At 38.7% G+C, this 56,981-nt stretch carries 61 protein-coding genes (1 of these 61 running past the window's edge); 35 read left to right on the top strand and 26 right to left on the bottom strand.

The window, feature by feature from the left end; translation table 11 throughout:
• The 8 genes from lpxB to GNP81_RS12035 form a co-directional block, all read left to right on the top strand.
• Window positions 1-649, top strand: the 3' portion of a protein-coding gene (lpxB, locus tag GNP81_RS12070) for a lipid-A-disaccharide synthase (protein ID WP_155673339.1). Its footprint begins 503 nt before the window's first position; the window shows 649 of its 1,152 coding nt (coding positions 504-1,152); its start codon lies off the left edge, out of view; it ends in the stop codon at window positions 647-649.
• Window positions 650-653: 4 nt separating this feature from the next.
• The gene (gene rnhB, locus GNP81_RS12065; RefSeq protein ID WP_155673338.1) at window positions 654-1,277 is read left to right on the top strand and encodes a ribonuclease HII; all 624 of its coding nucleotides are present in this window, start codon (window positions 654-656) and stop codon (window positions 1,275-1,277) included.
• Window positions 1,277-4,756 carry a DNA polymerase III subunit alpha gene (dnaE, locus tag GNP81_RS12060; protein ID WP_155669784.1) on the top strand — a complete coding sequence of 1,160 codons (3,480 nt, stop codon included), beginning with the start codon at window positions 1,277-1,279 and terminating at the stop codon, window positions 4,754-4,756. Before rnhB ends, dnaE begins: the two co-directional genes overlap by 1 nt.
• 51 nt (window positions 4,757-4,807) lie before the next feature.
• On the top strand, window positions 4,808-5,767 hold the full coding sequence (gene accA / locus GNP81_RS12055; RefSeq protein WP_011262422.1) for an acetyl-CoA carboxylase carboxyl transferase subunit alpha: 960 nt from the start codon (window positions 4,808-4,810) through the stop codon (window positions 5,765-5,767).
• A gap of 70 nt (window positions 5,768-5,837) precedes the next feature.
• A complete protein-coding gene (gene tilS / locus GNP81_RS12050) occupies window positions 5,838-7,208 on the top strand; it encodes a tRNA lysidine(34) synthetase TilS (protein ID WP_336495504.1) in 1,371 nt (456 codons plus the stop codon).
• A 51-nt stretch (window positions 7,209-7,259) separates the two neighbouring features.
• Entirely contained in the window at window positions 7,260-7,571 is a 312-nt protein-coding gene (locus GNP81_RS12045) for a c-type cytochrome (RefSeq protein ID WP_005420520.1), read from the top strand.
• Window positions 7,572-7,712: 141 nt separating this feature from the next.
• A complete protein-coding gene (gene glnB / locus GNP81_RS12040; protein ID WP_005420517.1) occupies window positions 7,713-8,051 on the top strand; it encodes a nitrogen regulatory protein P-II in 339 nt (112 codons plus the stop codon).
• 117 nt (window positions 8,052-8,168) lie between these two features.
• Entirely contained in the window at window positions 8,169-9,035 is an 867-nt protein-coding gene (locus GNP81_RS12035) for an endonuclease/exonuclease/phosphatase family protein (RefSeq protein ID WP_155673337.1), read from the top strand.
• Here the strand turns inward: GNP81_RS12035 and GNP81_RS12030 are convergent.
• From GNP81_RS12030 to gloB, 3 genes are all read right to left on the bottom strand, one after another.
• Entirely contained in the window at window positions 9,016-9,708 is a 693-nt protein-coding gene (locus GNP81_RS12030; RefSeq protein WP_155669780.1) for a YIP1 family protein, read from the bottom strand. The genes GNP81_RS12035 and GNP81_RS12030 overlap by 20 nt on opposite strands.
• Window positions 9,705-11,258 carry a lytic transglycosylase gene (locus tag GNP81_RS12025; protein ID WP_155669778.1) on the bottom strand — a complete coding sequence of 518 codons (1,554 nt, stop codon included), beginning with the start codon at window positions 11,256-11,258 and terminating at the stop codon, window positions 9,705-9,707. The genes GNP81_RS12030 and GNP81_RS12025 overlap by 4 nt, the downstream gene beginning before the upstream one ends.
• Window positions 11,259-11,349: 91 nt before the next feature.
• Window positions 11,350-12,108, bottom strand: a complete 759-nt coding sequence (gene gloB, locus GNP81_RS12020) for a hydroxyacylglutathione hydrolase (RefSeq protein WP_155669776.1) — start codon at window positions 12,106-12,108, stop codon at window positions 11,350-11,352.
• A 50-nt stretch (window positions 12,109-12,158) separates the two neighbouring features.
• Here gloB and GNP81_RS12015 point away from each other — a divergent pair, with 50 nt between their 5' ends.
• On the top strand, window positions 12,159-12,899 hold the full coding sequence (locus GNP81_RS12015) for a methyltransferase domain-containing protein (RefSeq protein WP_336495506.1): 741 nt from the start codon (window positions 12,159-12,161) through the stop codon (window positions 12,897-12,899).
• Here the strand turns inward: GNP81_RS12015 and rnhA are convergent.
• Window positions 12,896-13,369: a ribonuclease HI gene (gene rnhA / locus GNP81_RS12010; protein WP_081248912.1), complete on the bottom strand. Its 474-nt coding sequence runs from the start codon at window positions 13,367-13,369 to the stop codon at window positions 12,896-12,898. The genes GNP81_RS12015 and rnhA overlap by 4 nt on opposite strands.
• A gap of 37 nt (window positions 13,370-13,406) precedes the next feature.
• On the opposite strand from rnhA, the gene dnaQ reads away from it, so the two are divergent.
• From dnaQ to GNP81_RS11995, 3 genes are all read left to right on the top strand, one after another.
• Complete coding sequence (gene dnaQ / locus GNP81_RS12005) at window positions 13,407-14,138, top strand: DNA polymerase III subunit epsilon (protein ID WP_155669770.1); 732 nt, start codon at window positions 13,407-13,409, stop codon at window positions 14,136-14,138.
• A 10-nt stretch (window positions 14,139-14,148) separates the two neighbouring features.
• Window positions 14,149-15,411: a TIGR03503 family protein gene (locus GNP81_RS12000; RefSeq protein WP_011262412.1), complete on the top strand. Its 1,263-nt coding sequence runs from the start codon at window positions 14,149-14,151 to the stop codon at window positions 15,409-15,411.
• A gap of 172 nt (window positions 15,412-15,583) precedes the next feature.
• Entirely contained in the window at window positions 15,584-15,757 is a 174-nt protein-coding gene (locus GNP81_RS11995; RefSeq protein WP_155673336.1) for a hypothetical protein, read from the top strand.
• Between the two features lie 68 nt (window positions 15,758-15,825).
• Here GNP81_RS11995 and fadE read toward each other — a convergent pair whose 3' ends face one another.
• Window positions 15,826-18,273, bottom strand: coding sequence for an acyl-CoA dehydrogenase FadE (gene fadE, locus GNP81_RS11990; RefSeq protein ID WP_155673335.1), 2,448 nt, complete (start codon window positions 18,271-18,273; stop codon window positions 15,826-15,828).
• A 342-nt stretch (window positions 18,274-18,615) separates the two neighbouring features.
• On the opposite strand from fadE, the gene lpcA reads away from it, so the two are divergent.
• The gene (gene lpcA / locus GNP81_RS11985) at window positions 18,616-19,197 is read left to right on the top strand and encodes a D-sedoheptulose 7-phosphate isomerase (RefSeq protein WP_069582363.1); all 582 of its coding nucleotides are present in this window, start codon (window positions 18,616-18,618) and stop codon (window positions 19,195-19,197) included.
• A 70-nt stretch (window positions 19,198-19,267) separates the two neighbouring features.
• Window positions 19,268-20,101: a class II glutamine amidotransferase gene (locus GNP81_RS11980; RefSeq protein WP_155673334.1), complete on the top strand. Its 834-nt coding sequence runs from the start codon at window positions 19,268-19,270 to the stop codon at window positions 20,099-20,101.
• A gap of 57 nt (window positions 20,102-20,158) precedes the next feature.
• Here the strand turns inward: GNP81_RS11980 and purN are convergent, their stop codons facing one another.
• Both purN and purM read right to left on the bottom strand, forming a co-directional pair.
• The gene (purN, locus tag GNP81_RS11975) at window positions 20,159-20,797 is read right to left on the bottom strand and encodes a phosphoribosylglycinamide formyltransferase (protein ID WP_196587326.1); all 639 of its coding nucleotides are present in this window, start codon (window positions 20,795-20,797) and stop codon (window positions 20,159-20,161) included.
• Between the two features lie 126 nt (window positions 20,798-20,923).
• Window positions 20,924-21,964 carry a phosphoribosylformylglycinamidine cyclo-ligase gene (gene purM, locus GNP81_RS11970; RefSeq protein ID WP_336495505.1) on the bottom strand — a complete coding sequence of 347 codons (1,041 nt, stop codon included), beginning with the start codon at window positions 21,962-21,964 and terminating at the stop codon, window positions 20,924-20,926.
• A gap of 225 nt (window positions 21,965-22,189) precedes the next feature.
• Here purM and upp point away from each other — a divergent pair, with 225 nt between their 5' ends.
• Window positions 22,190-22,816: a uracil phosphoribosyltransferase gene (gene upp, locus GNP81_RS11965; RefSeq protein ID WP_005420493.1), complete on the top strand. Its 627-nt coding sequence runs from the start codon at window positions 22,190-22,192 to the stop codon at window positions 22,814-22,816.
• A gap of 83 nt (window positions 22,817-22,899) precedes the next feature.
• Here the strand turns inward: upp and GNP81_RS11960 are convergent, their stop codons facing one another.
• Window positions 22,900-24,150, bottom strand: coding sequence for a uracil-xanthine permease family protein (locus GNP81_RS11960; RefSeq protein ID WP_080562679.1), 1,251 nt, complete (start codon window positions 24,148-24,150; stop codon window positions 22,900-22,902).
• Window positions 24,151-24,356: 206 nt separating this feature from the next.
• On the opposite strand from GNP81_RS11960, the gene GNP81_RS11955 reads away from it, so the two are divergent.
• The gene (locus tag GNP81_RS11955) at window positions 24,357-25,535 is read left to right on the top strand and encodes a DUF2066 domain-containing protein (RefSeq protein ID WP_155673333.1); all 1,179 of its coding nucleotides are present in this window, start codon (window positions 24,357-24,359) and stop codon (window positions 25,533-25,535) included.
• Window positions 25,536-25,777: 242 nt separating this feature from the next.
• Here the strand turns inward: GNP81_RS11955 and GNP81_RS11950 are convergent, their stop codons facing one another.
• From GNP81_RS11950 to bepA, 3 genes are all read right to left on the bottom strand, one after another.
• On the bottom strand, window positions 25,778-26,206 hold the full coding sequence (locus tag GNP81_RS11950) for a DUF2069 domain-containing protein (protein WP_017020336.1): 429 nt from the start codon (window positions 26,204-26,206) through the stop codon (window positions 25,778-25,780).
• 63 nt (window positions 26,207-26,269) lie between these two features.
• A complete protein-coding gene (arsC, locus tag GNP81_RS11945; protein WP_155673332.1) occupies window positions 26,270-26,620 on the bottom strand; it encodes an arsenate reductase (glutaredoxin) in 351 nt (116 codons plus the stop codon).
• A gap of 15 nt (window positions 26,621-26,635) precedes the next feature.
• On the bottom strand, window positions 26,636-28,090 hold the full coding sequence (gene bepA / locus GNP81_RS11940) for a beta-barrel assembly-enhancing protease (protein ID WP_155659242.1): 1,455 nt from the start codon (window positions 28,088-28,090) through the stop codon (window positions 26,636-26,638).
• A gap of 158 nt (window positions 28,091-28,248) precedes the next feature.
• Here bepA and GNP81_RS11935 point away from each other — a divergent pair, with 158 nt between their 5' ends.
• Window positions 28,249-28,470: a sulfurtransferase TusA family protein gene (locus GNP81_RS11935; RefSeq protein WP_155659241.1), complete on the top strand. Its 222-nt coding sequence runs from the start codon at window positions 28,249-28,251 to the stop codon at window positions 28,468-28,470.
• A gap of 8 nt (window positions 28,471-28,478) precedes the next feature.
• A complete protein-coding gene (locus tag GNP81_RS11930) occupies window positions 28,479-29,543 on the top strand; it encodes an AI-2E family transporter (RefSeq protein WP_005420484.1) in 1,065 nt (354 codons plus the stop codon).
• Between the two features lie 56 nt (window positions 29,544-29,599).
• On the opposite strand, the gene bcp is transcribed toward GNP81_RS11930, so the two are convergent.
• Both bcp and GNP81_RS11920 read right to left on the bottom strand, forming a co-directional pair.
• Window positions 29,600-30,067 (bottom strand): thioredoxin-dependent thiol peroxidase, encoded by a 468-nt coding sequence (gene bcp / locus GNP81_RS11925; protein ID WP_161484862.1) that lies wholly within the window; start codon window positions 30,065-30,067, stop codon window positions 29,600-29,602.
• Between the two features lie 101 nt (window positions 30,068-30,168).
• On the bottom strand, window positions 30,169-30,696 hold the full coding sequence (locus GNP81_RS11920) for a glycine cleavage system transcriptional repressor (protein ID WP_065595200.1): 528 nt from the start codon (window positions 30,694-30,696) through the stop codon (window positions 30,169-30,171).
• A gap of 271 nt (window positions 30,697-30,967) precedes the next feature.
• On the opposite strand from GNP81_RS11920, the gene dapA reads away from it, so the two are divergent.
• Both dapA and bamC read left to right on the top strand, forming a co-directional pair.
• Window positions 30,968-31,849, top strand: coding sequence for a 4-hydroxy-tetrahydrodipicolinate synthase (gene dapA / locus GNP81_RS11915; RefSeq protein ID WP_017020330.1), 882 nt, complete (start codon window positions 30,968-30,970; stop codon window positions 31,847-31,849).
• An 11-nt stretch (window positions 31,850-31,860) separates the two neighbouring features.
• On the top strand, window positions 31,861-32,913 hold the full coding sequence (gene bamC, locus GNP81_RS11910; protein ID WP_155659240.1) for an outer membrane protein assembly factor BamC: 1,053 nt from the start codon (window positions 31,861-31,863) through the stop codon (window positions 32,911-32,913).
• Window positions 32,914-32,958: 45 nt separating this feature from the next.
• On the opposite strand, the gene GNP81_RS11905 is transcribed toward bamC, so the two are convergent.
• From GNP81_RS11905 to GNP81_RS11890, 4 genes are read right to left on the bottom strand one after another with little or no spacing between them, the layout of a single operon-like run.
• On the bottom strand, window positions 32,959-33,150 hold the full coding sequence (locus GNP81_RS11905; RefSeq protein ID WP_155659239.1) for a DUF2897 family protein: 192 nt from the start codon (window positions 33,148-33,150) through the stop codon (window positions 32,959-32,961).
• Between the two features lie 2 nt (window positions 33,151-33,152).
• Window positions 33,153-33,821, bottom strand: coding sequence for a M15 family metallopeptidase (locus GNP81_RS11900; RefSeq protein ID WP_155673331.1), 669 nt, complete (start codon window positions 33,819-33,821; stop codon window positions 33,153-33,155).
• Window positions 33,822-33,879: 58 nt separating this feature from the next.
• Window positions 33,880-35,013 (bottom strand): succinyl-diaminopimelate desuccinylase, encoded by a 1,134-nt coding sequence (gene dapE / locus GNP81_RS11895; protein WP_155659237.1) that lies wholly within the window; start codon window positions 35,011-35,013, stop codon window positions 33,880-33,882.
• Window positions 35,014-35,046: 33 nt separating this feature from the next.
• Window positions 35,047-35,394, bottom strand: coding sequence for an ArsC family reductase (locus tag GNP81_RS11890; protein WP_196587319.1), 348 nt, complete (start codon window positions 35,392-35,394; stop codon window positions 35,047-35,049).
• Window positions 35,395-35,592: 198 nt separating this feature from the next.
• Here GNP81_RS11890 and GNP81_RS11885 point away from each other — a divergent pair, with 198 nt between their 5' ends.
• Together GNP81_RS11885 and GNP81_RS11880 are read left to right on the top strand one after the other, a co-directional pair.
• Window positions 35,593-35,877 carry a type VI secretion system PAAR protein gene (locus tag GNP81_RS11885; RefSeq protein ID WP_005420470.1) on the top strand — a complete coding sequence of 95 codons (285 nt, stop codon included), beginning with the start codon at window positions 35,593-35,595 and terminating at the stop codon, window positions 35,875-35,877.
• A 166-nt stretch (window positions 35,878-36,043) separates the two neighbouring features.
• Window positions 36,044-36,325 carry a winged helix-turn-helix domain-containing protein gene (locus GNP81_RS11880; protein ID WP_005420468.1) on the top strand — a complete coding sequence of 94 codons (282 nt, stop codon included), beginning with the start codon at window positions 36,044-36,046 and terminating at the stop codon, window positions 36,323-36,325.
• A gap of 107 nt (window positions 36,326-36,432) precedes the next feature.
• Here the strand turns inward: GNP81_RS11880 and GNP81_RS11875 are convergent, their stop codons facing one another.
• Genes GNP81_RS11875 through narQ form a run of 3 tightly spaced genes read right to left on the bottom strand, consistent with a single transcriptional unit; the run spans window position 36,433 to window position 39,087 of the window.
• Window positions 36,433-36,762, bottom strand: coding sequence for a DUF4156 domain-containing protein (locus tag GNP81_RS11875; RefSeq protein WP_155659235.1), 330 nt, complete (start codon window positions 36,760-36,762; stop codon window positions 36,433-36,435).
• A gap of 1 nt (window position 36,763) precedes the next feature.
• Complete coding sequence (locus GNP81_RS11870) at window positions 36,764-37,375, bottom strand: response regulator (RefSeq protein ID WP_005420464.1); 612 nt, start codon at window positions 37,373-37,375, stop codon at window positions 36,764-36,766.
• A gap of 20 nt (window positions 37,376-37,395) precedes the next feature.
• The gene (narQ, locus tag GNP81_RS11865) at window positions 37,396-39,087 is read right to left on the bottom strand and encodes a nitrate/nitrite two-component system sensor histidine kinase NarQ (protein ID WP_155669749.1); all 1,692 of its coding nucleotides are present in this window, start codon (window positions 39,085-39,087) and stop codon (window positions 37,396-37,398) included.
• Window positions 39,088-39,274: 187 nt separating this feature from the next.
• Here narQ and napF point away from each other — a divergent pair, with 187 nt between their 5' ends.
• The 6 genes from napF to GNP81_RS11835 all read left to right on the top strand — a co-directional run bounded on the left by napF (window position 39,275) and on the right by GNP81_RS11835 (window position 43,861).
• Complete coding sequence (gene napF / locus GNP81_RS11860; protein ID WP_155669747.1) at window positions 39,275-39,799, top strand: ferredoxin-type protein NapF; 525 nt, start codon at window positions 39,275-39,277, stop codon at window positions 39,797-39,799.
• Window positions 39,793-40,077 carry a chaperone NapD gene (locus GNP81_RS11855; protein ID WP_155655381.1) on the top strand — a complete coding sequence of 95 codons (285 nt, stop codon included), beginning with the start codon at window positions 39,793-39,795 and terminating at the stop codon, window positions 40,075-40,077. The genes napF and GNP81_RS11855 overlap by 7 nt, the downstream gene beginning before the upstream one ends.
• Entirely contained in the window at window positions 40,074-42,563 is a 2,490-nt protein-coding gene (gene napA, locus GNP81_RS11850) for a periplasmic nitrate reductase subunit alpha (protein WP_155673330.1), read from the top strand. Before GNP81_RS11855 ends, napA begins: the two co-directional genes overlap by 4 nt.
• A gap of 75 nt (window positions 42,564-42,638) precedes the next feature.
• Window positions 42,639-43,112 carry a nitrate reductase cytochrome c-type subunit gene (locus GNP81_RS11845; RefSeq protein ID WP_011262390.1) on the top strand — a complete coding sequence of 158 codons (474 nt, stop codon included), beginning with the start codon at window positions 42,639-42,641 and terminating at the stop codon, window positions 43,110-43,112.
• Between the two features lie 32 nt (window positions 43,113-43,144).
• Complete coding sequence (locus GNP81_RS11840) at window positions 43,145-43,720, top strand: NapC/NirT family cytochrome c (protein WP_005420448.1); 576 nt, start codon at window positions 43,145-43,147, stop codon at window positions 43,718-43,720.
• Window positions 43,721-43,729: 9 nt separating this feature from the next.
• On the top strand, window positions 43,730-43,861 hold the full coding sequence (locus tag GNP81_RS11835) for a TIGR02808 family protein (RefSeq protein WP_005420446.1): 132 nt from the start codon (window positions 43,730-43,732) through the stop codon (window positions 43,859-43,861).
• Between the two features lie 83 nt (window positions 43,862-43,944).
• On the opposite strand, the gene GNP81_RS11830 is transcribed toward GNP81_RS11835, so the two are convergent.
• Window positions 43,945-44,304, bottom strand: coding sequence for a DUF2956 domain-containing protein (locus tag GNP81_RS11830; protein WP_005420444.1), 360 nt, complete (start codon window positions 44,302-44,304; stop codon window positions 43,945-43,947).
• A gap of 204 nt (window positions 44,305-44,508) precedes the next feature.
• Here GNP81_RS11830 and GNP81_RS11825 point away from each other — a divergent pair, with 204 nt between their 5' ends.
• The 3 genes from GNP81_RS11825 (at window position 44,509) to GNP81_RS11815 (ending at window position 46,355) form a co-directional block, all read left to right on the top strand.
• Window positions 44,509-44,958 (top strand): DUF2919 domain-containing protein, encoded by a 450-nt coding sequence (locus tag GNP81_RS11825; RefSeq protein WP_005420443.1) that lies wholly within the window; start codon window positions 44,509-44,511, stop codon window positions 44,956-44,958.
• A gap of 16 nt (window positions 44,959-44,974) precedes the next feature.
• Window positions 44,975-45,367, top strand: coding sequence for a hypothetical protein (locus GNP81_RS11820; protein WP_005420441.1), 393 nt, complete (start codon window positions 44,975-44,977; stop codon window positions 45,365-45,367).
• Between the two features lie 82 nt (window positions 45,368-45,449).
• On the top strand, window positions 45,450-46,355 hold the full coding sequence (locus GNP81_RS11815; protein ID WP_155659232.1) for a Dyp-type peroxidase: 906 nt from the start codon (window positions 45,450-45,452) through the stop codon (window positions 46,353-46,355).
• A 130-nt stretch (window positions 46,356-46,485) separates the two neighbouring features.
• Here the strand turns inward: GNP81_RS11815 and crr are convergent, their stop codons facing one another.
• From crr to cysZ, 5 genes are all read right to left on the bottom strand, one after another.
• The gene (crr, locus tag GNP81_RS11810; RefSeq protein ID WP_005420437.1) at window positions 46,486-46,995 is read right to left on the bottom strand and encodes a PTS glucose transporter subunit IIA; all 510 of its coding nucleotides are present in this window, start codon (window positions 46,993-46,995) and stop codon (window positions 46,486-46,488) included.
• 75 nt (window positions 46,996-47,070) lie between these two features.
• Window positions 47,071-48,795 (bottom strand): phosphoenolpyruvate-protein phosphotransferase PtsI, encoded by a 1,725-nt coding sequence (ptsI, locus tag GNP81_RS11805; RefSeq protein ID WP_005420436.1) that lies wholly within the window; start codon window positions 48,793-48,795, stop codon window positions 47,071-47,073.
• A gap of 55 nt (window positions 48,796-48,850) precedes the next feature.
• Window positions 48,851-49,108: a phosphocarrier protein Hpr gene (gene ptsH / locus GNP81_RS11800; RefSeq protein WP_005420435.1), complete on the bottom strand. Its 258-nt coding sequence runs from the start codon at window positions 49,106-49,108 to the stop codon at window positions 48,851-48,853.
• 320 nt (window positions 49,109-49,428) lie between these two features.
• The gene (gene cysK / locus GNP81_RS11795; RefSeq protein ID WP_155673329.1) at window positions 49,429-50,397 is read right to left on the bottom strand and encodes a cysteine synthase A; all 969 of its coding nucleotides are present in this window, start codon (window positions 50,395-50,397) and stop codon (window positions 49,429-49,431) included.
• Window positions 50,398-50,527: 130 nt separating this feature from the next.
• Window positions 50,528-51,280 carry a sulfate transporter CysZ gene (gene cysZ, locus GNP81_RS11790; protein WP_011262385.1) on the bottom strand — a complete coding sequence of 251 codons (753 nt, stop codon included), beginning with the start codon at window positions 51,278-51,280 and terminating at the stop codon, window positions 50,528-50,530.
• A gap of 284 nt (window positions 51,281-51,564) precedes the next feature.
• Between cysZ and zipA the strand changes: the two genes are divergently transcribed.
• From zipA to GNP81_RS19410, 4 genes are all read left to right on the top strand, one after another.
• Window positions 51,565-52,557, top strand: coding sequence for a cell division protein ZipA (zipA, locus tag GNP81_RS11785; RefSeq protein WP_196587318.1), 993 nt, complete (start codon window positions 51,565-51,567; stop codon window positions 52,555-52,557).
• Between the two features lie 91 nt (window positions 52,558-52,648).
• A complete protein-coding gene (gene ligA / locus GNP81_RS11780; RefSeq protein WP_155673327.1) occupies window positions 52,649-54,655 on the top strand; it encodes an NAD-dependent DNA ligase LigA in 2,007 nt (668 codons plus the stop codon).
• 528 nt (window positions 54,656-55,183) lie between these two features.
• Complete coding sequence (locus tag GNP81_RS11775) at window positions 55,184-56,233, top strand: porin (protein ID WP_155675065.1); 1,050 nt, start codon at window positions 55,184-55,186, stop codon at window positions 56,231-56,233.
• 92 nt (window positions 56,234-56,325) lie between these two features.
• Window positions 56,326-56,981: hypothetical protein (locus GNP81_RS19410; protein ID WP_236798300.1), on the top strand; the 656-nt coding region annotated here is incomplete at its 3' end.

Genomic DNA, 56,981 nt, shown 5'->3' with positions numbered 1-56,981 from the left:
TGCCATTCCTATGGAGACCGATAAATTTGCTGCTCGTGAATTACTTGGTTTAGAGCAAGATCGCAAATGGCTTGCAGTATTACCAGGAAGTCGTGGCGGTGAAGTAGCATTAATAGCAAAACCTTTTATTGAAACTTGTCAACGTATTCATAAACAACATCCAAATATGGGGTTTGTTGTTGCAGCGGTAAATGAAAAACGTCGTGAGCAATTTGAAACCATTTGGAAAGAAACGGCACCAGAACTTGATTTTGTTATTATTCAAGATACAGCTCGAAATGTGATGACAGCAGCCGATGCTGTATTACTTGCTTCTGGTACGGTTGCCTTAGAGTGTATGTTGGTGAAGCGCCCAATGGTCGTGGGTTATCAAGTGAATAAGCTTACGGGATGGATAGCTCAAAAACTGTCGATTACTGAATTTGTTTCGCTTCCTAATGTATTGGCAGGAAAAGAGTTAGTTCAAGAGTTTATTCAAGAAGAGTGTCATCCAGATTTTCTTTATCCTGCAATGGAAAAAGTATTAGATAATGATAATCGTGAATTAATTGAAAAATTTACCGAAATGCATCAATGGATTAGAAAAGATGCAGATAAACAAGCTGCCAATGCCGTATTACGACTAATTAATAAAGAAACAGCAGAATAACCACATGATAAAAAAAACAGAATCAAAAGAATTACCGCCGTTTGAGTATCCAGAAGGATATCAACTTTTCGCTGGAGTTGATGAAGTTGGTCGTGGCCCTTTAGTAGGAGCCGTTGTTACCGCTGCGGTTATTTTGGATCCCAATAACCCGATTGAAGGGTTAACCGATTCTAAAAAATTAACAGATAAAAAGCGTGAGTTGTTATTTCCTGAAATTCAAGAAAAAGCACTAGCGTGGTCATTAGGTCGTTGCGAAGCTCATGAAATTGATGAATTAAATATTCTTCAAGCTACTATGGTGGCTATGCAAAGAGCGATTGCAGGTCTTAATATTACTCCTGATTTTGCATTAATTGATGGTAATAAAGTACCTGAATTACCAATGGCAGGGCTTGCGGTAGTGAAAGGGGATTTACGCGTCCAAGAGATCAGTGCCGCGTCCATTATTGCAAAGGTTACTCGTGATAGAGAGATGGAGGAGCTAGATAAAGCTTATCCTCAATATGGTTTTGCAAAGCACAAGGGCTACCCAACAAAGGCACACTTCGAAGCAATTGAAGAGCACGGTGTTATTTCTGAACATCGCCGAAGTTTTAAACCCGTAAAACGCGTTTTAGGGATTGAATAATGTCTGAACCTAAATTCGTTCATTTAAGAGTTCATAGTGACTTCTCAATGGTGGATGGCTTATCTAAAGTTCCACCATTGGTAAAAAAAGTCGGTGAGCTTGGAATGCCTGCAATGGCATTGACTGACTTTACCAATTTATGCGGTTTAGTTAAGTATTATTTTGCTGCTCATGGTGCTGGAATCAAACCGATTATTGGTGCGGACTTTAAAGTCCAATCCCCAGAGTTTGGCAATGAATTATTTAATTTAACCGTACTTGCAAAAAATAATGAAGGCTATAAAAATCTAACATTATTGATCTCTGAAGCCTATCAACGTGGCCATGTTCAACACACTCCGGTAATGGACAAAGAGTGGTTAGTTAATCATAAAGAAGGGTTAATCTTACTTTCTGGTGGCAAAAGTGGTGATGTTGGTAAAGCGTTATTAAAAGGGAATAAAGAACTTGTTAATGAGTGTGTTGAATTTTATCAAACGCATTTCCCTGAACATTATTATTTAGAATTAACGCGTACAGGTCGAGCAGATGAAGAGAGTTATCTTCATTTTGCGGTTGAATTAGCTGAAAAAGAAAACTTACCTGTTGTTGCAACCAATGATGTTCGTTTTATTAAAGCTGAAGATTTTGATGCTCATGAAATTCGTGTCGCGATCCATGATGGCTTTACCTTAGAAGATCCACGACGTCCTAAGTTATACAGTGACCAACAATACTTACGTTCAGAAGAGGAAATGTGTGAGTTATTTTCAGACATTCCAGAGGCATTAGAGAACAGTGTTGAAATTGCAAAGCGTTGTAATGTAACGGTACGCTTGGGGGAATACTTCTTACCTAATTTCCCAACTGAAGGGATGAAGATTGAAGATTTTCTTGTTAAGAAGTCTCAAGAAGGTTTAGAAAGACGTTTAGCGTTTTTATTTCCTGATGAAAAAGTTCGTTTAGAACGTCGACCTGAATACGACGAACGTCTACAGATTGAGTTAGATGTAATTAACCAGATGGGATTCCCTGGTTACTTCTTGATCGTAATGGAGTTCATTCAATGGTCAAAAGATAATGCGATCCCTGTAGGTCCTGGTCGTGGTTCAGGTGCCGGTTCTCTTGTTGCTTATGCATTAGACATCACAGACCTTGATCCTCTTGAATATGATCTTCTTTTTGAACGTTTCTTGAACCCAGAACGTGTATCTATGCCCGATTTCGATATCGATTTTTGTATGGATAAACGAGATCAGGTTATTGAACACGTAGCTGAAATGTATGGTCGTGATGCGGTTTCTCAAATTATTACCTTTGGTACCATGGCGGCAAAGGCGGTAATTCGCGATGTAGGGCGAGTTCTTGGACATCCTTACGGCTTTGTTGATCGCATTTCGAAGTTAGTTCCATCCGATCCAGGTATGACACTTGCTAAAGCATTTGAAGCCGAGCCTCAACTTCCAGAACTGTATAATGCAGATGAGGAAGTAAAAGCTCTGATCGACATGTGTCGTATTCTTGAAGGTTGTACTCGAAATGCAGGTAAGCACGCTGGTGGTGTTGTAATATCACCAACGACAATCACAGATTTTGCCCCTTTGTATTGCGATGCGGATGGTCATTTTCCAGTAACTCAATTTGATAAAAACGACGTTGAAACCGCTGGTCTAGTCAAGTTTGACTTCTTAGGGTTGAGAACATTAACCATCATCGATTGGGCCTTAGGGTTAGTTAATCCTCGTCTTGAAAAAGAAGGTAAAGATCCAGTTCGAATTGAATCGATACCTTTAGATGATCAAGCATCATTTAATTTATTACAAAATTCAGAAACTACCGCGGTATTCCAATTGGAATCTCGAGGTATGAAAGATCTGATTAAACGTCTTCAACCGGACTGTTTTGAAGATATTATCGCACTGGTAGCTCTTTTCCGTCCGGGCCCGCTTCAATCAGGCATGGTAGATAACTTCATTGACCGTAAACATGGTCGAGAAGAGGTATCTTACCCTGATGCGACATGGCAACACGAATCGTTAAAAGAGACGTTAGAACCGACTTACGGCATTATCTTGTATCAAGAACAAGTTATGCAGATTGCACAGATCTTAGCGGGTTATACGCTAGGTGGGGCAGATATGCTTCGTCGTGCAATGGGTAAGAAAAAACCTGAAGAGATGGCTAAGCAGCGTGGTACGTTTAAAGAAGGTGCTGAGAAAAACGGTGTAGATGGCGAATTGTCGATGAAAATCTTCGACTTGGTGGAAAAATTCGCAGGCTATGGTTTTAACAAATCTCACTCAGCGGCTTATGCTTTAGTTTCTTATCAAACATTATGGTTAAAAACACATTATCCAGCTGAGTTTATGGCTGCGGTAATGACGGCAGATATGGATAATACCGATAAGATCATTGGTCTCGTTGATGAATGTTTCCGTATGAAGTTAACGGTATTACCACCGGATGTTAACTCTGGCTTATATCGCTTTAATGTTAATGAAAAAGGCGCGATTGTTTACGGCATCGGTGCGATTAAAGGCGTTGGTGAAGGCCCAATTGAAAATATTATTGAAGCAAGAAATAAAGGTGGTCACTTTAGAGACTTATTTGATTTCTGTGCTCGTATCGATACTAAGAAAACCAATAAACGTGTGGTTGAAAAACTGATCCGCGCTGGTGCATTAGATAGACTAGGGCCACACCGAGCTGCGTTAATGGCATCATTAGACGATGCGATGAAAGCGGCGGGTCAACACCATCAGGCTGAGTCTTTTGGTCAATCTGATATGTTTGGTGTATTAACTCAAGCACCTGAAGAAGTAGAACAAGCGTATATTCATGTTCCTAAATGGCCAGAGAAAGTATGGCTAGAAGGGGAAAGAGAAACATTAGGGCTTTATTTAACAGGTCATCCAGTTAATGCCTATATTAAAGAGTTGTCTCGATATACGACATGGCGTTTGAACGATGCTCACGTAACTCGACGAGATCAAACAGTAACAGTTGCAGGCTTAGTGATAGCTGCTAGAGTGATGACAACCAAACGAGGTACTCGAATTGGTTTAATGACGTTAGACGACAGATCTGGCCGAATGGAAGTGATGTTGTTCTCAGATGCACTTGATCGATACGCAGATTTACTAGAAACTGATAAAATAGTCCTCGTTTCTGGACAGGTCAGCTTTGATGATTTCAATGGTGGGCTTAAAATGTCTGCCCGTGAAGTGATGTCATTGGGCGATGCGCGCGAAAAATACGCACGTGGGTTATCCGTATCGGTAACCGAATCTCAAATTAATAACCAATTTTTTGAGCGCTTTAGTCAAATACTAGAGCCTAACCGGGCAGGGACAGTTCCGGTCAACGTATATTATCAACGAGCAGATGCTCGAGTGAAGTTGGTCTTAGGGACAGAATGGCGAGTAACGCCAACCGACCAACTGATGGATGATTTAAAGTCGTTGCTTGGCGAACAACAAGTCGAGCTTGAATTTAACTAGATTATTGAAGAACACTAATTTGAGTGTTCTTAAACTAACAAGGATTCTTTGATGAGCCTGAATTTTCTTGAATTTGAAAAACCAATTGCTGAACTAGAAGCGAAAGTAGAAGCGTTACGTGAGATCTCTCGTCGTGGCGGTGAAAATGCGCTTGATCTAGAAAAAGAGATAAAGCAATTAGAAGATAAATGCCTTGAGCTTAAAAAGAAAACATTTAGTGATTTAGGTGCATGGGAAGTTGCTCAACTTGCTCGTCACCCTGAGCGTCCTTACGTTCTTGATTACATTGAGCATATGTTTACTGAGTTTGATGAATTAGCAGGCGATCGTGCTTTTGCTGATGATAAAGCATTAGTTGGTGGTATTGCTCGTTTAGATGGTCGCCCTGTAATGGTTATTGGTCATCAAAAAGGTCGTGGTACAAAAGAAAAAGTAATACGTAATTTCGGTATGCCAAAACCTGAAGGTTACCGTAAAGCGAAACGTTTAATGCAAATGGCTGAGCGTTTTAATATGCCAGTAATTACGTTTATTGATACAGCAGGCGCTTACCCTGGTGTTGGTGCAGAAGAGCGTGGCCAATCAGAAGCTATCGCTATGAACCTAAAAATCATGTCTGAACTAAGTGTTCCAGTTATCTGTAACGTTGTTGGTGAAGGTGGTTCTGGTGGTGCATTAGCTATCGGTGTTGGTGATTACGTGAACATGCTTCAATACTCAACGTATTCAGTAATTTCTCCAGAAGGTTGTGCTTCAATCTTATGGCGTGATTCAGATAAGGCGCCACAAGCTGCAGAAGCTATGGGTCTTGTTGCACCTCGCTTAAAAGAACTTGAGCTGATTGATACGATTATTGATGAGCCTTTAGGTGGCGCACATCGTGATCATAAAGCGACAGCTGAGAACATTAAACAGCGTCTGCTTGAGCAGTTAAAAGAGCTTGATGCATTTGATAATGAGGCTCTACTTGAGCGTCGTTACCAACGCTTAATGAGCTACGGTTACTGCTGATAGCATGTATTGATTCGCGCACAGTAGTCGCGTAATCCAATAAGATAGAGTAAAGTGAAAGCGAGCCTGAGTGCTCGCTTTTTTATTGGAAGAAACCTTAGGTTTAATTGATATGCTTTATTCTCATTTTTCGCAGCAAATAACATCTTATTCCGTTAAAAAACCACATATTGTTGTTGCATTAAGTGGTGGTGTTGATTCGATGGTATTGCTGCGTCTAGCTGCAATGTATGCGAAGGCACATCAGCTAAAATGCATGGCCGTTCATGTTAATCATGGATTAAGTAAACATGCTAGTGATTGGGAAGTGAGTTGTACCTCTTATTGTGAAGAGTTAGGTATTCCGCTTTGTATTGAGCGAGTCAACTTAAAAGTAAGTCCACAAGAAAGTTTGGAAGAGGTGGCAAGAAAAGCTCGTTACCATGTGTTAGAAAAACATATGCGAGCGAATAGTTTATTGCTTACGGGTCAGCACCAAGACGATCAAGTAGAAACGTTTTTTTTAGCACTTAAACGAGGTAGTGGTCCGGCTGGATTATCATCCATGCCATCTATTATCCCTCTTAAAACAGGGTATAAATGTCGACCATTATTGTTTACTTCTCGCCAGCAAATAAAGGCTTATGCAGAGCAGCATCAATTGGTTTGGGTTGAAGATGAAAGCAATAACGATATTCGATTTGATCGAAATTTCTTACGCCATGAAATTACCCCAATTTTGGCTCAACGTTGGCCAAGTTTTGCCTCTTCTGTTTCTCGTAGTGCTCAACTATGTGCAGAGCAAGAAGCGTTACTAGTTGAATTATTACGGCCTAAATTAGAGCAATCTCAAAATGAATATCAAGGCCTTTCTATTAAGCAAATTGAACCAGAATCAGTTGCATCTCGTAATATGTTAATGCGTTTGTGGTTAAAACGGTTTGGTATCCCACTTCCGAGTCAATCTCAGCTTAATATTTTATGGAATGAAGTAGCAATGGCTCAACAGGATGCTAATCCTTGTCTAGAGCTTGGAAATGTACAAATTCGACGTTATCAGGGGTATATTTATTGTGTACCTAAATACCAAGATCTTTCTTTATGGGCAGAAGTATTAGAGAACAAAGTAACGCTACCTGATCATCTTGGAGATATAGAATTACGAATTAGATCTGGTGTAGTTAAAGAGGAAAGAGCTTTGCTCTTAAGAGCTCCGTTACCTAATGAGAAAGTTGAGATCCGTTTTAATGTTATTGGATTAACACCACATCCAGAAACACGCCAACATAGCCGTAAAATGAAAAAACTGTATCAAGAGTATGAAGTACCTACTTGGCAACGCTCTCGGTTGCCTATGTTGTTTTATAACGATGAATTAGCTGCCGTTGCTGGATTGTTTGTTTGTAAAGCATTTTCAGGTCAAGAATGTGAGCTACTTTGGCATAAACCTGTATCAGAATAGACATTCAAAACGAGCTTGGCACAATAACTTAAAATTATAAGGAGCAATGGAATGAAAAAAATAATTGGATTAGCGGTTATCGCATTAATGGCCTCAGCACCGACATTGGCAGCGGGTGATGCAGCAGCAGGAAAAGCAAAATCAGCAATTTGTGCATCATGTCATGGAGCAAATGGAATTGCTGTTATTCCGGGTTATCCAAATCTGAAAGGTCAGAATGCTCAATATATCGTATCGTCATTAAAAGCATACAAAAATAAAGAACGCAGTGGTGGTAACTCAGCAATTATGCAACCAATGTCGATGATGTTAAGTGATACTGATATGGAAAATTTAGCTGCGTATTATTCAACGATGAAATAATAGCAATTTCGCTAACTATTTATTTTAAAATCAAATCATAAATCAAAGCACTGCTGGTATGCGGTGCTTTTTTATTATTGAATGTTTGTGGCCTCTCAACGATAATGACCATATATTCAATGTTGATGTTAAGGGACTAATATGAAAAAGATCGAAGCCATCATTAAACCATTTAAATTAGATGATGTGCGTGAAAGCCTTGCTGATGTTGGCATTACAGGTATGACAGTATCTGAAGTAAAGGGATTTGGTCGCCAAAAAGGTCATACAGAATTGTATCGTGGTGCTGAATACATGGTCGATTTCTTACCAAAAGTGAAATTAGAAATCGTGGTGAGTGATGATGTCGTTGATCAATGTATTGATGCTATCATTGAAACGGCACAAACGGGTAAGATTGGTGATGGTAAGATCTTTGTTACTGATGTTAGCCGTGTTATTCGTATTCGTACAGGCGAAGAAGACGAAGATGCTATTTAATAGTATCAATTTATACTCATACTAACGTGATGATTGTTGTTTATTATTGAGCTGAAATACGGTCATTGTATTGGTGTTAATAGAAGGAAGGAGTGATTAGTCACTCCTTTTTTGTTTATGAAAAAGAAAACGATTGTTCTATCTGGTATCGCTTTTGTTGTTACTGCTGCTTTAGTGGCAAAAGCCATCATTTTTACGGTGCCTAAATCTCCTGAGTTTATTGAATTATCTCAAACACAAGTATCTGCTCAGCCTACTTATCAATCTGGTTGTGAGACGTTCCCAGCTTCGACTCCTTTAGATCGTAATGGAGAATTAAGTGTATTGGTATGGAACATATATAAGCAGCAAAATGACGGATGGAAAAAAGCATTAATTGAATTGTTGAATAAAACCGACTTAGTGCTATTACAAGAGGCTAGCTTAACCACTGAGCTAAAAGAATTTGTGGTTGATAAACGTTATTCGGCAGAATTAGTTCGTGCTTTTGATGTGTTTGATACCAGTGCAGGAGTATTAAGCCTTGCTAAAGAACAAGCACTTAGAGTGTGCGCTCATACAGCGGTTGAACCATGGTTAAGATTACCTAAATCCGCATTATTATCCGAATACCTATTATCGAATGGGCAAGAATTAATGGTGATTAACATCCATGCAATTAACTTCACTATTGGAACGGAAGACTATCAGCAACAGATAGCGTCTTTGTCTAAAGAGGTGAGTCGCCATAGTGGTCCTATGATCATTGCTGGTGATTTTAATACATGGAGTGAAGCTCGTTTAGCAACATTAAGAAAGCAAGTTGAAGAACTGGATATGAAAGAAGTGATTTTTTCGCCAGATGAGCGAATGCGCTTTATGACAGGGTTAGCATTAGATCATATTTTTTATCGAGGATTAGATATAAAAGAAGCGCGCTCGATAAAGAGTCACGCTTCTGATCATAATCCATTACAAGCGATATTTAGCCTGAAAAAGCAGTAATAAAGCCCCATAATGTAAAACAAGTTATCCAAGGAAGGATGGCAATAATAAGTGATTTAGAACGGTCTAAATCAGTCCATGCCCCAAGAGCCGCATAGCTTAAAGCAATGTACCAAGGCATTAATAGTGGGAAAGAGCTAGCGTAAGCTGACCAATGATCCGTCATTGGTAATTTCATTAGACCATTCAAACTATTCAAGTCTGCCGCATAGGGCATGATATTTGCGTGATTAAGCAGTAAGCTTGCGTAACTGGCAATATCACCAATAATGGCAGGGAACATTACAATGGTACTTGCTGCAACCCATTTAAAATAACCATGCTGATATTGGCTTTGTTTTGTTGCTAACTTAAACCATAAAGCAAGCAACAGAATCGAAGCGGTTCGGCCTGTTACATCATTGATTACTTCGCCTGCTAGTAATATCTCTTTTGTTAGCCATTCAGGTTGAACTTGGCCACCAATACTCTCAATTTGAGCACTCAAGTTAGTGGTTACCCAGTCGAAATTCACTAAATCGAAATAGGTTCCCCAAAACATAAATGGGGCAAAGATTAATAGAATATAAGGCAGCCATGCCCATTTGCCACGCTCGTATAGCGCAGCAAAGCAGTCAGCAGGTGATCGAAATATATCGACCAATAAAATCAATGGATTTGAAGAAGGTGTCATACGTTTACCTTAGTAACATCAACGTAAAGTTTTAATTTTTGTCCCGGCTTAATGTAAGAGCCTCGTTCGATGTTATTCCATTTCATTATATCTGTCACAGCGACACTGAATTTCTGTGCGATAGAGCTTAGGTTATCACCTTGTCTGATTTGATAATGAACAGTTCGAATGATTGCACCATCTGAGCTGTTTTTCCAAATCACTAGGTTCTGGCCTACACGTAATGAATCTTTTGGAGCCATGCCGTTCCATTTAGCAAGGTCACGGTAAGAGATGCTGTTATCACGAGCGATGCTCCATAGACTTTCACCGTCTTTTACTTTATGAGTTAATTTGTATTTACCTTTCGCTTTTGCTTGCGTTTTTTTCAAGCGTTGCGGGGCACTTAACGCATACGTTTTATTGCCTTTAGAAGCCGTTGGGATCAATAGATATTGTCCAACACGAATGTTTGCACCATTTAGATCATTAGTTTGTTCAATAATCTTGGTTGTCGTGTTGTGCTTAACCGCTAATTGACTGATGGTATCGCCAGATTGAACTTTATAGCGAACCACTTTCATTGTTTTGTTCGCATTCTTTTTCAAATTAGCATTAAATTGTTCAACATGTTCGATTGGCAGTAATAAGTGGTATGGGCCATCAGGAGAGGTTGCCCATTGATTATAAGCTGGGTTGTAACCTTGTAATTCTGTAATGGAAATGCCCGCAAACTCTGCAGCAATGGCAAGATCTAATTGTTGCTTAGGATCAACCATTTCTAAAACTGGCTTGTTAGGAATTGGTGGTAGTTCAACGCCATATTTTTCGTGGTTCTTAATCACATCAGCTAAGGCAAGCAGTTTTGGAACATAACCACTGGTCTCTTTTGGAAGATCTAAAGAGAAAAAGTCAGTTGGTTTACCTAATCTTTGGTTCTTTTTAATTGAACGAGACACACGGCCGGCACCACTGTTGTATGAGGCAATTGAATGTTGCCAATTACCATCAAAGCGACTGTCGAAATATTCCATGTAATCTAAGGCTGCGGTTGTTGCCGCTGGTACATCACGGCGTCCGTCATACCACCAGTTTCTCTCTAGTTTAAATCGATCAGCTGTACCTGGAACAAATTGCCATAAACCTGCTGCGCTACCATGAGAGTAGGCGAACGGGTCAAATGCACTTTCTACTACAGGGAGTAAAACTAATTCCATAGGCAAACCACGTTTTTCTATCTCAACCGTGATCATATATAAGAATGGCTTTGCTCGCTTTGCAACGGTACGAAGGTGGCTTGGATGTTTGATATACCAATTACGGTAGTAATCAACCGATTCATTATCTGGAATTGGCATTTCAAGTTGCATAGCAATACGTTGCCAAACATCTTCTTGTTCTTGAGGGGTAGGAGCCGGTTTTTCAACAGGTTTAACTTCTGCTGCTTTCGGCTCTGTTTTTGAAGGCGTGGTGATTGCTGAGTTAGTATCAGGCTGTGTTTTTTCAGGTGTTGGTGCCGTTTGACAGCCTGCTAATAATGCGAGTCCAATCCAATGGAATTTCAGTTTCATTATGTATTGCCTTCAGTGTGTTTAATCGTATTAATATTTTTATTTGGAGGCGAATAATACTTTGCAACCACACATCAAACAAGTTTCATACTTAAAACTCGTCCTTCCATCTTCTTAATGCGGTAAAGATCTCAACCTCGGTACTATCTTGCACTTTACTTGCTACCGATTTCTTTACATTCGCTTCACTTGTTCTTAAAAAAGGATTAATGAGTTTTTCTCGTTGTAGAGTCGATGGTATAGTCGATTTGCCATGAGCTCGTAAATGAAGAACTTTTTCTCTATAACGCAATAGGTAATCATTATCTGGCTCAACAGCGAGTGCAAATGCTAAGTTTGATGCTGTGTATTCATGTGCACAGTAGACTTCAGTTTCATCAGGTAATGCGGCCATTTTTTGTAATGAATTAAACATTTGTTCCGCAGTGCCTTCGAATAATCGACCGCAACCGGCAGAAAAAAGAGCATCACCACAGAAAAGCTTTTCATCGCCAATATAAGCAACATGACCATTGGTATGCCCAGGTACGCCTAATACCATGAATTGCTCATCAAATAACTCAACAAAATCGCCATCCCCAACGGGGTGAGTTAAGGTAGGGATAGGTTCATTTTCAGGACCGACAACATTGACGTTAGGGAACTGTCTTACCAACTCAGGAACGCCACCGATATGGTCGTGGTGGTGGTGTGTAATTAAAATTGCATCTAAAATAAAGTCATGCTCTTTAATGCACTCTAAAACAGGGGTTGCATCACCGGGATCGACAACAACACAATGATTGTGATTGTTGTGAATTAACCAAATGTAATTATCATTAAATGCAGGTATGCTTTTTACTGATAGCATTCACATTTCTCCAAACTTTTTATTATTCGATGGTATAGGTAACGATCTTGATTAAGCCAGCACTGCTTGATAAAAAAATTGAAAAACCACATTCATGGGAAGATATCCCTCATGGAGAGTGGATTTGTGAGCTTATTCAATCACGTTTGGATGAGTGGTGTCCCAAACTGTTCGGTTACCATATGCTCAAAATTGGTGGACTGAGTGCTGAGTTAGATAGTCGCTTTTGTAATATTAAACACCAAGTTAACCTAGATAACAAAAATTCGCTAAGAAATATTACTGCAGAATTGCCTCAATTGCCGTTTCTTGAGAAAAGTATTGATGCTTGTGTTCTCGCTCATCAGTTAGATTATTCATCAGACCCTCATCAATTACTCAGAGAAATAGATCGAGTGCTTATTGGTGATGGCTACGTTATTTTAACGGGATTTAATCCAATGAGTGCTATTGGGCTTGCAAGCTTATTTCCATGGCGTAAAAATAATTTACCTTGGAGTGGACGTATGTTTACTCCTCACCGAATAAAAGATTGGTTGAGCGTATTGAATTTTGAAGTGGTGTATAGCGATTGTTTTGCTTTAGCTCCACTGACACGTTATCGCACGATGTGGACATGGTTTGAAGGGCTAGGTGGTGATGCTGTTAAGCCGATTAGTGGTATTTACTTTATCGTTGCGAGAAAACGAACATATCCATTAAGGCCTATAAAATCGGCTTGGAAAAAGAAGCCAAAGCTGGCTCCTATTTCTGTGGCTCAAACCCGTCAAGGGAAAATGGGATCTGATTAACCTGGATAACCCGTATCATCTTGTGTCGGATTTTCTGCTGCGGTTCTTGCTAATTCATCACACATTTCGTTTTCACGATGACCTGCGTGACCTTTTACCCAGCGCCAATCAATTTTATGGCGCTCAGATTCAGCATCTAATTGTTTCCAAAGATCGGCGTTGACTACTGGTTTTTTATCGGCTTTTTTCCAATCTCTTTTTTTCCAACCGTGAATCCACTGAGTGATCCCTTGACGAACATACTGGCTGTCAGTCGTTAGTATTACAGAGCAAGGCTCTTTTAGATTACGTAGTGCAACCACCGCAGCTAACATTTCCATACGGTTGTTAGTGGTTTTATTAAACCCTTCGGAAAATGTTTTTTCTGTCCCTTTATAGCGCATTACAATGCCATAACCGCCTGGACCTGGGTTACCTAAACAAGAACCATCTGTGAAAATTTCAACCTGTTTCATTATCTCTGTTATCATTAGAGGAATTTAGAAATAGTCTGACACAAATGAACCTATGAATGCTAGCAACAATTCTTCGAATCGAATTATAGTTCTCGATACAGAAACCACAGGTATGAACTTCTCCGGTGGTCCTGTTTATGAAGGTCACCGTATCGTTGAGATCGGTGCCGTAGAGATCATTAACCGTAAATTAACCGGTAATCACTTCCATGTGTACATTAAGCCAGATCGATTAATCGATTTAGAGGCGATTGATGTTCACGGTATTACCGACGAATTCTTATATGATAAACCCGAATATAAAGACATTCATGATGAATTCCTTGAGTTTATCAAAGGGGCTGAATTAGTCGCTCATAACGCGCCCTTCGATGTCGGCTTTATGGATTATGAATTCAGTAAGCTCAATAAGTTAATTGGTACCACGGATCAGTATTGTAAAATTACCGATACCTTGGCCATGGCGAAAAAGATATTTCCAGGTAAACGTAATAACCTAGATGTCTTGTGTGAACGCTATGGTATTGATAATTCCCACCGTACCCTTCACGGCGCTTTACTCGATGCGGAGATCCTAGCTGACGTTTACCTGTTAATGACCGGTGGACAAACAAGTTTGAGTTTCTCATCAGGGGATAATTCATCTGATTCAGAAGAAGAAACCATTAAAAGATTGAATTCTGGAAGAAAAGGGTTAAAGGTTTTGCGTGCAACGGCCGATGAATTAGAAGCGCATGAAAAGCGTTTAGATATTGTTGGTGATGCCTGTTTGTGGCGCAGTTAGGAGTTTGAGTATGTGGCGGTTATTGATAATTGCACTTTTTGTCCCTATGGTTTCTTGGGCTAAAAGTACGGAGATGTCTTGGTTGGATAACCGTTTTCGTGTTGATCCTACGATTAAACAAGTTTCTTTTTTAGTTTATCGTGAGAAAGCATCTCAAGCTGTCACACTTGTGCGCCCTGATGGCACCAAATATTATGCTTGGGAACATCCTAAGAATGTCGCTTGGTATGAAGAAAATGGCATGGATATTATTTCTATTGAAAACCCAATGCCTGGACCATGGCAAGCAATAGGGAAGATCACTCCTGAAAATAAAGTGAAGATTTTATCTAACTTAACGTTAAGCGTTGATACCTTACCAAAGAAATTGTACCAATCTGAAACGCTTAAGTTTACTGCACGTTTAGAGCAAGATGGAAAGCCATTAGTTTTAAGAGATTTTTTAAATCGTATTAAATTAAATGTGACGTTTACGCCTTATCTTGCCAATGAAAAAGAGTTAGTAAAAGAAGCGCGCCCACTACCTGAAGTTCTAGGAACGTTTGAGGATGATGGTGAAGGCTTGGATGAAGTTGCTGGCGATGGTGTGTTTACGGTTAACTTACCAGTTAATATTAAACCAGGAAAATATTGGGTTCGCATTCAATCTCGTAACGGTGTTTTCTTAAGAACCGTTGAGCAAGATGTATTGGTATACCCAGCGCCTATTCGTGCAAGCTTTACGCAAGCACGTAATGAAAACCGTAAACATACAATGACTATAGATACGGAAGCTGGCGCAATAAAAGCAGGTTCACTTGCGGCTCATATTGAACAAGTTGATCCAAAAGAAAGAGTAACGATTACTCAAGCTCAGTCAGAAAAAGACGAAACTAAATTGTATTTTGATTTACCAAATAGTTATTTACCGGGTAAAAACTCATGGTTTGGATGGGTGTATGCAACGGATATGGCAACAGATAGACCACTGCAATTTAATTTAGGAACTCATAATTATGGTGTTACTGAACCGATTGATTTAAAAGCTGCACATGAAGCGAGACTAAAAGCAGCCGCTGAGAAGAAAAAACTTGAAGAGCAGCAAAGAATAATAGAAGAGCGAGCAGAGGCTCGTAAGTGGTTCTGGATTTATGTTGTTGCTGGTAATTTATTGATTATAGTACTTATTTTTGCCGGGATTTTAGCTTGGAAAAAAATCAAGGTAACAAAAGCGGTAAAAGATGCAGCGCCAAAAGCAGAAAAGTTATCCATGCCACCGCCGCCAAAAGTATAAAATCACGTTAGTTAAGATTAAAACCGCAGTTTTTGCGGTTTTTCTCATTAATACGTTGTCTTTTGTAGTGTTTTGTTACATTTAGCCCAAAGTTAACGTTTGCTTTTTTATAAAATTTGAATTATCAGTGTAGCTTATTTATACTCCTCGCTTCAATTAAGTGAGGTATGTTTTGATTACATGTAAGTCGAAGTTAGAAGCTGCATTTAAGCAAGCGTTAGAAGCAGACAACAATGAGCGAACACTAATTAACGCTGCAGAAGCATTAGGTTCATGCAATAAAACCATTGATTGCTTATCACTTGAAGAAATAATTTATTTAAAATTAGTAATGTCTTTACCTTAATAAGATAGAGACATTATGAAAAAGGCCAGAGTAATGTTAGTTACTCTGGTCTTTTTTGATTTTAAGGGTTATGCGATTTTACTGTGCTCAACACTGTGGTTTTGTGGTTTTACGATAAGTTCGCTTGGGTCAAAGTCATCAACGTTGATGGTTGCTAATCGACTTTTCTCTGCTTTACGTAATAACAGCGCTTCTTTGTCAGAAATTATATTGAGTTCTAATCCAACTTTCGCCACGCGATCAAGCTGCATAAATGGTAAACGTTGCTTAGACTCTTTGCATACGCGGTCATAAATTGGTTCAGCAGTTAAAATATCAATTAATGCTTCTTCCATTTTTCCTACAGGGTTAAAGCGACTTGCCTCCAAGAATAACCCTCGACCAATTCGACTACGAACGCCTGACGGTTCTTGAAGAATACGCGCTAATTTATGGTCAAGTTTGTCGCTTGGTTTCTGACGACGAAGTCCGGTTGGTAATAGAATAAAGCGCATCGCACCAGCAACAAATCGATTTGGAAAGTTAGACAGTAATCCATCAATCGCTTGTTCTGCTTGATGTAGAGAATCTTGAACGCTCCAATGAACCAGAGCTAAATCTTCTTTTTGACGACCATCATCATCAAAACGTTTTAAGGTTGATGTTGTTAAATAAAGTTGACTTAATACATCCCCAAGACGTGCAGACATACGTTCACGACGTTTTAAACTTCCTCCTAATACAGCCATTGAAATATCAGACAATAAAGCAAGGTTTGTACTGTATCGGTTTACTTGTTGGTAATAACGTTTGGTTTCATCATTAAATGGTGTTTTCGAGCCATAACCATCCGTTAAGCCAAGCCAGAAACTGCGAACGAAATTACTGATACCAAAACCAATATGTCCAAAGACTGCGGAATCGAATTGTTCTAATGATGCTTTTTTATCATCGAGATAAGCGGCGTCCATTTCAGCAAGAACATAAGGGTGACAACGAATAGCTCCTTGGCCATAAATGATCATTGAACGAGTGAGAATGTTTGCCCCCTCAACCGTGACAGCGATCGGTGAACCTTGATAGCCTCGAGCTAAGAAGTTGGAATTACCTAAACAGATCCCTTTACCACCTGAAATATCCATTCCATCAATAGCGACACGCTGAGCTCGATGTGTACAGTGGTATTTCACAATTGCAGAGATAACTGATGGTTTTTCGCCTTGAACAATACCTGCAACGGTTAAGTTACTCGCAGCGTCCATCATGTAAGCATTACCAGCCATACGTGCTAATGGTTCTTCAATACCTTCCATTTTACCAATAGGAAGCTTAAATTGACGACGAATGCGAGCGTAAGCTCCTGTTGCAAGTGCTGCTGTTTTCGCTCCACCTGTGGCATTAGATGGCAGTGTAATACCACGACCAACCGACAAGCATTCCACAAGCATACGCCAACCATGTCCTGCCATTTTTTCTCCACCAATAATGTAATCTAGTGGAACAAATAGATCGTTACCCTGAGTTGGACCATTTTGGAATGGTACGTTTAATGGGAAATGACGACGGCCAATCTTAACGCCATCTAAATCTGTTGGGATAAGAGCACAAGTAATACCAAGATCTTTTTTGTCACCAAGCAAACCATCTGGATCTTGAAGTTTGAAAGCTAAGCCTAAAACGGTAGCGACAGGTGCGAGTGTGATATAGCGTTTGTTCCAAGTAATACGCATACCAACGACTTCTTCACCTTCCCACATACCTTTAGTCACAACACCATAGTCAGGAATTGAACCTGCATCAGACCCCGCTTCTGGGCTTGTTAGTGCAAAACATGGGATCTCTTTACCTTCAGCTAGACGAGGTAAATAATAGTTTTTTTGTTCATCTGTACCGTAATGTTGTAATAACTCACCAGGACCTAATGAATTAGGTACACCAACAGTGATAGAGAGTACACCAGATACGCTGGTTAATTTTTGAAGTACGCAAGATTGAGCATAGGCAGAAAATTCTAATCCACCGTATTTCTTTTTAATGATCATAGCGAAGAACTTATGATCTTTTAGGTATTGCCATACTTCTGGTGGAAGATCGGCAAGCTCATGGGTGACTTCATAGTCATTAACCATACGGCAGACCTCTGTTACTGGACCATCCATAAAAGCTTGTTCTTCATCTGATAGCGTATTTTTAGGGATACCATGAAGAAATTTCCAATCAGGGTTGCCTTTAAATAATTCGGCTTCCCACCAAACTGTACCGGCTTCAATAGCATCTTTTTCGGTTTGTGACATTTCAGGCATAACGCCTTTGAATAGCGAAAGTGCTTTATTACTGAATAGAGATTGTCGAATTGAAGGAATATTTAGTGGAACTGAGACCAATAAAAAGACAGCCCAAGAAATAAAACCTGCGTAACCTAACCCAGAGCTAATGGCAAGAATACCTGCAATAACCAAGGTTGAGGTTTTCAAAGATTGTCGATGATAGCTTAATGCAGCAAGTGCAATTACAGTTGCTAATAGTGTCAGGGCCATGTGATTCTCCTTTTCCGGCGCTGCTCTGTTTGTAGGAACAGAGGTATTACGATTACATGTCGTAAATTTATTATCTAGGTAAGAGGTCTAACCAGTTAAATTAAGTGTAGCTCTAATGTTAATAAAAAGTAAATAACACTCGTGATTAAAAAGTGATCTAGGTTGAGTAATTAATAAACAATATTCATTTTTCAGTGAGTGATATCTGCTTTTTTGCAGGGGAAAGAGTGATATTTTTGGAGAAGAGAGAAGAAATATAGAGTGAATCTCTTTTAAAGATAAAAGGGGATAGGTACACTGAGATTAGCCCCAATTAGGGAAAATAATAAAAGAGAGTATCCTATGTCTTATCAAGATCTGATCCGTTCTGAATTAACAGAAGCCGCTCAAGTACTGAATGACTTTTTAGCTGATGATAAAAATATTGCTCAAATTGAGCTAGCTGCTAAAACGATTGCTGATTCATTTAAACAAGGTGGTAAAGTACTGTCTTGTGGTAATGGTGGTTCACACTGTGATGCAATGCACTTTGCTGAAGAGTTAACAGGCCGCTATCGTGAAAATCGCCCAGGATACCCTGGCATTGCGATTTCAGATCCTAGCCATTTATCTTGTGTAAGTAACGACTTTGGTTATGACCATGTATTTTCTCGTTATACACAAGCGGTTGGTTCAAAAGGCGATGTATTGTTTGGTTTATCTACATCAGGTAACTCTGGCAATATTATTAAAGCCATTGAAGCGGCAAAAGAAAAAGGCATGAAAACAATTGCATTAACGGGTAAAGATGGCGGTAAAATGGCGGGTCTTGCGGATGTTGAAATTCGTGTACCACATTTTGGCTACGCTGACCGTATTCAAGAGATTCACATTAAAATTATCCATATTGTGATTCAACTGATTGAAAAAGAGATGGAAAAATAATCTATCTTGCAGCCTATCTTGATGTATTCATTGAGGTAGGCAATATTGCGCATAAAGGAGTAACGCAAGTATGTGTGAACTGCTCGGTATGAGTGCTAATGTACCAACAGATATTTGTTTTAGTTTTAAAGGATTAGTTCAGCGTGGTGGTAATACAGGACCACACCGTGATGGTTGGGGAATTACTTTTTATGAAGGGAAAGGATTTCGTACATTTAAAGACCCTACGCCAAGCTGTCATTCAAAAATAGCTGAACTTGTTCAAGATTACCCAATAAAAAGTAAAGCGGTAGTTAGTCATATTAGGCAAGCGAACCGAGGTGATGTAAATCTTGAAAATACACACCCTTTTACTCGTGAGTTATGGGGGAAATATTGGACGTTTGCTCACAATGGTCAGTTAACTGGGTTTGATCAATTATCTACAGGACGTTTTCGACCTGTTGGTGAAACGGACAGTGAACGTGCTTTTTGCTGGTTATTAAATCAATTAGAAGATAAGTATCCTGAGCCACCTCAAGATATGATGCTGATGTTTGAATTTGTTTCTGAGTGTAGTGATCATTTAAGAAGCTTAGGGGTATTCAATATGCTATTAAGTGATGGTGAGTATGTGATGACTTACTGTTCAAATAATTTGCATTGGATAACTCGAAGAGCACCTTTTGGCCAAGCCTCTTTAATTGATGAAGACGTAACGATTGATTTCCATAAAGAGACAACACCTAACGATGTCGTTTCTATTATTGCAACGCAGCCTCTGACGGATAATGAAGAGTGGCATAAAATGAAGGTTGGCGAATACGCTTTATTTCACTTTGGTGAACTGAGTGCTGGGAATCACGATACGGTTCCTGATATGGAACCACCTCCATCTGAATGTCCAGTAAATAGTGCGCTTTAGCATTAAAATATATAGAATTTAAAAAGCCGCTTAACTATTTAAGCGGCTTTTTTATATTTATTCTGTTTCTAAGCCGGATAGACCTAATTCGGTGCCATCAAGAATGGCTTTCCCATCTATCATGGTTAATCTTTCTTCTACTAACCAATTCGCGACCATAGGGTAAATGACATGTTCTTGGGCTTGTACACGAGATGCCACATCTTCTGCATTATCATTTTCAAAGATAGGAACTTTAGCTTGAAGAATAACAGGTCCACCATCTAATTCAGGGGTGACAAAATGCACACTTGTTCCATGTTCTTTATCTCCTGCATCAATAGCACGTTGATGAGTATGTAATCCTGTGTATTTTGGCAAAAGAGAAGGGTGGATATTGAGCATTTTTCCTTGGTATCGAGTGACAAATTCTTCACTTAAAATTCGCATAAATCCAGCAAGGATAATGACATCGGGTTTATGAAGATCGATTAGAGTAGCTAGAGCGTCGTCATATAGCTCACGGCTGTCATATGCTTTGGCATTTAAAGAATGCACATTAATATCAGCATCAATGGCTCTCTGTAATCCGTAAGCGTTACTTTTGTTAGAAATAACAGCTGCGATACGTGCATTAGGGATTTTATTGCCACAAGCATCAATAAAGGCTTGTAAGTTGCTGCCATTGCCTGAAACTAAAACAACAATATTCTTCATCATACCTATCTTTTTAATTTGTAATGAGAACTATTCGAACATAAATAATAGCTATAAAAAAGGTGATCGATTAAATGATCACCTTTTATTTTTTCTTTATGAACTAGGTCAAAGTTTAAAAAACGATTAGCGGATCTCTACTTGCTCTTCGCCTTCCTCTGCGGTTGCAATTTCGCCGATAATCCAAGCGTTTTCGCCTTCAGCATTTAATAAAGCAACCGCTTGTTCAGCTTGCTCTTTTGGAAGTGCAACAACAAGACCTACGCCACAGTTGAAAGTGCGGTACATTTCGTAGGTATCAACGTTACCTTTCTCTTGTAACCAGTTGAAGATAGCAGGCCACTCCCAGCTGTTACCATCAACGACTGCTTTTGTGCCTTGTGGTAAAACGCGAGGAATGTTTTCCCAGAAACCACCGCCCGTGATGTGTGAGATAGCATGAATATCATGCTCAGCAATCATCTTAAGTGCTGATTTAATATAGATTTTCGTTGGCTCTATTAGGTGAGAAGCAATGGTTTTACCATTTAGTTCTTCGTTAAGATCAGCATTTGATACTTCAAGGATCTTACGAATTAATGAGTAACCGTTTGAGTGTGGACCGCTTGATCCTACTGCGATTAGAGCATCACCAGCCGCTACTTTCGTGCCGTCGATAACGTCTTCTTTTTCAACAACACCAACACAGAATCCAGCAACATCGTAATCTTCGCCTTCATACATGCCTGGCATTTCAGCGGTTTCGCCACCGATTAATGCACAACCTGCTTGAATACAGCCTTCACCGATACCGGTGACTACTTCAGCTGCAACATCCACATCAAGTTTACCTGTTGCATAATAATCAAGGAAGAACAGTGGTTCTGCACCTTGAACAATCAGGTCATTAACACACATAGCAACTAAGTCGATACCGATAGTATCGTGCTTGTTTAAATCTAATGCTAAACGCAACTTAGTACCAACACCGTCAGTACCAGAAACAAGAAGAGGTTGCTTGTATTTAGTCGGAAGTTCACATAACGCACCAAAACCACCAATGCCGCCCATTACTTCTGGGCGACGAGTGCGTTTTACTACGCCTTTAATTCGATCAACAAGTGCATTACCAGCATCAATGTCTACGCCAGCATCTTTGTAGCTAAGAGAAGTTTTGTTGTCGCTCACGGAGGTGTCCTCGCCATAGGTTGGATTTCAAAAATCCGCGCCATTCTAACAGCACAATGTAAAAAGGGAAACGTTTGCGTAAGGAATTTTGCATAATTTTTGTAATAAAAAATAATAAACTCGGTAAACGATTTCAATACTAGTGAATTATTTTCATATAACTTAATTTTTTAATGAAAAAGTATGTATAATTAGAAGGTTTGATTAATGTATCTGGAGTCAGAAATGAAAGTTGTTGAAGTAAAACACCCGCTAATAAAACATAAAATTGGTTTAATGCGCGAAGGCGAGATCAGTACTAAACGTTTCCGTGAATTAGCAACGGAAGTAGGTAGCCTACTTACTTATGAAGCAACATCAGATTTTGAAACAGAAAAAGTAACTATCAACGGCTGGAATGGCCCTGTTGAAGTTGACCAAATTAAAGGTAAAAAAGTAACGGTTGTTCCAATTCTTCGTGCTGGTCTTGGTATGATGGATGGTGTTCTTGAGCATATCCCAAGCGCACGTATCAGTGTTGTTGGTATTTACCGTGACGAAGAAACACTAGAACCTGTACCATACTTCAACAAATTGGCTTCTAACATCGATGAGCGTATTGCTCTTGTTGTTGACCCAATGTTAGCTACTGGCGGTTCTATGATTGCAACTCTGGATCTTCTTAAAGAGAAAGGTTGTAAGCACTTTAAAGTACTTGTACTTGTTGCTGCTCCAGAAGGTATTGAAGCACTAGAAAAAGCACACCCAGATGTTGAGCTTTACACTGCAGCTATCGATGAGAAGCTAAATGACAAAGGCTACATCGTACCAGGTCTTGGTGATGCTGGTGATAAGATCTTCGGTACTAAATAATTTAGTTTAGAAACTAGAAATGAAGAATTAAAAAAAGCTTGATGTATTAATCATCAAGCTTTTTTATTACCTAGACCCTAAATCTATTTATCTTCTTCCATTTGTGCATTATCAACAACATGGCTTTCACCTAAGTCATTTGGAAGAATTAAATTCAGAGTAATAGCAACGATACCGCAAAGACTTACACCTTGAAGGTTGAAGTCACCAATACCTACCGCCATACCACCAATACCGAAAACAAGCGTTACGCCAACAATCGTTAGATTACGAGCTTTATGTAAGTCAACTTGGTTTTTAATCAACGTATTTAGACCGACCGTTGCAATAGAACCAAATAATAAAATCATAATACCGCCCATTACAGGAACTGGAATGGTTTGTAGTATTGCACCTAATTTACCAACCAATGCAAGAACAATGGCACACACAGCAGCCCATGTCATGATTACAGGGTTAAAAGCTTTAGTAAGCATTACAGCACCCGTTACTTCACTGTATGTTGTATTTGGTGGCGCACCTATGAAAGAAGCTGCCATTGTTGCAATACCGTCACCTGTGATAGTGCGGTGCAATCCTGGTTTTTTAAGGTAATCTTTTCCAGTCACGTTTGAAATTGCAAGCATGTCGCCTACGTGTTCAACGGCAGGTGCGATTGCAACTGGGATCATAAATAGAATCGCATTAATGTTGAACTCAGGGAAAGTGAAGTTAGGTAGTGCAAACCAAGCGGCTTGATGAACTGGGGTAAAATCAACAACACCAAAGATAAGGCTTAGAGAATAACCAACTACGATGCCGGATAAAATTGGAAGAAGCTTAAAGAATCCTTTTGAAAAAACACTAACAGCAATCGTAGTAAATAGTGAAGCGGCGGCAATCCACATCGCTAACTGACCATCAACAAGTTGATAAGCGCCGTCGCCTGTTTTGCCTAGTGCCATATTTACAGCTGTTGGTGCTAATCCTAAACCAATCACCATAATAACTGGCCCAACGACAACTGGTGGTAGTAATTTATGGATAAAAGCCACACCTCTTACTTTAATTACAGCGCCCAAAGCGACATAAACTAAACCAGCAACCATTAGGCCACCCATTGTAGCTGGGATCCCCCATGTTTGGGTTCCGTAGATAATTGGAGCGATAAAAGCAAAGGAAGAAGCGAGGAAGATAGGAACAGAGCGACGTGTAACTAATTGAAAGAGTAGGGTACCAACACCAGCACCAAATAGAGCAACATTGGGATCTAGGCCAGTAAGGAGGGGGACAAGCACAAGTGCACCAAATGCGACAAATAGCATTTGAAATCCCTGAAATAAATTATAAAGCATTTCCATTTCCAGTTGTGAATTTGAGGGATTCTATCATTATTAGAAACAAAAATATCTTGATTTCGGTCGTGAAAAAATAAAACTTTTTATTAAAGTTGCTCTCTAAAGGTATGAAATTTAGATCTTGGTCAATTCAATTCCTTGCTGAATAAAGGGATAGCCCTTATTATCGGCGGTAAATTATAAAAGTAATTATAGGTTGTTTGATGTTACGTATTTTGTGTTTATTAATGTGTATGGTTGCGGGACCGGTTTTTGCTCAACAGCAAAACGATCTTTATCATACTGAAGTGCAATTAACTGGATCAGAAAAAGCGGAAAGTATCGCTAAACAAGAAGGTTTAGTGAACGTGCTTATCAAGGTATCAGGGCAAACTGATATTGCTCAAAATGAGGTGATAAAAAAAGCGCTAACACAAAGTGATCGCTACGTAACACAAATGAGCTTCGTTGAATATGACGATGCACCTCGTACAATGAAACTTGGTTATAATTCCAAAATGGTACTTAACCTACTGACTCAATCTGAACAAAGTGTTTGGGAAACGCCTCGTAAGTCGGTATTGGTTTGGATTGTTAATGAATATAACTACCAAAGAAGCATCATTTGGGAGCAATCAAATAATTCGTTAATTACACGAATTAAAGAAGCGGCAAATGAGCGTGGATTGCCTGTTATGTTCCCTGTTGGTGATTTTGATGATGTAACATCAATTGAAATTCCAGACTTATGGGGTAACTTTAAAAAGCCAATTGCAGATGCAAGTGAACGTTATAATCCTCAAGCTATTCTTGTAGTAAAAGTGCGTGGTAATAGCTCATCTTGGACACTGTTTGATACTACGCCACAGTATTTGCCTACGACATCAACAAAACCGTTAGAAGGTCGAGAATCTGGAGCTGTTCAACTTGCTGATATGGTAAATAATGTCAGTGATTACTTTGCTAAGAAATACACGAAAAATTTAGGTGCTGTAGTTAGTCGTCAGTCAGAGATGATTTCAATTGAAGGAGTTCATTCAACACGAGCATTCTTTACGATTGAAAAACAACTTAAGCAATTAAATTCAGTTGCAAGTGTTCAAGTTGATACGATTCAAGGCAATAAAGTGACTTACACGCTAAACTTACTTGGTGATTTTGAGCAATTTAATCAAGAGCTGCTAAGTAAAAATAAAGCGCTTTCTCTTATCCCAGAAGTAATTGAAGAAGATAAAGCAATTGAAAATACAGAGCTTGATGTTAATGATGCTGCAATAGAGCAAGTTACTCCTGTTGCTGAAGAGCAAACAATGGAAGAACCTATTATTGAAGAATCTGAAACAGCTGAACAATCAGAAGAAATAACGCCTGTTATTCATGCTTATTTGTTGAGCGGTAAATAATACCAATCTATATAAATATTTGATCATTCTTGCTTGTTAAAATCGATTATATCTGCGTTATAAATTTTGTAATTAGATCCACTAGTTACTGCAATTTATGCCTTGCTTTAATCGATTTTTCCTACGCAATTATCAGATCAACTACTTATCCAGATTGGTATAATACGGATAATAAAAAAGGTGACTGCATAGTCACCTTTTTTCTTTCGCTATTTCTGATCATTTACTTACAGTGATTGGTATCATTCTGTGAATTTTTCTTTTTCTAGTTTTTCGACTTCAGATAAACGTTTAAGTTTTAATCCTAATTCTTTGCCTCTTAGACGAGCGTAGTAAATATTGCCTAAGAAGGCACCTGTGGTTAAAACTAATTCAATAGCCGCTAGGTAGCGTTCCCCTTCGTCTAACCATAAAATTGTTAACGCATGCAGGAAGTAGAACATTAAAATAAAGTTCGCCCAAGCATGTGTGTAAGGCTTTCCTTCAATGATTCCTTTTAATGGAAATAGCATGGGAATGACCCAAGCAACCGTAACGCCATATGAGTTAATTAAAGGGTGCGGTGAAAGTAGACTATGCCAAAGGATAATAAAGCCAAGTAGAGATAAATTACAAAATAAAGCAAGTAAACGGTAGCGCTTAGTCTCTGCGCTCATTGCAACTGATTCCATGATCATTCCTTGTTTTTATGCAACCTAAGTAAGTTTGTGTTTACTTACTTAGGCTGGTATTCCTTATAAAATCTCTAGTACTTGCTCTGGTGGGCGTCCAATTCTTGCTTGACTGTTGTTTATAACAATTGGACGCTCAATAAGCTTAGGTGTTGCTACCATCGCTTTGAATAGTTGCTCATCAGTAATCGATGCTTCTGCTAAACCTTGCTCTTTGTATTCCGCTTCTTTTGTACGCATCATATCGCGAACAGAACTAAAACCTAGTTGAGCGAAAATCGTTTTTAATGTATCGATATTTGGTGTTTCATCTAAGTATTTTACGATTTCTGGTGTGATCCCTTTTTCTTCTAGAAGAGATAAGGTTTCGCGGCTTTTTGAGCAACGAGGGTTATGATAAATAACAACAGACATATACTTTCCTTTCTATTATAAGGCGCTAAAACGCTCTCTTGATAAACGAAGCTGATCGATTCTTGCGTCGTATCTAGCTTGATCTAAACTACCATACTCAACCAGTTGGCTGGCTTGAGTATAATTATTTAATGCTTTGTTCCACATTCCTTTTAAAGCGTATACTTCAGCACGAGCTGCGAGCTCACCATCAGAGCTACCATCGTCATGATAAGCCTTAGCAAGGAGTTGCCATCCAGTTGGGTCATCCGGGTGGTCATGTGTATAGCGTTGTAATACACGCACCGCTTCAGAAGGTTTATTAGACTCTGTTAATGCATGTGCATAATTAATAGTGAGTACTGGATTATTAGGAAGTTGTACCAATCCATCTTTTAAACGTTTTAGTGCTTGTGCATTTTTCTTCGTATACAGATCTAAGTCCGTTGCAGCATCAATATAAAACGTATTTAAAGGGTCGCTTTTTAATAATTTATTTATTAATGGTTGTGCCTTATCGTATTGCTTTGAATCGATATAAACCAAGGCTTTTCCATATTCTAATGCTTGTTTTATATCGGTATTATGTGTTTTTGATTTTCTAGCGAACCAATCCAAGGCTGCACTGCTATCAATACCTGCAAATCGGGCAACAATACGTGAACGCGCAAGATGGTAACGTAATGAGGTATCAACTCGTCTCATTGGATATTGTTGTGCTCTTTCTCGACTATCGGTAATACGAGAGGTTGGTAATGGGTGAGTTAATAGCATTGCTGGAGGCGTACTTGCATAGCGATATTGGTCGGCTAAGCGAGAGAAAAATCGAGGCATGGCAGAAACATCAAACCCGGATTTAGCAAGCGTATCAATCCCAAATCGGTCTGCTTCTTTTTCGTTACTTCGCGTGTAGTTTATTGAGCTTTGCATCGCTCCAGCTGTGGTGGCGTGAATGGCAGCAATCCCTGCTTCGGGTGCGGCAATAGCAAGTAATAATGAACCAACTAGAGCAGCGACTGTGGCTGGAGAACGACGTGCTTGCTCTTCCATACTACGAGCTAAGTGGCGTTGAGTAATATGGGCAATTTCGTGAGCAACAACAGAAGCTAATTCACTTTCTGTTTGGGCATGCAAAAATAACCCTGAATGAAGAGCGACATAACCACCAAAGAAGGCAAACGCATTAATTTCTCTATTATTAATTAAAAAGAAATGAAAAGGTGTTTTGACATCATTGGCATTAGCGACTAATCGATGTCCTAAGTCTTGTACATATTCAGCTAAAACTGGATCATTAATAACAGGTTGGCTTGCTCGTAGCATACGCATATAAGCATCACCATAGATTAACTCTTGATCTATGGTTAAGGTGGAAGCCGCTGTTGTACCAATATCAGGTAAATTTAAATCATTTTTTGCAAAACTCGGAACAGAGCTTGTTAGTAATGATGCAATAAGTAACCCATTGGCCAGTTTTTTTAGTTTGAACATGTATTTTTAACAAATCCTTTTAATAACACTTTGCTATTAATTGATGATAACGTAAACCTGTCGAATAAGAGTATCAAAATTAAAATAGGTTTCTTTTTTGTATTAATTATGTGATTTATACTCTTAAATGAAATCTATCATATATATAGAGTTGTGGAATGGAAACCCAAAGTCTTGATTTAACCCAACATCGGTGTCCAATGTCGTTACTTTTGGCTAAAAGAGCAAGTCAGGCTTTGGTAACTAATGAAATCTTACAAATTAAAGTCGTCGACAAAGCCTCTCTAGCCGATATGATTGCTTATTTTGAACGCCAATTATTTGAAGTTCGCCTAGAGCATGCAGATGTTTATTCGTTTTTAACCGTAATTAAAAAGTAGAAATTGTTATGTTAGATATGGTTACACAGTGGTATAAGCGCCGCTTTTCAGATCCTCATGCCGTTAGTTTGGCTGCTATCCTTATTGTTGGCTTTATTACCATTTACTTTTTTGGTCATTTAATTGCGCCATTGTTAGTTGCCATAGTATTGGCGTATTTATTAGAGTGGCCTGTTGCTAAACTAACTCGCATTGGTTTACCAAGAGTACTCTCTGTAATGTTGGTTATTATCTTGTTTATTAGTCTCATGTTATTGGCTGTTTTTGGCCTAGTTCCGACTATTTGGACGCAAGTAGGTAACTTAATTAATGATGTGCCATCCATGTTTAATGGTTTAAATAGTTTCTTATCAAGCTTACCTGAGCGTTACCCTGAGTTTATTCAACCTCAATCAATCGAAACTCTATTAGAAACAATACGAGTTAAAGTACTTGGAATGGGAGAGAGCATAGTCAAAGGCTCGCTATCATCATTAGTCAGTTTAGCAGCGCTTGGTGTTTATCTTATTCTTGTACCACTGTTAGTGTTTTTCTTATTAAAAGATAAAGATGAGATGGTTGGCACTATGAGTAATCTTTTACCTAAAAATCGTCGTCTGGCGACGAAAGTGTGGTTGGAGATGAATGAACAGATAAGTAATTACATTCGAGGTAAAGTCGTCGAAATTTTAATTGTAGGTACTGTTAGCTATTTAACCTTCTTTATTATGGATTTACGTTATGCCTTATTACTGGCTGTAATGGTGGGTTTTTCTGTGCTTATTCCTTATATTGGTGCAGCGGCCGTAACGGTTCCTATTGCGATTGTTGCTTTATTCCAATGGGGATTAACGCCTGATTTTTATTGGTTATTGTTAGCTTATGCCATCATTCAGGCTCTGGATGGTAATGTGTTGGTTCCCGTTTTATTTTCTGAAGCGGTTAATTTACATCCAGTGGCTATTATTGTTTCTGTTTTGGTTTTTGGTGGATTATGGGGTTTTTGGGGCGTGTTTTTTGCTATTCCATTAGCCACATTAGTGAAAGCGGTTTGGAAAGCGCTTCCTGCAACAGAAATAGAAGCAAATTATTAATACGGCAATAAAAAAGGCGATACATATGGTATCGCCTTTAATTTTATAAGTTCAAATTATTTATTATTCAAATAATCTAATACTACTTCATGGTGATCTTTGGTTTTAAATTTAGTGAAAACGTGCTCAATAACACCTTCTTCATTAATTAGAAAACTGATGCGATGTAAACCATCGTACACTTTACCCATGAATTTTTTCTCACCCCAAACACCAAATGCATCTGCAGCCGCATGATCTTCATCCGATAGTAAAGTGAAGTTCAAATTATCACGCTCGATAAATTTACCAAGGCGTTTTACAGCGTCAATACTGACACCGAGTGTAACTACGTTATGGGCTTCAAGTTCTGATTTAATATCACGAAGACCTTGAGCTTGAACGGTACATCCTGGCGTCATCGCTTTAGGGTAAAAGTAAAACAGTACTTTTTTACCTTTAAAATCAGAAATCGAGACGCTTTCTCCATTTTGATCTAAAAGCGATACATTGGGTGCAGTTGAGCCTGCTGCTAATGGTGTGATCATTTTCTTTCCTTTTATGGGTTTATACCAATCTACATAACTAGTTGATCATTCTTGCTTGTTTAACTACTTATTGGGAATGGTATTAGGTCTATTTGCCTTTAATTTTTATAGAAATTGATTTTTCCACTGACATTTAATGAAGCGCATAAGGATTCAAACTCTTCTTGAATCTCAATGATATGGCATTCTTTAAATATTTCGGCCGTAATTTGGATCTGAAATGTATTTTGATCTTCTGATTTTTTTAATGTTTGAGCACTAAGAGTTTTTAAATCGATATCTCGATTAGCAAGAAAATCGGTGAATTTTTCAGTCAGTCCAGGACGGTCTTCTGATTCAATAAATGCATCAATGGTATAAAAGATGTCTTTTTCTTGATGAGGTGAAGTACGTTTCATCATGGTAATTAGATCATGTTGTTGACCTAGTAGTGGTAATGTATTTTCAATTCGAGAGATAGCGTTTGCTGTGCCTGACAACAACATGATTAATGTGAACTCATTACCAAATGAGGCGATACGGCTATCTACTATATTGCAGCTTGACTCAGTGACAAGGCGAGTCACCTTATTCGATATACCCGGTCTGTCTGTGCCGACCGCAGTAATTACAAGGTATTGAGACATAAAAAACTCGTTGTTGAAAAAGATATCTACATACTAACACGCAAGTGATTGTGTGATAAGCAAGCAATAGTGAACAATCGTCAAAAAAAAGACTCTACAACATAGGCTCTAATGTAATATCCTTGAGTTATATAGATTGAATGGTTCTGCTCATTGTGTAAGAAGATGAAAACCAGATAACACATCATGGTCAAGGATGATGATTCTTTACGATGAAGTTAATTGAATAACAGAACCAATATTGTAGCAGCAGATAGAAAGGGAGAAGGATATGTTCTCAGGTAGCATTGTCGCTTTAGTTACACCATTGGATACTGATGGTGAAGTAGATTACACCAGTTTAAAAAGTCTTGTTGATTACCACATTAAAGCAGGCACAAATGGCATTGTGGCTGTTGGTACAACAGGAGAATCAGCGACATTAAGTGTAGAAGAGCATGTCAAATTAGTAATGAAGACCCTTGAGTTCGCTGATGGTCAAATTCCTGTAATTGCAGGTACAGGAGCCAATGCAACTCATGAAGCTGTAACGTTCAGTAAACTTTTCCATGACTCTGGTGTTGCTGGTTGTTTAAGTGTAACGCCTTATTACAATAAACCGACTCAAGAAGGTTTGTTCCAGCACTATAAAGCGATCTCTGAAGCAACAGATATTCCTCAAATTCTTTATAATGTACCAGGACGTACAGCAGTAGACCTTCTTCCTGAAACGGTCGCGCGTCTTGCTGAGCTTGATAACATTGTTGCATTAAAAGATGCGACAGGTGATTTAGATCGCGTGGCGATTACTCGTGAACTTTGTGGTGAAAACTTTATCCAACTAAGCGGTGATGATGCTACTGCGCTTGATTTTGTTAAATTGGGTGGCCATGGTGTTATCTCTGTAACGTCAAACATTGCAGCAAAAGACATGGCGACCATGTTTGCTTTAGCTGCTCAAGGTAAATTTGAAGAAGCTGAAATCATTAATCAACGTTTAATGCCGTTACATAATGATTTATTTGTTGAAGCTAACCCAATTCCGGTTAAATGGGCGGCACATCGCTTAGGTATGATTACTCATTCGGATATTCGTTTACCATTAACGGAATTAAGTCTGTCAGCACAGCCAACGGTAGAGCAAGCGCTGAAAAGTGCGGGTTTGTTGAAGTAGTAGGATAGAAAATGAAAGTGAACACTCGCTTTGTTGTTGGATCATTAATGATTGCTGTTTTATCGGCATGTTCAAGTAGTCCAACAGAGCGTCGCCAAGCTAAACAAGACTTCAAGTATCTAGAGACAACCCCTTTAGTTGAGTGGAAAGAACCAGCAGATGCTAAACCTGAGTTCTACCCTCAATACGATATTCCTAAAGGGGAGTTTACTGGTGGTATCGGTAAAGAAGTGGATATTCGTCCACCTCAACAAGTACTAGAGTTGATTCCAGGTGCTCGTATTGAAGAGCAAAATGGTGAAGTGACAGTTTGGCTTGTTAAGCAAGAAGATGTTGATAAGCTTTGGCAAACGGTATTAACTTTAATGAAGAAGAAAGATATCGGTATTGTTAAAGAAGAGCCCTCAGAAATTGAGACTGATTGGTTAAAATGGAGCTCAGAAGATGAAGATCATGAGTTCGGTGCTCGTTATCAAATTAGCAAGCTAAATCAGAACAATCGTGCTGGCTTTCAAATTTTATTAATTGATTGGCAAGTGGACGGTAATCAGGCTGAAGTGACACCTGCAAACAAAGCGCGTTATAACATTTTGATGACGAATTTAGTGACGTCAGCTTATGATGAGCAGTTACGTGAAGAAGCTCGTATTCGTGCCGAAGAATTAGTTAAGCGTATTCCTATTTCTATGGGACAAGATCGAAGTGGATTACCGGTTATTATTGCTCGTGCGCCATACAATATTTTCTGGGAACGCTTAGGTGAGCTATTGCCTATGATGGGACTAACAATAGAAGATAGAAACCGCTCTCAAGGTACAATCGAAGTTAAGTACAAAGAACCAGATGACGAATTTTGGGAAGAGATCGGTACTAAACCACTGTCTTTTGATGGCCGTACCTATAACTTATTACTTGGTGATTTAGGTAACCGAACATCAATTAACGTAACCGATGCCGGTGGTAAGCCTGTTGATGAAGATACGTTAGATTCATTAGTTCCTGTATTAGCTGCGATGATTGAAAAATCAAATAACGCACCTAAGACTGAGAAAGATGAAGAATAAGCTAAAATAAGATGAAGAAAGACGCTCGTTATTGAGCGTCTTTTTTTACTTTGTATTTTCTGAGTTATCAGTCGTCTCTGGTTTTTCTGTCTCAATATCTTCTTTTTCTTGCTGATTTTTAATTTTATGTGACTGACCAAACTTCATATTAGCTGTGGCTTTTAATGCAGCGAGATTACCGATAACAACACTTACAACAATGATGATGATGACCCAAGGGTTCATTAACCATTCCATACTTACTCCTTGTTTATGTTTGTTATATAGCGAACAAATAATGTATCGATGTGTTTAATGATGGTCTCTTTTCCTGCCAGATCAACACCCTCCCATGCTTTAAGTAACATTTCAGGCGTTAATTGTGACATATATTCATTGCTGTTTTTTTTATAACTGATATGCCAAGGTTCAATTGCAACCCCTTTTTTATCGGTTTTATAAGGGAAGAAAAAACCAAATTTTGGGGCGTTTTTATTTAACCATGAACTGAACTCTGCTTGATGTCCAGTGTTGTACTCCCACGGCTCAAGTTGTATTTGTACATCCTCAGGTAAGGTATTTGATGCATAAACATCAAGTTCTGTTCCCCAGTGGTGACGACTAGCACCTGGAAGTGCTGACCATCGCATAATGGCGTGAATTTTTTCGAGATCGGTGAGGGTGCTAGGGGCAAGCTCTTGTCCGTTATCATCTAAAATAGGACGAACGCCTAAAAATTTATTGTTCCAAATGAGAAGTTGACGTTCAAAGTCACGGAAGCTGCTTGCAATCGTTAGAGTGAACCCTGCTTGATACGCGGCATCAGATAATGCTTTAAATGGAAGAATACAATCGTGGTGAAGCTGACGATGTGGTGATAGCTTTGACAAGTGTTGAAATGATTGACCAGTAAGTTCTTGATATGTCATAGGGCACCAATTAAAGATGAGAGAACAAAAGCTCTCTCATCATAACCCTAATTTACCCTTATGCTAGTAGATTATTTAGGACTTCTTGATACATATCAGTCAGTTTTTCTAAATCTTCTACATTTACGCACTCGTTTACCTTATGGATGGTCGCATTAACTGGGCCAAGCTCTATAACTTGGGAGCCCATTTGGGCAATAAAACGCCCATCTGACGTACCACCTGTCGTTAATAGTTGTGGTTTTTGTTGATTAACCGTATCGACAGCATTAACAACTGCTGTTAATAAATCCCCAGTATCAGTTAGGAAAGGGAGGCCATTGATAATCCAGTCTAAGTCGTATTCTAAATCATGCTTTTCTAAAATTTCGACGACACGTTGTTGTAGAGCATCGACTGTTGATTCTGTACTGAATCTAAAGTTAAACATGATATCGACTGTGCCAGGAATAACGTTTGAAGCGCCTGTGCCACCATTCATATTTGGGATTTGAAAGCTTGTTGGTGGAAAATAGTCATTGCCATTGTCCCAAACAGTAGTTGCTAGCTCTGACAGAGCTGGCATCGCTTGGTGAATTGGATTACGAGCTATATGTGGATAAGCAACATGCCCTTGAATACCTTTTACGGTTAAATTACCCGTTAATGATCCTCTACGTCCATTTTTAACCACATCACCAACATGAGCGGTACTTGATGGTTCGCCTACGATACACATATCAATGATTTCGTTACGTTCTTGCAGAGTATCCACTACACGAGTCGTGCCATTAATAAATGGACCTTCTTCATCGGATGTGATTAAAAATGAAATTGAACCTTTGTGATTAGGGTGCTCTGCGACGAAACGCTCAACGGCAACCACCATACAAGCTAAAGAGCCCTTCATATCAGCTGCTCCACGAGCGTAGAGCATTCCATCAATGATTGTTGGCTCAAATGGATTGGTATTCCAATGCGTTAAATCACCTGTAGGAACAACATCCGTATGTCCTGCAAAAGTAAATAATGGAGCTTCATTGCCTCGACGAGCCCAAAAGTTGGTTGTATCTTCAAACACCATAATTTCAATGGTAAAACCAAGTGCTTCTAGTCGTTTAATCATTAGCTCTTGGCAACCTGCATCTTCAGGTGTGATGGATTGGCGGCTTAGTAAATCTTTAGCAAGAGCTAATGTTGGTGTATCAGACATTCTGTATTCCTTTACTTCTTTTTATTAATGGCATTAGATATCAAACAAGGTCTCATATTGAGCTGGCTTAAAGCCTAAGTGATATTCATTATTATGAATAAGTACAGGGCGTTTAATCATAGCTGGCATTTCTAGCAATAATTCAATTGCAGTATCTTCATTTAGAGATGCTTTTTGTTCATCACTTAGTTGGCGATAAGTGGTTCCGCGTTTATTTAATACATTTTCCCAACCAAGTTGTTTTACAAATGTAGTTACCATTTCTTTATCAATACCATCAGTACGATAATCGTGATAAGCAAAGTTAATGTTATTTGCTTCAAGCCATTTTTTGCATTTTTTTATGGTGTCGCAGTTTTTAATTCCGTAGATTGTAGTCATGACTTTCTTCATTTTTAGTTATGTTATTAATTATTGTCTAGTTATAACGATTATTGAACAAATACGCCAGTCTTGACGGTTATTTAGTAATCTGTTGATTATTATTTGAAGTGACTCGCCATTCTTTTCGGGCAAATATTAAAGAGGTGGAATAACACATACACTTCTAATTCAACCCAATATTGAAAGGAGGTATATATGGGAAATGCAGTGAAAGTGGGGGATATTGGTAGTGATCATGACGGTTTTCATCCAACCCCAGTCTTAGCTGGCTCAGGGACAGTAAAAGTGGATGGAATTCCTGCAGCAAGGCAAGGGGATCCTCTTGCTCCTCACTCTAAACCTAAACATCCACCTCATCCAAGATCCATTTCTGCAGGTTCAAGCTCAGTATTTATCGATGGAAAGCCAGCAGCAAGAGACGGCGATGCGATAGGGTGCGGTGGCACACTAAAAGGTGGTGGTACGGTTAATATTGGATAATGTTTTAGAGAATATTACTGAGCTTATTGTGAAAATTAATTACAAAAAATACGATTTTATGACCCGTTTACATAAATATGAGATTATTTTCGTAATTAGTTGATCAATCTCAACATCATTTTTATTGAATGATTAATAATTACTCTTATTAATTCAGGAGGTATCAATGGAGTTGAATCCAGTGTTTGCCAGACGCTTATATTTGGCGTTGTTGGTACATAATATAGAAAGGCCGAATGTTCCTAAGCTTGTAGAGTTAACTGGTTGGCCTCGTCGTACTATTCAAGATGTATTGAAGGCTTTACCTGGCATTGGGATTGAATTGATGTTTATTCAAGATGGTCGTCGTCATAACGATGGTTATTACCGTCTTTCAGATTGGGGGCCTTATGATCCTGAGTGGGTATGTTCTCGAGAAGATGAAATTGCATCAACATTGCATCATTAAAAATATGTGCTTCTTTAATGTGCAGATAAAATAAAACGCCAACGTAAAAGTTGGCATTTTTTGTTTATAACATGAAGAGATTGATTAACCCGAGTTGAGAGTTATTATTAAGGGCAAATATAAGCAGAGCCAAACATAGTTACTGATGTATTAAATGGCGATGGTGTGTGAACCACTATGCTGTTTGCTCCTAAAGCTTGAGCTTCATTTTTAATGTCATTAATTGCACCAATGGTTAGATCTTTATTCGTAATAAAGAAGAAGGTGTACCAATGGCCCTCACTTCCTGTTACTGTCCCAACCTCTTGGCACCCCTGTACTGCACTATCATTATAATATAAGTTGATAGCACTTGATTCAGGGGGCATTGGTTCTGTTGTTAATGCACAACCATTTAGTACCAATAGAGATAAGAGTGCATAAAACGTTTTTTTCATATCACGAATCTAAATAGAGTAGTGTTGCTGCAACACGTGATTTTACGTTTAATTTTTTCAGTAAACTTTTCATGTGCACCTTTACGGTAGCTTCAGAGATAAATAGTTGATCTGCAACTTGTTTATTTCTCATTCCTTTTGCTACATGTTGTAAGATTTCTAGTTCACGAGCCGTTAATTGAGATAATTTGTCGTCGCCTTGAGCGTCTTCTTCTAAGCATGCTTTAACTTGTTCAGAGTAGGCTTTTCCACCTTTCATCGCTTCTTTTAATAATGCAATTAACTCATCTGGTTCACTGTCTTTTAGTAGATAACCATCAGCACCGGCTTTAATTAATGTTTTGATGTCCTGTTTATTATCTGAAACGGTTAAAATGACAATCGGGCAGGTTACCCCTTCATTTCTTAGTGCATGTAACGTATCTAAACCCGACATGCCTTTCATATTTAGATCAAGAAGAACAAGATCTGGTTCATCTTGTGAAATCAGAGCAACGGCATCAGTGCCATTACTTGCTTCTCCTGTTAGTGTAAATTCTTCATCAAAAGAAAGAAGTTGGCCAATACCACGGCGCATTAACGGATGATCATCAACGATAACGACATTCCACATAATTTTTTACCTCTATTATTTTATTGGTTTAGTGGAAACATAACGTTCACTGTACAACCGTTGTCTATTTCTGAAGTTATGGATAGCTTGCCATGAACGCAGTTTGCACGTTCTTGCATGATCCTTAACCCATAATGATTTATTTTTTCTTCTGCAGGATCAAATCCTACGCCATCGTCTTCAATGTTAATGCAGCCTTGCTCACCTTCTTGAAAACACGTAATGATAATATTATCAGCTTTTGAGTGTTTGATGGCATTTAATGTCGCTTCTCTTATCAATTGTAGTAAATGAACATGTTGTTGAGCATTTATAGGCAAAGAAGGAAGCTCATTATTTAAATGAATATTTATCTTAGTTTGTGAGGCTAAGGTTGTCATGATTTCTTGTAAGGCTTCACCAAAGTGAGCTTTATTAATGGTTAATCTAAATGTATTTAATAGCCCTCGCAATTGACTATATGCACTTTTAAGGCCTTCATCTAATTCCACTAGTGTAGTACTTGTATTTATACAATCACATTTTTCTAATTGGCGCTTTAATAGTGTTGTCTGAATCTTCAAATAAGAAAGAGACTGAGCTAAAGAGTCATGAAGCTCACGAGCGATGGTTGAACGCTCTTCTAATAAAATGAGTTGGTGTGTTTGTTTTTGTGCTTGGTTATAGAAAATACCACGAGCCAAAATATTTGAAATATTGATGATTAATTTCTGATCTGGGCAAGGAAGTGACACTTGCCATAATAAATAACCTAATTGCTCGCCATCAATACATAACTCCTGAAGACTCCATGGTGATTCGTCAGGTTCACCGCTTGTTATCTCCCAATCGCCACCTGATTCCTCTTCAACAATTAGGCGTGCGCTGATAACCCCTTCAATATTCGTAAAGGTATCAAGAATGTTTTTAAACGCTTGTTCATCCAGTTGTGATGCCGAGAGTTGTTGAGAGCATTGATACAAGATCATTAATGAGCGATTAGCTTGACTGAGTTTCTTGGTTTTATCTTCAACTCGATTTTCTAATTCTCGGTAGCTTAAATCGACTTGTCTTGTCATGTGATTAAATGCATTTCCTAGCTGGCCTAATTCATTATCACTATTTAAATCCACCTGAACTGAATAGTTTCCTTTTGTCATAGCATGGCTCGCCGCGACTAGGTGATGTAAGGGGCTCACGATTTTTCTTTGAGTGAAAAAAATAATAAAAATACTTGAGAAGACAATCAGTGATAAGCCAAGAGCACCAATAAGAGAAAGTAATTGAAGCTTTCTTTCTGAAAATTCTTGTAAACGAAAAACAAAATGATCAATTTCATCAACGAAAAGGGAGACTTTGTTTAAATAAATTTGTTTGTTGTCGCTTAATAATGATGGCTGTAAGGAAAGCCATTGTAGTCGGATGTCTTCGTAATAATCTTCAATATCATCAGGAACAAACCATTGGTCTAGTGATTTAAATGAAGGGGATTCTATCGACTGTGAAAACTTTTCTAAATGTTCAATCAGTTTTGGGGAGTCTGTTTCAATATCATAGGCTAGACGGTAGCTTTGCATACGTAATGAGCCAGCAATATTGACCGCTTCTGCGTCTTTTAAACTAGAAGAAAGTGTGATTAAAGCCAAACTTGTTGTGATGATGGAGATCACAACAATCAATAACATCACTTGCGCTATGGTTTTTGTTAAAATTGAGGTCTTGGTATGTTTCATGTTTGTTAATTGTGACCTATGATTAAAAGAAGCAAATGGGATCTATTTTGTTGTTTTTATTTATTTTAAAAATTGATCTAAAACAAAATTCCCCTATGTTTAACCATTATGGGGTATATCAATAAATATGACAAAATTTAAAATTCAACATATAAAAATGTTAATGAATAACTGAGGTTATGAATAGATGAGTCAAGATAATGCAATTGACCATTCTAAGCGAGGATTTTTTCGCCGTTTATCTTCTCAAAAAAAAATAAATCCGTTAACACAACAGCGATTGCCTTGGGTAGAAAATGAATCAGTTTTTACCTCAAAGTGTACTCGATGTGAAAAGTGCATTAATGCATGTGAAGAAAATATTATTGTTAAAGGGGATGGTGGGTTTCCTATCGTCGATTTTACAAAAGGTGAATGTACTTTTTGTGAAGGCTGTGCAAATAGCTGCCCTGAAGCTTTATTTAATTTAACGGCTGAGCCTGTTTTCTCTCATAAAATATCTATAAATGAAAACTGTTTAGCGAAAAAATCTGTGGAATGTCGAAGTTGTAGCGATATGTGTGAAACACAAGCCATTCGTTTTCAACTTCAGTTGGGCAGCGTAGCTCAACCTAAAATTAATTTTGATGCCTGTAATGGATGTGGTGGTTGTGTTGCTGTTTGCCCTACATCTGCTATCAGCATGACACTGGAAGATAGCACATCATGTTAGAGAATTTGCCTGAAAATGAAGTTCATATTTCAAGCTTAGTGGTTCATGTAAGACCTGAGTCACTTGAAATAACAAAAGAAAAAATATTAGCACTGCCGAATACGGAAATATATGGAGAAAGTGAAGAGGGCAAGATTATTGTTGTTCTTGAAACTCAAAACCAAGGATATATCACCGATTCAATCGATAAAATAAATGACTTCGAAGACGTACTAAATGTCGCTTTAGTATTTCACCAAATCGAGCACTTTGATTCGCAATGTGAGGATGAATCATGAAAATGACAAGACGTGCGTTTGTTAAAGCAAACGCAGCAGCTTCGGCTGCAGCTGTTGCAGGGGTTACGCTACCTGCTTCAGCAACAAATTTAATCGTTAGTTCTGACCAAACAAAAATTAAATGGGATAAAGCGCCTTGTCGTTTTTGTGGTACAGGTTGTTCAGTACTTGTTGGTACTCAAAATGGTCGCGTAGTCGCGACTCAAGGTGATCCTGAAGCGCCTGTAAACAAAGGTCTTAACTGTATTAAAGGTTATTTCCTTTCTAAGATTATGTACGGTAAAGATCGTGTTCAAACGCCAATGTTGCGTATGAAAGACGGCCAATATAACAAAGATGGTGACTTTGCTCCTGTATCTTGGGATGTTGCTCTAGATACCATGGCTGAAAAATGGAAAGCGGCTCTGAAAAAACATGGTCCAACAGGTGTTGGTATGTTTGGTTCTGGTCAATGGACTGTAATGGAAGGCTATGCAGCGGTTAAGCTGATGAAAGCGGGTTTCCGTTCAAACAACATTGATCCAAATGCTCGTCACTGTATGGCATCTGCTGTAGGTGCATTTATGCGTACATTCGGTATCGATGAGCCTATGGGTTGTTATGATGATTTTGAAAACGCAGACTCGTTTGTTCTGTGGGGTTCAAACATGGCAGAAATGCACCCAGTATTATGGACTCGTATTTCAGACCGTCGTTTAAGCCATCCTCATGTAAAAGTTAATGTATTATCAACGTACTACCATCGTTCATTTGAATTAGCAGATAAAGGCTATATTTTTGAACCTCAATCTGACCTTGCTATTGCTAACTTCATTGCTAACTACATTATCCAAAATAATGCAGTTAACTGGGATTTCGTTAATAAACATACGAACTTCAAACAAGCGACGACGGATATTGGTTACGGTTTACGTGATGATGATCCTCTTCAAATGGAAGCTGCAAACCCTAACTCAGGTGCAATGTCTTCAATTAGCTTTGAAGAGTATAAAAAATCAGTAGCTCCTTATACGGCACAAAAAGCATCTGAAATGTCAGGAGTATCGGAAGAAGATCTGATTACTCTAGCTAAACAATATGCGGATCCAAAAACAAAAGTAATGTCTTTATGGACAATGGGTATGAACCAACATACTCGTGGTGTTTGGATGAACAGCCTTGTTTATAACATTCACTTACTTACTGGTAAGATCGCAACACCTGGTAACAGCCCATTCTCTCTTACAGGCCAACCATCTGCGTGTGGTACTGCTCGTGAAGTTGGTACGTTCTCGCATCGTCTACCTGCTGATATGGTGGTTGCTAACCCTAAACACCGTGCTATCTCTGAAAAAATTTGGAAACTACCTGAAGGTACTCTAAATAGTAAGCCTGGTGCTCATGCTGTTGTTCAAGATCGCATGCTAAAAGACGGTAAGATTAATGCTTACTGGGTTATGTGTAACAACAACATGCAAGCCGGTCCAAATATCAACACTGAACGTCTACCGGGTTATCGTAATCCTGAAAACTTCATTGTATGTTCAGACCCATACCCAACAGCAACTGCACAAGCGGCTGACTTGATTCTACCAACCGCAATGTGGGTAGAGAAAGAAGGTGCTTATGGTAACGCAGAGCGTCGTACTCAAGCTTGGTATCAACAAGTACAAGCAAAAGGCGAAGCAAAATCTGATTTATGGCAAATCATGGAGTTCTCAAAACGCTTCAAAGTTGAAGAAGTGTGGGGCGAAGAGCTAGTAGCAAAAGCGCCTGAATACCGTGGTAAAACAATGTATGACATTTTGTTCAAAAATGGTCAAGTTGATGCCTTCCCATTATCAGAAGCGCAAGAGCTTAATGATGATGCTAAAGCTCAAGGCTTCTATGTTCAAAAAGGTTTGTTTGAAGAATATGCAAGTTTCGGTCGTGGTCATGGACACGATTTAGCACCGTACGATACCTATCACACAGTTCGTGGTCTACGCTGGCCTGTTGTTGATGGTAAAGAAACGCTATGGCGCTTTAAAGAAGGTTCAGATCCATATGCGAAGAAAGGATCAGACTGGGATTTCTATGGTAAACCTGATGGTAAAGCCTTAATTATCTCTGCACCATATGAAGCGCCACCTGAAGTGCCAAATGATGAGTTTGATATGTGGTTATGTACAGGTCGTGTTCTTGAGCACTGGCATACAGGTACCATGACTCGTCGTGTTCCTGAACTGTATAAAGCCGTTCCTGATGCGCTTTGTTATATCCATCCAGCAGATGCGAAAAAACGTAATTTACGTCGTGGAGATGAAGTTCTAATCTCAAACAAACGTGGTGAAGTACGAGTTCGTGTTGAAACTCGTGGCCGTAACCGTCCGCCAGAAGGATTGGTATTCGTACCATTCTTTGATGCTCGCATCTTAATTAACAAGTTGATTCTAGACGCAACTGATCCGCTATCTAAGCAGACAGACTTTAAGAAGTGTCCAGTTAAAATCACTAAAATTGCTTAATTAATAAATTGATGAGTTGCTAGTCTACTGGCTAGTGACTTGTTTTAGAGTTTGCCTTAAGGCGGAGAAATTAGAATGAAAAAGTTCATTATAGCGCTTATGTCAGCAGGACTATTGTTCACTGGCGCAGTACAAGCAGAAGCAGAACAAGGTTCTGAGCTGCATAATCCAGGTGGCATTGGTGGTGTTGAATCATTACGTGGTGCTTCAGAGTTAGAAGCAACACGTCCAGCGGATGATTTTAAGCGTTTTCCACGTGATCACGCTTTAGACAGTGACTATGTATATCAACCACCTTTGGTTCCTCATACGATTCGCAATTATGAAGTATCGTTGAATGCCAATAAGTGTTTGTCTTGTCATAGCTGGAAAAATGCAAAAGAAATGGGGGCAACTAAGATTAGTGTGACTCATTACGTAAACCGTGAAGATGCAGTGCTTTCTGATGTATCTCCTCGTCGTTACTTCTGTCTACAATGTCACGTTCCTCAAGCGGATGCAAAACCACTAGTAGAGAACGAATTTGAACGTGTGGACTCATTGCGCTAGTCGATAGCCAATAAAGTTAAGAGAGGCTATACATGAAATTATTAAAAGCATTTTGGAAGCGTTTTTCGTCTCCTAGTAAAGCTGCAGTAGGCATAGTTCTATTTATGGGCTTTATGGGCGGCTTGCTTTTCTGGGGCGCATTTAACACTGGTATGGAAGCAACCAATACAGAAGAGTTCTGTTCTGGTTGTCACGCTCCAATTGTTAAGGAAATCCAAGAGACGATTCACTATTCAAACCGTTCAGGTGTACGTGCTATCTGTTCTGATTGTCACGTTCCGCATAACTGGACAGATAAGATTGTACGTAAAGTACAGGCATCGAAAGAGTTATTTGCTCATTATGTGACGAAAACTATCGATACAGAAGAGAAGTTTAAAGAACGTCGAGCTCACTTGGCAGAGCGTGAGTGGCATCGAATGAAAGAGAATAATTCTCAAGAATGTCGTAATTGTCATGAGTTTGATTATATGGATTTCTCAGAGCAAGGCCCACGTAGTGCTAAACAACACTCAACGGCGTTAGCATCAGGTGAAAAAACGTGTGTAGATTGTCATAAAGGCATCGCACATAAATTACCTGATATGTCTGGTATTGAAGGTTGGTAAGGAGATAGCATGAGTACATTAGAATCAGTGATTTGGCATACTCTAGGTTACGCTGCGATGCCAGCTATTATTCTAGGCGGTTTTGCTGCGGTATCTGTGTTTTCAATTTGGCTATTGTCATTGAAATCAGATAAAGAGTAATCGTTTAAATTACGAATTAACTCGATGAATAGAGAGATGGGTATGATATGCCCATCTCTTTTTTATATGTCGAAATTTGGGGATTAAAATCCTAAAACCGTATAATAAATAAAAGCGGCCCAACTGACAGCTAGTAAGATCCATGGTAGCGCTTTGTTTGATTCGTTATTAATGTATTCTTGTTGTGCTTGTTTATCTTCTATATCGGATAGTTTTACGTTATTTTGCTTGGTTCGTTGCGTTTTTTTCTTTTGCTTATCCGCTTCTCTTGCCTTTTCCTTCTGTTGTTTCTTATAAAGAGCAATGCCTTTTTCGATTCCCTGTGCAATCAATTTAGTTTGCTCTTTTGTTTGAGCTGGTTTTTGTGTAGCTTTAGCTATCTTCATTGCTTCTTGTTGAGATTCGATTGATACGGAATCTTTTGTTTTTTTGTAGTTTGTCATATTTGCTCTTAACTATTTTTATTTGAGTTTATATTCACACATTATTGAAAGGTAAACGATACAAAGTGTGACGGCAATATAGATTTTGATCTTTGAGGTGTATCTAGCTCAAAGTTTTAATTTTATCCAATCGTTATTTTTAAACATTTCAGTAAGCTGAACAAGTCTACTGAGAAGGTTGTTAGTTAATTTTAAGGTAGAAATATGCAGTATTCTTTTGATGCATATGATGAACATGGGTGGTTAAAGCCACCTCTTTGGTTGTGGTTTGGATGGGCGATTTTAATTCGCTCTGTTGTGGTTTTTGTTATGGCTGGTGCGAGTCGAGAACAAGGCACCGATTTATTAGCCTTGTTTTATCCTAGCCATGCGCATTTGTATACGAGTTTATGCTTAAGTCTACCTATATTGTTTTATATGTGGCTAAGCAGTTTCAAAAAGCCCACACGGCCTTTTATGCTGACTCTTTGGAAGCAAGGACGGTGGCTAACCATTGTGATGGTTTTAATTGACCTTTCAATGTTAATTCAATCGGTTATTGTTAATCGAGGAGAGTTTCAGCCAGGAAGTGCAATGATTATCTTACTTCTTAGCTGGTTTCTTATATTTTTATGTCGCAGTAAACGAGTAAAGATATGCTTTAGTCTGACTTAATGAGAGGGGGCAGACAATGGATCTATCAACAGGTGCATTATTATTTAGTGCGTTATTAAGCCCGCTAGCAATGGCGGATTGGCAATTGGATTTAGGGGTTGAGATTAATCGACCAGATTTACAACGCATAACAAATTCATCAGCTTCTCTTGTTTTAGGTGAAGAAACGTTAGTTTTCAATTCAATAGATAAGCAATCTCAAGTGCAGGCTTGGGCTGAGCTAAAAAATATTGATGCTGAAAATGTAGAAATCGCTTTTCGAGTAACAGAAGAAGAGGGAGAAGGTAAGATCAGAACATTATGTGCGCCAACGATTATTACTAAGTTAAATAATCAGGAGTCATATATGGTCTCTGATTCATCAGTAAATGAAACAGTGAAACTTTCAGTGGAAGTAATTTCTTCATAAACTCTTATTTTTTATCAAACAATCTTATGTTTTATTGCATATAATGGACTCAGTTAATTCAAAATAGAAAGGAACTGAGTTCATGTCTTACACTCCTCAAACGGCTCTACTGCCAGAACCAGATCGATTTGCATTATACGTTACATTAAATATTAAAAGTAATCCTCAGCTTGTATTGGAACAGCTGCAAACGCTTCCCGCTTTGATCATTGAATTAAATGAAAATCAGCCAGACGCGAACTTAAGTAGCGCAGTTTCTTTTGGTGCTGAATTCTGGTCAACGTTATCTGCACCTATGCCTTCTGAATTGGCTAAATTTAAGCAATTAGGAAAAGGCGATATTATTGCCCCTGCAACACATGGGGATGTATTAATTCACCTTCACTCAAATCGTCATGATTTACATTTTTATATCTTACGTAAATTAATGAATGTGATTTCTGAGCATGTAGAAATTAAAGAAGAAGTATCGGGCTTTCGTTTCCTTGATTCACGCGATATGACGGATTTCGTTGATGGTACAGAGAATCCAAAAAATGAAGCTCGTGCTGAAGTTGCATTGATTGCAGATGGTGAGTTTGCTGGCGGTAGTTACATGATGTGTCAACGCTTTGTACATAAATTACCAGCATGGAACCGTTTGTCTGTTTCTGCACAAGAAAAGGTTATTGGCCGTACGAAACCAGATTCAATTGAGTTAGATGATGTTCCAGCAGCCTCACACGTAGGTCGCGTTGATATTAAGGAAAATGGTAAGGGTGTTAAGATTTTACGCCACAGCTTGCCTTACGGTTCGGTTTCTGGGGATCATGGCTTACTGTTTATCGCTTATTGTAAAACGGTTCATAACTTCCAAGTAATGCTTGATAGCATGTACGGAGAAGTCGATGGAAAAACTGATCAACTATTACGTTTTACCGATGCTGTAACTGGTGGCTATTTCTTTGCTCCATCACAAGAGATGTTCGCTGAATTAAACGTAAAATAGTGCCAATAAAGTAGAGGGATTGCAGGATTCCTCTTTTTCATAGCAAGCAGATACAAAAAGGCCGCTGTTTTCTTTGAGATAACAGCGGCCTTTTTATTGTCTTTAATTAACTAAAGTTATCTATTAAAGATTACTTAGTTACTTTAAGAACTGGAGATTCACCAACAGTAACAGCACCAGAAAGCTTAGTAAGCTCTTTGATTTCGTCCATGTTAGAGATAACAACTGGAGTAAGCGTTGATTTAGCTTTTTCTTCAAGAACAGCTAGATCGAATTCGATGATAGTGTCACCAGCTTTAACTTCTTGACCTTCTTCAGCGATACGAGTGAAGCCTTCGCCTTTAAGTTCAACTGTATCAATACCGAAGTGAACGAAAAGCTCGATGCCGTCGTTAGATTCGATAGAGAAAGCGTGGTTAGTTTCAAAGATTTTACCGATTGTACCGTTTACTGGAGCAACCATTTTGTTACCAGCAGGTTTGATCGCAATACCGTCACCAACGATTTTTTCAGCGAACACTACGTCTGGCACATCTTCGATGTTTACAATTTCACCAGAAAGAGGTGCGATGATGTCGATTGCACCAGCGTCAGCGCTTTCAGAAGAAAATGCGCTTTTAATTTTGTCAAACAGACCCATTGTGTAGCTCCCTAAAGTTTATATTAAATAGCCACTAAACTTAGTGGCTATATTTAATTCTTTGCAACTATACTATTACTTAGTATTTTCTGCGATAAATTTTTCAACATGTGCTTCAATTTCTGCTGCAGTAGGCATTTGAAGAGCTTCATCAGCCATCTTCTTAACATCTGCAAACGTTGCGTTACGAACAATTTTCTTAACGCGAGGAATTGAAATACCACTCATGCTGAACTCATCTAAGCCCATACCTAGAAGAAGTAGGCTCGCACGCTCATCACCTGCTAGCTCACCACACATACCAGTCCATTTACCTTCTTTGTGAGAAGCATCGATTACTTGCTTGATTACAAGCAGAACCGCTGGAGATAGAGGGTTATATAGGTGAGAAATCATTTCGTTACCACGATCAACAGCAAGAGTGTATTGTGTTAAGTCGTTAGTACCGATAGAGAAGAAGCTCACTTCTTTAGCTAAGTGGTGTGCAATCGCTGCTGCTGCAGGAGTTTCAACCATTACACCGATCTCGATGCTTTCGTCAAATGCATGACCTTCAGCACGAAGTTCTGCTTTGTATTCTTCAATTGCTTTCTTCAGTTCACGGATTTCTTCAACAGAAATGATCATTGGGAACATGATGCGTAGCTTACCGTGTGCTGATGCACGTAGAATACCACGTAATTGGTCACGTAGGATTTCACGACGGTCTAAGCTGATACGAACCGCACGCCAACCTAGGAACGGGTTCATTTCTTCTGGAAGATCCATGTATGGTAGATCTTTATCACCACCGATATCCATTGTACGGATGATCACTGGTTCACCATGCATCGCTTCTGCTACTTCTTTGTAAGCAACATATTGCTCTTCTTCTGTAGGAAGTGCATCACGATCCATGAATAGGAATTCTGTACGATACAGACCAACACCTTCACCACCGTTACGGATGATACCGTCACAGTCTTTAACTGTACCGATGTTACCGCAAACTTCTACTTGGTGACCATCTAGAGTGATAGCTGGTAGGTCTTTAAGTTTTGCTAACTCTTCTTTTTCTGCAACTAAGTCGTCACGGATTTTTTTAGATTCAGTTAGTTCAGCTTCTGATGGGTTGATAACAATTTTGTTGTTAACCGCATCAAGAATTAGCATGTCGCCATTTTTCACTTGCTTAGTGATATCGTTAGTACCAACGATAGCAGGAAGCTCAAGAGAACGCGCCATGATAGATGTATGAGATGTACGACCACCGATGTCACAAGCAAAACCAAGAACGTAGTCTAGGTTGATTTGTGCTGTTTCAGAAGGAGTAAGGTCGTTAGCAACTAGGATTACTTTCTCATTGATGTCACTTAGTGAAACAATGTTGATGCCTAGTGCGTTTTTAACAAAGCGGCTACCGATATCGCGGATATCTGTAGCACGCTCTTTTAGATAATCATCATCTAATGACTCTAGTGCACACGCTTGCTCTTCAATTACAGAGTGAATAGCAAAGTCTGCAGCCATTTTATCATCTTTAATAAGGGCTAAGATTTCTTCTTCTAGCTCTTCATCTTCAAGAAGCATAATGTGCCCCTCAAAAATAGCTTCTTTTTCTTCGCCGAAAGTTGCTAGCGCTTTTGCTTTGATAGCTTCTAATTGCTCAGAAGACTTATTACGAGCATCAAAGAAACGTTGAACTTCTGTTTCTACTTGAGAATCAGAGATTGGAGTTTTGTTTAGGACAATTTCATCTTCCTGAAGTAGTAGTGCTTTACCGAAAGCAATACCTGGAGATGCTAGAATGCCAGAAATCATAGCTTTACCTTAAAATTGATCAAATTAGAGAATGAAAATAATAAAGAAAAGCTGATTAGTGCAGCTCGTCCATTAGTTTAACTAGGTGGTCTACAGCTTCTTTCTCTTGTGCGCCTTCAGCAGAGATAGTTACGTTAGTACCTTTAGTTAGACCTAAAGTTTGTAGTTTGAAAAGGCTAGTAGCACTTGCACTTTTACCGTTAGAAGTAACAGTGATTTTTGCATCAAAACCTTTCGCTTCTTTAACGAACTGAGCCGCTGGACGAGTGTGAAGGCCGTTTTCTGCAGTGATTACTACGTCTTGTGAATACATTGTGTATACCCCGATTTATATTTTATGTTGAAATTAGTGTCGTTAACCAATTCGGTTTGCGCACGTACTTTCGCACATCATAGACCTAGAAACAATCTATCTTCAACGAAATTAGTTAACGACAGTAATTTATACATTCTTTCTTATTTTGTAATATTAAGCTAGTTCAAAATTGTTACTTTGTATTCAAGTGTAATTATTTTACACCTAAAAATAAAGTGGCTTGATTATTACTAAGGAGGGAAATGAAATCAACAAAAAAACCCCAGAAGGGGCTTTTTTGGATAAAAAATTGATTTGAACACATAGATGTTACAAATTTATTGCTCGTTTTCTTGTTCAGTAAACAAGCCTGCAAACAATGCGGTACTTAAATAACGCTCACCAGAACTTGGTAACACAACAACAATTTGTTTATCAGCAAATTCAGGTAATTCCGCGATGCGATTAGCTGCAACTACTGCTGCACCAGAAGAAATACCAGCAAGAATGCCTTCTTCTTCCATTAATCGGCGAGCCATTTCAATAGCTTCTTCAGAAGTAACAGCTTCAACACGGTCAATTAATGTTAGATCTAAGTTACCAGGAATGAAACCTGCACCAATACCTTGGATTTTATGAGGAGCTGGTTTGATCTCTTCACCTGCTAAAGCTTGAGCGATTACTGGTGATTCAGCTGGCTCTACTGCCACAGACAGAACGGCTTTATTTTGAGTGTGTTTTAGGTAACGACTAGTACCTGTTAATGTACCGCCAGTACCAACACCAGCTACAAATACGTCAACATTTCCATCTGTAGCTTCCCAGATCTCTGGTCCAGTTGTTTTTTCATGAATAGCAGGGTTTGCTGGGTTATTAAATTGTTGAAGTAGCAGGTACTTACTTGGATCGCTTGCAACAATTTCTTCTGCTTTAGCAATGGCGCCACCCATTCCTTTAGGGGCTTCTGTTAATACAAGATTTGCACCTAATGCTTTAAGTAGCTTACGACGCTCAAGGCTCATTGAGGCTGGCATCGTTAGCGTTAGTTTATAACCACGAGCGGCAGCTACGAAGGCAAGAGCAATACCAGTATTACCTGATGTTGGTTCAACCAATTCAACTCCGTCTTTTAATGTGCCCGCTTTTTCTGCTTCCCAAATCATGTTTGCGCCAATACGACATTTAACGCTAAAGCTTGGGTTGCGCGCTTCTACTTTGGCTAAAACGTTACCTTTACTTACGCGATTTAGGCGAACAAGTGGGGTATTACCAATAGTTTGAGAATTATCTTCGTAAATCTTTGTCATGATCTGTTCCTTCATTTCACGGTCAGCGTGATTATATAAATTATTTTTAACTCAATTTGAGTAACTCAACACAACTAGAATACGAAGAGTTTCTAAAATGAGAAAGGATCAAAAGGTTATAAGTTATGGATTAACGGTTTTTATGTGTATCACGGTAAACATCAACCCACATAGCGGTTGCCCCACAAACTGCGATTGGCATAACAAATAGGTTTAGGATTGGCGTCATTGTAAAAAGTGTTACAAGAGAACCAAAGGATAAACATTTGCCACGTTTTGTTTTTAGCTCATCTCTCATTGTTTCAAAAGGCACTTTGTGGTTATCAAATGGGTAATCACAATATTGAATAGCCATCATCCAAGCGGTAAATAAAAACCATAAAACAGGTGCAATGCTTTGACCGATAGCAGGGATAAAAAAGAGAATAAATAGGCCTAATGCTTTAGGTATATAGTATTTTAGCTTTTGCCATTCACGTTTGAAGATACGAGGTAAGTCTTTTACCGCATCTAACACTCCGCCACTTGGTGCAGGTTGACCTGTTAGTTTTGCTTCAAGATGTTCAGCAAGCAATCCATTAAAAGGAGCTGCAATCCAATTTGCTAATGTACTAAAGAAGTATGAGAAGACGGCCAATATACTGATGACAATTAAAGGCCACAATAAATAAGATAACCAATCTAACCAACTTGGAATCTGAGCTAGAATTTGGTCAATCCAACTACCAATTTGATTAAATAAATAAATAAAAGAGCCACCAAGCAATAAGAAATTAATCAATAAAGGGATAAAAACAAATCGACGCAAGCCTGGTGTCATTGCTAATGAAATGCCTTTTAAAAAGTATTGAACCCCAGATTGAGATTGTTTAAACGAATTCATAATTTGTATTTTACTGTGTGGGTGTTGAGTTCACTATACTCAAAAATTGAGACAAATAAATGAAATATGAGCAAATAAAGTTCCACTAAACAGTTCAAATGTAAGATTTATGTCACCACTTTCATTTTGTTATTCAACAATAGGGTTATTATTTGGTACATTACAGGAAAGTAGTGGTAGATTAGTGATAATAACTAAACTACATTCATATGATAGTTGATATAAGCTTTCTTATTTTTTATCTAAGAGAAAGCTCAATAAAGCAGAAGAGCAGAGAGTTAACGATGCAAGAATTGCGATTAGTGTTGATACTTGTTGGAGCATTGGCCATTGCGGCATTATTGTTTCATGGCTTGTGGACAAGTCGAAAAGAAACGAGCTCAAAATTTGGAAAGAAAGTAGACATAGATTTTGATTCAGACGTTGATGATGAACAAGCTGCTCCTATGCGTGGGTTTGATCAACCAAAAGAAGATGTGATTGTTCAGAAAGAGCGAAAAGAGCCCGCTTTTGCTCGAGAAGAGGTTTCTACTTCTGATGACCCATTATTTGAAGGTACTGTTTCTTCTGAATCAAATAAGTTTACGGAACAAGAAAAACCAACGGTACAACAAGTGCAACCTCAGCCGGTAACACAACAAGTGCAAGAGCCGGCAGTAGGTCGTATTGAACCAGAAGTTAAGCCTGTTGCATCGGTTAAAAGAGAAGAACCAACTATTTCTTTTTCTGCCATTGATGATGAAGTGTTAACTCAGCCAGAGTCTATTCAAGCTAAGGTCGATATCCCTGAAACATCGACTTGCTTAGAACCTGAAATTATTATTGAAGAACCAGAACCAGAACCAGAACCAGAACCAGAACCAGAAGAGGATGTTATTGTAATTAATGTCCATGGTATGGGAAGTGATAGATTCAGCGGTAATCGTCTCTTTAATAGTTTAGAGCAAAATGGTCTTGTATTTGGTGATATGGCTATTTATCACCGTCACTCTGATTTATCTGGTGCTGGAAAAGTCTTATTTAGTGTAGCGAATATGGTATCTCCTGGACATTTCCAAGTTCCTGAAGGTGAAGAGTTCTCAACACCAGGGATTTCGTTTTTCTTACCGCTTCCATGCTATGGTGATGCGGAGCATAACTTTAAGTTGATGCTACAAACGGCTCAAATGGTAAGTTCAGAATTAGGTGGTAATGTTTTGGATGAGAAACGCGATATGCTGACACCAAATAAAATTGATGAATATAAGCAGCGTGTAAAAGTATTCTGCCGTAAATAGCCTATCTGCTATAGAATTAGAACTAATGAGAAAGGCTCATCATGAGCCTTTTTTTTATTTTAAGAATAACCGAAAAAGAAGTTGATGAATCATGAGTATTGAACAGACATTAGATGAGTTGAAGCAACAACTTAATTACCATGCATATCGCTATTATGTAGAAGATAGCCCTGAGCTACCGGATGCTGAATATGATCGAATGATGCAGGAATTGTTATCTATTGAATCTGAACATCCTGAATTAGTTACTGTTGATTCACCAAGTCAACGAGTTGGAGGAGAGGCTTTAGATGGTTTTACTCAGATTCAACATGAGATCCCTATGCTTTCTTTGGATAATGCGTTTAGTGATGAAGAGCTAGAAGCATTTGAAAAAAGAATGAATGATCGTCTTATTTCAAAATCTGTATCTCTATTTTGTTGTGAACCTAAGTTGGATGGCTTAGCCGTTAGTCTTTTATATGTGAATGGCAAGTTAGTTCAAGCTGGTACACGTGGAGATGGTACAACAGGTGAAAATATTACTGAAAACGTAAGAACGATCCGCTGTATTCCATTAACGCTGCAAGGTGAAGGTTGGCCAACACGTTTAGAAGTGCGTGGTGAAGTATTTATGCCTAAAGCCGGTTTTGAAGCATTAAATGAGAGAGCGTTAAAACGTGGTGAAAAACCATTTGCAAACCCACGTAATGCAGCTGCGGGTAGTTTACGTCAATTAGATTCTAAAATAACAGCAACACGTCCACTTAGTTTTTATGCATACAGTGTTGGGGTGATTGAAGGTGGTGAACTAGAAACAAGTCATTACCAGCGTTTTGTTCAGCTTAAAGGCTGGGGTCTTCCAATGTGTGAAGAAACGAAGCAATGTCATTCATTGAAAGAAGTTAAAGCGTATTACAAAGACATACTTGAGCGTCGTGATGCTCTGAAATATGAAATTGATGGTGTAGTAATAAAAGTCGATGACATTGCTCTCCAAGAACAATTGGGCTTTGTTGCGCGAGCGCCTCGTTGGGCGATTGCGTATAAATTTCCAGCCCAAGAAGAATTGACCATTCTAAATGATGTGGAATTCCAAGTCGGCCGTACTGGCGCAATTACACCGGTAGCGAAACTTGAACCCGTTTTTGTTGGTGGTGTAACCGTAAGTAATGCCACATTGCATAATGCCGATGAAATCGCACGTTTAGGTGTTCATATTGGTGATACGGTTATTATTCGTCGAGCTGGTGATGTGATCCCACAAATTGTTTCTGTCGTAGAAGCTCGTCGTCCTATAGATAGTAAAGCCATTGTTTATCCAACCCATTGCCCTGTATGTGATTCTAACCTTGAAAGAGTTGAAGGTGAGGCGGTTACTCGTTGTGGAGCAGGATTAGTCTGTCAAGCACAGCGTAAAGAAGCACTAAAGCATTTTGTGTCTCGTAAAGCACTCGATGTTGATGGTTTAGGCGATAAAGTTGTAGAACAGCTTGTTGATAAAGAAATGGTGGAGACGCCTGCTGATTTATTTAAACTTTCTGCGGGGGTATTGACAGTATTAGAGCGCATGGGACCTAAATCTGCGCAAAATGTAGTGGATGCACTTAATAAAGCAAAGGCGACGACATTACCGCGTTTTCTATATTCGCTAGGTATTCGAGAAGTTGGTGAGGCGACAGCAGCAAACTTAGCCGCGCATTTTTATACATTAGAAGCGATTCAAGTAGCGACATTTGAGCAACTTATTGAAGTGAGTGATGTTGGTGATATCGTCGCTAAACACGTTTTAAACTTCTTTGCAGAGCCGCATAACAAAATTGTTATTAAAGATTTACAAGAGATGGGTATCCATTGGCCTGAGATTCAAGCGCTTGATGAATCAGTACCGCAACCATTAGCAGGAAAAGTAGTGGTGCTTACCGGTACGCTTCATAAATTAAAACGTAATGAAGCTAAAGCTGCTTTACAAGAGTTAGGTGCAAAGGTAACAGGCAGTGTTTCTAAGAAAACAGATATTCTATTTGCTGGTGAAGCTGCTGGGTCTAAATTAGCGAAAGCCGAAGAACTTGGGGTTGAAGTTATGAACGAAGAACAGTTAATTGAATTATTAAATTAAGACTAATAATTTCGGTTATTAAAAAGGAGCCTTATATGGCTCCTTTTTTTATTTGTCAAAATATTAGGTTGTTTACTGTTTATTTGAAGCGAATTATTAATGACTTATCTATGCCGACAAATTAAAGTTAGTTTTTTCTTGGCTTTTCAAAATATAGAGATCTCACTCGCATTGAGTATTTTTTTATATTTATAAGTTGCTGTTTTATATGTTTAACGCTGTTTTTTATATTTTTTGATCTATTTAATTTGATCTTAATCACTAACACGAAAGAAGTTTGCGCTCGCTCATATTTTTTTTATTGGAAATTAAGTTTTTGTTTTATGTTTTTTTATGAAAGTTTAGTCTTTATTTCATGGATGCACGGAGTGTATGCAGGAAAAAATATAAGGTAATTACAATTTTTGAATTTTCCTTTTCTAATTTAAAAATTGTGTGAATGAGGAGATTTATTTATTGCTTTCGGCGGCCAACTTAAAGCCAATAAATAATGAACACAGCTATATCCATTTTTAGGAGCTTTATTCCATGGAAAACAAATTTTTTAAAACAACGTTATTAGGCGCAGCTGTTGCTTTAGCATCTGCTGGTGTAACAGCAAAAGAAGTTGGTATTAACTCTGACTTTAATGTTGAAGTGTACGGTGTTGCTGCTATATCGGTGGTTAACTACAACGTTACTGACAATGATGATGCAAGTACGGGTTTTGCTGTAGAGAATGAATCTCGAATTGGTTTCCGTGCACATAAAGAAATGTTTGAAAACGTATTGATTACAATGCAAATTGAATCAGGTTATGTTGATAATACTGATTGGCCACACGGCGGTGTTTCTGGTGGTGTTTTAGGTTTCCGTGATACGTTTATCGGTGCATCTGGTGATTGGGGTAACGTACGTGTGGGTCGTGTTCTTACTCCACTATACGAACTAGTTGACTGGCCTTTCTCTAACCCAGGTTTAGGCTCTGTATTCGATTGGGGTGGTATTGCTGGTCACTACGATCGTCAATCAAACCAAGTACGTTACGATTCTCCTAAGTTTGGTGGTTTCTCTTTTGCAGCTTCTGTTGGTCGTGATGATAATGCGAACGGTGGTGGTGCAGCGACTCGTGATTCTGCATTCGCAAGTGCTAACGCAAAATACAGCTTTGAAAAAGTAACATTAATGGGTGCGATTGAATCGGGCTCTGATTTTAATGGTGTTAAAAATCAAGATAACCAAGCGTACTTAGTAGGTATTGAAGCGTCTCTACCTGCGGGCTTTGGTTTTGCTGCTGCATATAAAATGGAAGCATTAGATAATTATGGCGGTGTAACTGGTGCGGATGTAGATCAAGGCTCTTACTCTATCATCGGTCAATACTGGAACGGTCCTGTTGGTTTCAAACTGGGTTACGCTGCTAACTTAGAAGCAGAGGTAAACAGTACAACAGTGAAAAATTCTGACAGCAACACAATTTCAGGTCAGCTAATGATGGTTCATAACGGTTTCGTACCTTACCTACGTGTAGCGGGTCGTACTGAAGGTGACAATGATACAGATATCGTAACACGTATCGGTCTAGAGTACGGCTTCTAAGAAAAGTTGTTACTTAGCTAACTTTAAAAGCGCTGGCAAACTTTGTCAGCGTTTTTTACTTTAAGAGCATTTAAAATTTAAGGTGTATTAGGATGTATAAAAGAATTTTAGGACTAAGCGTAGTATTACTTAGCGGGTGCTCTACGTTATCAAGTGATGATGATTTCAGTGATGCAATCAATGAGGTAGAAACAAAATCCACTTACGTATCAATAGAAGCTAAAAGCATCAACCCAATAGAAAATGAAGGGGTTGGAGCGAATGCCATGAGAAATACTTCTCAGTTAACGGCAAATTATGCCACAACATCTAGAGCAGTACCTGAATCGTATGTTGCTGTAGAGCTAAGTTATTTTAAAGCAAGTTACGCTTATGATTCGGTTTCATTTAATGGCACAGAAACAGATATTACAGCATATTCACCATCAACAGAATCGTGCTCAGAGCACTGTACATCAACGCAGTACTTTACATTCCCAATTGATAATAAAGACATCGAATTGTCTGCAAAAAATGGGTTAACTTATGATGTACATGCGACAAATGATACATCTAAATTGTCTTTCACTATTCCTGCTGGCTATTTCCAAGCAGTGTTAGATGAGAAAACACTTCAGCTTGAACATACTCCATCAGCAGTGCTGCAACCTGTAGCTGAAGTAAAAGTAGAACCAAAAGACTCGAAACCAGTAGAAATGAGTAAATATTGGTTTGATGAAGCAACTGTTGCAGAACAAGAGCAATTTAC

The organism is Aliivibrio fischeri, from assembly GCF_009727955.1.
GTDB classification, from domain to species: domain Bacteria; phylum Pseudomonadota; class Gammaproteobacteria; order Enterobacterales; family Vibrionaceae; genus Aliivibrio; species Aliivibrio fischeri_A.
This window is presented reverse-complemented; position numbering and strand designations above follow the sequence as displayed.

Coding starts and splice junctions, on each gene's coding strand:
- rnhB (WP_155673338.1), top strand. CDS start 654: ATGATAAAAAAAACAGAATCAAAAGAATTACCGCCGTTTGAGTATCCA.
- dnaE (WP_155669784.1), top strand. CDS start 1,277: ATGTCTGAACCTAAATTCGTTCATTTAAGAGTTCATAGTGACTTCTCA.
- accA (WP_011262422.1), top strand. CDS start 4,808: ATGAGCCTGAATTTTCTTGAATTTGAAAAACCAATTGCTGAACTAGAA.
- GNP81_RS12045 (WP_005420520.1), top strand. CDS start 7,260: ATGAAAAAAATAATTGGATTAGCGGTTATCGCATTAATGGCCTCAGCA.
- glnB (WP_005420517.1), top strand. CDS start 7,713: ATGAAAAAGATCGAAGCCATCATTAAACCATTTAAATTAGATGATGTG.
- GNP81_RS12035 (WP_155673337.1), top strand. CDS start 8,169: ATGAAAAAGAAAACGATTGTTCTATCTGGTATCGCTTTTGTTGTTACT.
- GNP81_RS12030 (WP_155669780.1), bottom strand. CDS start 9,708: ATGACACCTTCTTCAAATCCATTGATTTTATTGGTCGATATATTTCGA.
- GNP81_RS12025 (WP_155669778.1), bottom strand. CDS start 11,258: ATGAAACTGAAATTCCATTGGATTGGACTCGCATTATTAGCAGGCTGT.
- gloB (WP_155669776.1), bottom strand. CDS start 12,108: ATGCTATCAGTAAAAAGCATACCTGCATTTAATGATAATTACATTTGG.
- rnhA (WP_081248912.1), bottom strand. CDS start 13,369: ATGATAACAGAGATAATGAAACAGGTTGAAATTTTCACAGATGGTTCT.
- dnaQ (WP_155669770.1), top strand. CDS start 13,407: ATGAATGCTAGCAACAATTCTTCGAATCGAATTATAGTTCTCGATACA.
- GNP81_RS12000 (WP_011262412.1), top strand. CDS start 14,149: ATGTGGCGGTTATTGATAATTGCACTTTTTGTCCCTATGGTTTCTTGG.
- fadE (WP_155673335.1), bottom strand. CDS start 18,273: ATGGCCCTGACACTATTAGCAACTGTAATTGCACTTGCTGCATTAAGC.
- lpcA (WP_069582363.1), top strand. CDS start 18,616: ATGTCTTATCAAGATCTGATCCGTTCTGAATTAACAGAAGCCGCTCAA.
- GNP81_RS11980 (WP_155673334.1), top strand. CDS start 19,268: ATGTGTGAACTGCTCGGTATGAGTGCTAATGTACCAACAGATATTTGT.
- purN (WP_196587326.1), bottom strand. CDS start 20,797: ATGAAGAATATTGTTGTTTTAGTTTCAGGCAATGGCAGCAACTTACAA.
- upp (WP_005420493.1), top strand. CDS start 22,190: ATGAAAGTTGTTGAAGTAAAACACCCGCTAATAAAACATAAAATTGGT.
- GNP81_RS11960 (WP_080562679.1), bottom strand. CDS start 24,150: ATGCTTTATAATTTATTTCAGGGATTTCAAATGCTATTTGTCGCATTT.
- GNP81_RS11955 (WP_155673333.1), top strand. CDS start 24,357: ATGTTACGTATTTTGTGTTTATTAATGTGTATGGTTGCGGGACCGGTT.
- GNP81_RS11950 (WP_017020336.1), bottom strand. CDS start 26,206: ATGGAATCAGTTGCAATGAGCGCAGAGACTAAGCGCTACCGTTTACTT.
- arsC (WP_155673332.1), bottom strand. CDS start 26,620: ATGTCTGTTGTTATTTATCATAACCCTCGTTGCTCAAAAAGCCGCGAA.
- bepA (WP_155659242.1), bottom strand. CDS start 28,090: ATGTTCAAACTAAAAAAACTGGCCAATGGGTTACTTATTGCATCATTA.
- GNP81_RS11935 (WP_155659241.1), top strand. CDS start 28,249: ATGGAAACCCAAAGTCTTGATTTAACCCAACATCGGTGTCCAATGTCG.
- GNP81_RS11930 (WP_005420484.1), top strand. CDS start 28,479: ATGTTAGATATGGTTACACAGTGGTATAAGCGCCGCTTTTCAGATCCT.
- GNP81_RS11920 (WP_065595200.1), bottom strand. CDS start 30,696: ATGTCTCAATACCTTGTAATTACTGCGGTCGGCACAGACAGACCGGGT.
- dapA (WP_017020330.1), top strand. CDS start 30,968: ATGTTCTCAGGTAGCATTGTCGCTTTAGTTACACCATTGGATACTGAT.
- bamC (WP_155659240.1), top strand. CDS start 31,861: ATGAAAGTGAACACTCGCTTTGTTGTTGGATCATTAATGATTGCTGTT.
- GNP81_RS11905 (WP_155659239.1), bottom strand. CDS start 33,150: ATGGAATGGTTAATGAACCCTTGGGTCATCATCATCATTGTTGTAAGT.
- GNP81_RS11900 (WP_155673331.1), bottom strand. CDS start 33,821: ATGACATATCAAGAACTTACTGGTCAATCATTTCAACACTTGTCAAAG.
- dapE (WP_155659237.1), bottom strand. CDS start 35,013: ATGTCTGATACACCAACATTAGCTCTTGCTAAAGATTTACTAAGCCGC.
- GNP81_RS11890 (WP_196587319.1), bottom strand. CDS start 35,394: ATGACTACAATCTACGGAATTAAAAACTGCGACACCATAAAAAAATGC.
- GNP81_RS11885 (WP_005420470.1), top strand. CDS start 35,593: ATGGGAAATGCAGTGAAAGTGGGGGATATTGGTAGTGATCATGACGGT.
- GNP81_RS11880 (WP_005420468.1), top strand. CDS start 36,044: ATGGAGTTGAATCCAGTGTTTGCCAGACGCTTATATTTGGCGTTGTTG.
- GNP81_RS11875 (WP_155659235.1), bottom strand. CDS start 36,762: ATGAAAAAAACGTTTTATGCACTCTTATCTCTATTGGTACTAAATGGT.
- GNP81_RS11870 (WP_005420464.1), bottom strand. CDS start 37,375: ATGTGGAATGTCGTTATCGTTGATGATCATCCGTTAATGCGCCGTGGT.
- narQ (WP_155669749.1), bottom strand. CDS start 39,087: ATGAAACATACCAAGACCTCAATTTTAACAAAAACCATAGCGCAAGTG.
- napF (WP_155669747.1), top strand. CDS start 39,275: ATGAGTCAAGATAATGCAATTGACCATTCTAAGCGAGGATTTTTTCGC.
- GNP81_RS11855 (WP_155655381.1), top strand. CDS start 39,793: ATGTTAGAGAATTTGCCTGAAAATGAAGTTCATATTTCAAGCTTAGTG.
- napA (WP_155673330.1), top strand. CDS start 40,074: ATGAAAATGACAAGACGTGCGTTTGTTAAAGCAAACGCAGCAGCTTCG.
- GNP81_RS11845 (WP_011262390.1), top strand. CDS start 42,639: ATGAAAAAGTTCATTATAGCGCTTATGTCAGCAGGACTATTGTTCACT.
- GNP81_RS11840 (WP_005420448.1), top strand. CDS start 43,145: ATGAAATTATTAAAAGCATTTTGGAAGCGTTTTTCGTCTCCTAGTAAA.
- GNP81_RS11835 (WP_005420446.1), top strand. CDS start 43,730: ATGAGTACATTAGAATCAGTGATTTGGCATACTCTAGGTTACGCTGCG.
- GNP81_RS11830 (WP_005420444.1), bottom strand. CDS start 44,304: ATGACAAACTACAAAAAAACAAAAGATTCCGTATCAATCGAATCTCAA.
- GNP81_RS11825 (WP_005420443.1), top strand. CDS start 44,509: ATGCAGTATTCTTTTGATGCATATGATGAACATGGGTGGTTAAAGCCA.
- GNP81_RS11820 (WP_005420441.1), top strand. CDS start 44,975: ATGGATCTATCAACAGGTGCATTATTATTTAGTGCGTTATTAAGCCCG.
- GNP81_RS11815 (WP_155659232.1), top strand. CDS start 45,450: ATGTCTTACACTCCTCAAACGGCTCTACTGCCAGAACCAGATCGATTT.
- crr (WP_005420437.1), bottom strand. CDS start 46,995: ATGGGTCTGTTTGACAAAATTAAAAGCGCATTTTCTTCTGAAAGCGCT.
- ptsI (WP_005420436.1), bottom strand. CDS start 48,795: ATGATTTCTGGCATTCTAGCATCTCCAGGTATTGCTTTCGGTAAAGCA.
- ptsH (WP_005420435.1), bottom strand. CDS start 49,108: ATGTATTCACAAGACGTAGTAATCACTGCAGAAAACGGCCTTCACACT.
- cysK (WP_155673329.1), bottom strand. CDS start 50,397: ATGACAAAGATTTACGAAGATAATTCTCAAACTATTGGTAATACCCCA.
- cysZ (WP_011262385.1), bottom strand. CDS start 51,280: ATGAATTCGTTTAAACAATCTCAATCTGGGGTTCAATACTTTTTAAAA.
- zipA (WP_196587318.1), top strand. CDS start 51,565: ATGCAAGAATTGCGATTAGTGTTGATACTTGTTGGAGCATTGGCCATT.
- ligA (WP_155673327.1), top strand. CDS start 52,649: ATGAGTATTGAACAGACATTAGATGAGTTGAAGCAACAACTTAATTAC.
- GNP81_RS11775 (WP_155675065.1), top strand. CDS start 55,184: ATGGAAAACAAATTTTTTAAAACAACGTTATTAGGCGCAGCTGTTGCT.